This window comes from Oceanobacillus sojae, from assembly GCF_007991515.1.
Lineage (GTDB): Bacteria > Bacillota > Bacilli > Bacillales > Amphibacillaceae > Oceanobacillus > Oceanobacillus sojae.
In genome coordinates this window covers 1-57,671 of sequence record NZ_BJYM01000023.1, presented here as the reverse complement: position 1 = coordinate 57,671, position 57,671 = coordinate 1, and the positions used below count along the sequence as shown (strand labels likewise).

At 37.3% G+C, this 57,671-nt stretch carries 44 protein-coding genes and 1 riboswitch (1 of these 45 running past the window's edge); of the genes, 9 read left to right on the top strand and 35 right to left on the bottom strand.

The genetic code is table 11. From position 1 onward, the window contains the following. Nucleotides 1-702, bottom strand: the 5' portion of a protein-coding gene (locus OSO01_RS20790; RefSeq protein WP_147212378.1) for an Rpn family recombination-promoting nuclease/putative transposase. 528 nt of this gene lie to the left of the window's left edge; the window shows 702 of its 1,230 coding nt (coding positions 1-702); the start codon lies at nucleotides 700-702; the stop codon falls past the left edge of the window. Between the two features lie 496 nt (nucleotides 703-1,198). Here OSO01_RS20790 and OSO01_RS20785 point away from each other — a divergent pair, with 496 nt between their 5' ends. Next, on the top strand, nucleotides 1,199-1,762 hold the full coding sequence (locus OSO01_RS20785; RefSeq protein WP_147212377.1) for a GNAT family N-acetyltransferase: 564 nt from the start codon (nucleotides 1,199-1,201) through the stop codon (nucleotides 1,760-1,762). Between the two features lie 61 nt (nucleotides 1,763-1,823). Here the strand turns inward: OSO01_RS20785 and OSO01_RS20780 are convergent, their stop codons facing one another. The 19 genes from OSO01_RS20780 to OSO01_RS20640 all read right to left on the bottom strand — a co-directional run bounded on the left by OSO01_RS20780 (nucleotide 1,824) and on the right by OSO01_RS20640 (nucleotide 33,511). Next, the gene (locus tag OSO01_RS20780) at nucleotides 1,824-2,003 is read right to left on the bottom strand and encodes a type II toxin-antitoxin system antitoxin (RefSeq protein ID WP_077603689.1); all 180 of its coding nucleotides are present in this window, start codon (nucleotides 2,001-2,003) and stop codon (nucleotides 1,824-1,826) included. A 12-nt stretch (nucleotides 2,004-2,015) separates the two neighbouring features. Next, on the bottom strand, nucleotides 2,016-2,861 hold the full coding sequence (locus tag OSO01_RS20775) for an SPFH domain-containing protein (protein ID WP_147212376.1): 846 nt from the start codon (nucleotides 2,859-2,861) through the stop codon (nucleotides 2,016-2,018). 74 nt (nucleotides 2,862-2,935) lie between these two features. Then, nucleotides 2,936-3,814, bottom strand: coding sequence for a ComEC/Rec2 family competence protein (locus OSO01_RS20770; protein WP_246145264.1), 879 nt, complete (start codon nucleotides 3,812-3,814; stop codon nucleotides 2,936-2,938). Between the two features lie 278 nt (nucleotides 3,815-4,092). After that, nucleotides 4,093-4,290 (bottom strand): anti-repressor SinI family protein, encoded by a 198-nt coding sequence (locus OSO01_RS20765; RefSeq protein WP_147212395.1) that lies wholly within the window; start codon nucleotides 4,288-4,290, stop codon nucleotides 4,093-4,095. 762 nt (nucleotides 4,291-5,052) lie between these two features. Then, a complete protein-coding gene (locus tag OSO01_RS23490) occupies nucleotides 5,053-12,831 on the bottom strand; it encodes a Cna B-type domain-containing protein (protein WP_186813728.1) in 7,779 nt (2,592 codons plus the stop codon). Between the two features lie 530 nt (nucleotides 12,832-13,361). Then, nucleotides 13,362-14,360, bottom strand: coding sequence for a response regulator (locus OSO01_RS20705; RefSeq protein ID WP_186813727.1), 999 nt, complete (start codon nucleotides 14,358-14,360; stop codon nucleotides 13,362-13,364). 271 nt (nucleotides 14,361-14,631) lie between these two features. Beyond that, the gene (locus OSO01_RS20700) at nucleotides 14,632-17,688 is read right to left on the bottom strand and encodes a hybrid sensor histidine kinase/response regulator (RefSeq protein WP_147212374.1); all 3,057 of its coding nucleotides are present in this window, start codon (nucleotides 17,686-17,688) and stop codon (nucleotides 14,632-14,634) included. 582 nt (nucleotides 17,689-18,270) lie between these two features. After that, complete coding sequence (locus OSO01_RS20695; protein WP_147212373.1) at nucleotides 18,271-21,303, bottom strand: hybrid sensor histidine kinase/response regulator; 3,033 nt, start codon at nucleotides 21,301-21,303, stop codon at nucleotides 18,271-18,273. A gap of 81 nt (nucleotides 21,304-21,384) precedes the next feature. After that, nucleotides 21,385-22,389: a LytR/AlgR family response regulator transcription factor gene (locus OSO01_RS20690; protein ID WP_186813726.1), complete on the bottom strand. Its 1,005-nt coding sequence runs from the start codon at nucleotides 22,387-22,389 to the stop codon at nucleotides 21,385-21,387. A gap of 445 nt (nucleotides 22,390-22,834) precedes the next feature. Continuing rightward, nucleotides 22,835-24,979, bottom strand: coding sequence for an ATP-dependent Clp protease ATP-binding subunit (locus tag OSO01_RS20685; RefSeq protein WP_147212371.1), 2,145 nt, complete (start codon nucleotides 24,977-24,979; stop codon nucleotides 22,835-22,837). Between the two features lie 398 nt (nucleotides 24,980-25,377). Further along, nucleotides 25,378-26,160, bottom strand: coding sequence for a delta-lactam-biosynthetic de-N-acetylase (gene pdaA / locus OSO01_RS20680; protein WP_147212370.1), 783 nt, complete (start codon nucleotides 26,158-26,160; stop codon nucleotides 25,378-25,380). A 61-nt stretch (nucleotides 26,161-26,221) separates the two neighbouring features. Next, entirely contained in the window at nucleotides 26,222-27,529 is a 1,308-nt protein-coding gene (locus tag OSO01_RS20675; RefSeq protein ID WP_147212369.1) for a Na+/H+ antiporter family protein, read from the bottom strand. A gap of 349 nt (nucleotides 27,530-27,878) precedes the next feature. Continuing rightward, a complete protein-coding gene (locus OSO01_RS20670; RefSeq protein ID WP_246145265.1) occupies nucleotides 27,879-28,619 on the bottom strand; it encodes a YfkD famly protein in 741 nt (246 codons plus the stop codon). Nucleotides 28,620-28,813: 194 nt separating this feature from the next. Continuing rightward, nucleotides 28,814-29,500, bottom strand: a complete 687-nt coding sequence (locus tag OSO01_RS20665; RefSeq protein WP_147212367.1) for an amino acid ABC transporter permease — start codon at nucleotides 29,498-29,500, stop codon at nucleotides 28,814-28,816. A gap of 41 nt (nucleotides 29,501-29,541) precedes the next feature. Then, entirely contained in the window at nucleotides 29,542-30,372 is an 831-nt protein-coding gene (locus OSO01_RS20660) for a transporter substrate-binding domain-containing protein (protein WP_307725861.1), read from the bottom strand. A 189-nt stretch (nucleotides 30,373-30,561) separates the two neighbouring features. Further along, nucleotides 30,562-31,377, bottom strand: coding sequence for a YhjD/YihY/BrkB family envelope integrity protein (locus OSO01_RS20655; RefSeq protein WP_147212366.1), 816 nt, complete (start codon nucleotides 31,375-31,377; stop codon nucleotides 30,562-30,564). A gap of 167 nt (nucleotides 31,378-31,544) precedes the next feature. Beyond that, the gene (locus OSO01_RS20650; RefSeq protein ID WP_147212365.1) at nucleotides 31,545-31,841 is read right to left on the bottom strand and encodes a YtxH domain-containing protein; all 297 of its coding nucleotides are present in this window, start codon (nucleotides 31,839-31,841) and stop codon (nucleotides 31,545-31,547) included. A gap of 13 nt (nucleotides 31,842-31,854) precedes the next feature. Then, the gene (locus OSO01_RS20645) at nucleotides 31,855-32,325 is read right to left on the bottom strand and encodes a low molecular weight protein-tyrosine-phosphatase (protein ID WP_147212364.1); all 471 of its coding nucleotides are present in this window, start codon (nucleotides 32,323-32,325) and stop codon (nucleotides 31,855-31,857) included. 190 nt (nucleotides 32,326-32,515) lie between these two features. Further along, the gene (locus tag OSO01_RS20640) at nucleotides 32,516-33,511 is read right to left on the bottom strand and encodes a glutaminase (RefSeq protein WP_147212363.1); all 996 of its coding nucleotides are present in this window, start codon (nucleotides 33,509-33,511) and stop codon (nucleotides 32,516-32,518) included. A gap of 236 nt (nucleotides 33,512-33,747) precedes the next feature. After that, a riboswitch (SAM riboswitch) is annotated at nucleotides 33,748-33,858 on the top strand. A 95-nt stretch (nucleotides 33,859-33,953) separates the two neighbouring features. Here OSO01_RS20640 and OSO01_RS20635 point away from each other — a divergent pair. The 3 genes from OSO01_RS20635 to OSO01_RS20625 all read left to right on the top strand — a co-directional run bounded on the left by OSO01_RS20635 (nucleotide 33,954) and on the right by OSO01_RS20625 (nucleotide 36,971). Beyond that, nucleotides 33,954-34,769, top strand: coding sequence for a MetQ/NlpA family ABC transporter substrate-binding protein (locus OSO01_RS20635; protein ID WP_186813725.1), 816 nt, complete (start codon nucleotides 33,954-33,956; stop codon nucleotides 34,767-34,769). Nucleotides 34,770-34,940: 171 nt separating this feature from the next. Further along, nucleotides 34,941-35,717, top strand: a complete 777-nt coding sequence (locus OSO01_RS20630; RefSeq protein ID WP_147212361.1) for an enoyl-CoA hydratase/isomerase family protein — start codon at nucleotides 34,941-34,943, stop codon at nucleotides 35,715-35,717. A gap of 33 nt (nucleotides 35,718-35,750) precedes the next feature. Continuing rightward, nucleotides 35,751-36,971 (top strand): CaiB/BaiF CoA transferase family protein, encoded by a 1,221-nt coding sequence (locus OSO01_RS20625; protein ID WP_147212360.1) that lies wholly within the window; start codon nucleotides 35,751-35,753, stop codon nucleotides 36,969-36,971. Nucleotides 36,972-37,065: 94 nt separating this feature from the next. Here the strand turns inward: OSO01_RS20625 and OSO01_RS20620 are convergent, their stop codons facing one another. Continuing rightward, nucleotides 37,066-37,791 carry a CAP domain-containing protein gene (locus tag OSO01_RS20620; RefSeq protein WP_147212359.1) on the bottom strand — a complete coding sequence of 242 codons (726 nt, stop codon included), beginning with the start codon at nucleotides 37,789-37,791 and terminating at the stop codon, nucleotides 37,066-37,068. Nucleotides 37,792-38,380: 589 nt separating this feature from the next. On the opposite strand from OSO01_RS20620, the gene mreBH reads away from it, so the two are divergent. Beyond that, complete coding sequence (gene mreBH / locus OSO01_RS20615; protein ID WP_147212358.1) at nucleotides 38,381-39,388, top strand: rod-share determining protein MreBH; 1,008 nt, start codon at nucleotides 38,381-38,383, stop codon at nucleotides 39,386-39,388. 327 nt (nucleotides 39,389-39,715) lie between these two features. On the opposite strand, the gene OSO01_RS20610 is transcribed toward mreBH, so the two are convergent. After that, a complete protein-coding gene (locus tag OSO01_RS20610) occupies nucleotides 39,716-40,888 on the bottom strand; it encodes a saccharopine dehydrogenase family protein (RefSeq protein ID WP_147212357.1) in 1,173 nt (390 codons plus the stop codon). 45 nt (nucleotides 40,889-40,933) lie between these two features. Then, on the bottom strand, nucleotides 40,934-42,433 hold the full coding sequence (locus OSO01_RS20605; protein WP_147212356.1) for an aldehyde dehydrogenase family protein: 1,500 nt from the start codon (nucleotides 42,431-42,433) through the stop codon (nucleotides 40,934-40,936). A gap of 233 nt (nucleotides 42,434-42,666) precedes the next feature. Here OSO01_RS20605 and OSO01_RS20600 point away from each other — a divergent pair, with 233 nt between their 5' ends. Both OSO01_RS20600 and OSO01_RS20595 read left to right on the top strand, forming a co-directional pair. After that, the gene (locus OSO01_RS20600) at nucleotides 42,667-44,022 is read left to right on the top strand and encodes a sodium-dependent transporter (protein WP_147212355.1); all 1,356 of its coding nucleotides are present in this window, start codon (nucleotides 42,667-42,669) and stop codon (nucleotides 44,020-44,022) included. A 398-nt stretch (nucleotides 44,023-44,420) separates the two neighbouring features. Continuing rightward, nucleotides 44,421-45,770 (top strand): CoA-disulfide reductase, encoded by a 1,350-nt coding sequence (locus OSO01_RS20595; protein ID WP_147212354.1) that lies wholly within the window; start codon nucleotides 44,421-44,423, stop codon nucleotides 45,768-45,770. 104 nt (nucleotides 45,771-45,874) lie between these two features. Here OSO01_RS20595 and OSO01_RS20590 read toward each other — a convergent pair whose 3' ends face one another. From OSO01_RS20590 to OSO01_RS20565, 6 genes are all read right to left on the bottom strand, one after another. Next, nucleotides 45,875-46,543: a hypothetical protein gene (locus tag OSO01_RS20590; protein WP_147212353.1), complete on the bottom strand. Its 669-nt coding sequence runs from the start codon at nucleotides 46,541-46,543 to the stop codon at nucleotides 45,875-45,877. 384 nt (nucleotides 46,544-46,927) lie between these two features. Further along, complete coding sequence (locus tag OSO01_RS20585) at nucleotides 46,928-48,817, bottom strand: ABC-F family ATP-binding cassette domain-containing protein (protein WP_147212352.1); 1,890 nt, start codon at nucleotides 48,815-48,817, stop codon at nucleotides 46,928-46,930. A gap of 28 nt (nucleotides 48,818-48,845) precedes the next feature. Then, the gene (locus OSO01_RS20580) at nucleotides 48,846-49,031 is read right to left on the bottom strand and encodes a hypothetical protein (RefSeq protein WP_147212351.1); all 186 of its coding nucleotides are present in this window, start codon (nucleotides 49,029-49,031) and stop codon (nucleotides 48,846-48,848) included. A gap of 240 nt (nucleotides 49,032-49,271) precedes the next feature. After that, nucleotides 49,272-49,895, bottom strand: coding sequence for an HAAS signaling domain-containing protein (locus OSO01_RS20575; protein WP_147212350.1), 624 nt, complete (start codon nucleotides 49,893-49,895; stop codon nucleotides 49,272-49,274). Between the two features lies 1 nt (nucleotide 49,896). Beyond that, nucleotides 49,897-50,229, bottom strand: coding sequence for a PadR family transcriptional regulator (locus tag OSO01_RS20570; RefSeq protein WP_147212349.1), 333 nt, complete (start codon nucleotides 50,227-50,229; stop codon nucleotides 49,897-49,899). A gap of 158 nt (nucleotides 50,230-50,387) precedes the next feature. Further along, a complete protein-coding gene (locus tag OSO01_RS20565; protein WP_147212348.1) occupies nucleotides 50,388-50,909 on the bottom strand; it encodes a TlpA family protein disulfide reductase in 522 nt (173 codons plus the stop codon). A 98-nt stretch (nucleotides 50,910-51,007) separates the two neighbouring features. On the opposite strand from OSO01_RS20565, the gene OSO01_RS20560 reads away from it, so the two are divergent. Next, nucleotides 51,008-51,994 (top strand): P1 family peptidase, encoded by a 987-nt coding sequence (locus OSO01_RS20560; RefSeq protein ID WP_147212347.1) that lies wholly within the window; start codon nucleotides 51,008-51,010, stop codon nucleotides 51,992-51,994. Nucleotides 51,995-52,076: 82 nt separating this feature from the next. Here OSO01_RS20560 and OSO01_RS20555 read toward each other — a convergent pair whose 3' ends face one another. The 3 genes from OSO01_RS20555 to OSO01_RS20545 form a co-directional block, all read right to left on the bottom strand. After that, nucleotides 52,077-52,988 (bottom strand): RluA family pseudouridine synthase, encoded by a 912-nt coding sequence (locus OSO01_RS20555; RefSeq protein WP_147212346.1) that lies wholly within the window; start codon nucleotides 52,986-52,988, stop codon nucleotides 52,077-52,079. A gap of 84 nt (nucleotides 52,989-53,072) precedes the next feature. Further along, entirely contained in the window at nucleotides 53,073-53,303 is a 231-nt protein-coding gene (locus OSO01_RS20550) for an excisionase family DNA-binding protein (protein ID WP_147212345.1), read from the bottom strand. Further along, a complete protein-coding gene (locus OSO01_RS20545; protein ID WP_147212344.1) occupies nucleotides 53,304-53,591 on the bottom strand; it encodes a GNAT family N-acetyltransferase in 288 nt (95 codons plus the stop codon). Between the two features lie 173 nt (nucleotides 53,592-53,764). On the opposite strand from OSO01_RS20545, the gene OSO01_RS20540 reads away from it, so the two are divergent. After that, nucleotides 53,765-54,637: a GNAT family N-acetyltransferase gene (locus OSO01_RS20540; protein WP_147212343.1), complete on the top strand. Its 873-nt coding sequence runs from the start codon at nucleotides 53,765-53,767 to the stop codon at nucleotides 54,635-54,637. A gap of 463 nt (nucleotides 54,638-55,100) precedes the next feature. Here OSO01_RS20540 and OSO01_RS20535 read toward each other — a convergent pair whose 3' ends face one another. From OSO01_RS20535 to OSO01_RS20525, 3 genes are all read right to left on the bottom strand, one after another. Next, nucleotides 55,101-55,697: a peptidoglycan-binding domain-containing protein gene (locus OSO01_RS20535; RefSeq protein ID WP_147212342.1), complete on the bottom strand. Its 597-nt coding sequence runs from the start codon at nucleotides 55,695-55,697 to the stop codon at nucleotides 55,101-55,103. Nucleotides 55,698-55,997: 300 nt separating this feature from the next. After that, entirely contained in the window at nucleotides 55,998-56,528 is a 531-nt protein-coding gene (locus OSO01_RS20530) for a thermonuclease family protein (RefSeq protein ID WP_246145262.1), read from the bottom strand. Between the two features lie 46 nt (nucleotides 56,529-56,574). Further along, nucleotides 56,575-57,528: a D-2-hydroxyacid dehydrogenase gene (locus OSO01_RS20525; protein ID WP_147212341.1), complete on the bottom strand. Its 954-nt coding sequence runs from the start codon at nucleotides 57,526-57,528 to the stop codon at nucleotides 56,575-56,577. Nucleotides 57,529-57,671: the final 143 nt, after the last annotated feature.

The window sequence follows — 57,671 nt, the reverse complement described above, 5'->3', positions numbered from 1 at the left end:
GTCTACTGTTCCTAGCAGCAGTAACCATCGAGTCAAGACATCTTCCCATGGATTGAGCTGATTCTTCTTCCAGGCAGAGATTAATTTAGGAATCTCCACAAAATGAAACTCAATTCTATCCGTTAATGGATATTTCTGATTCATTTCATATAAACGGAAGATATTATGATAGGCGTCCGTTTCCTTCAACAAATCAAAATGCATGATATTAATGCTGATAACAGGATATAATGTCTTATAATTTTGTCCTTCTTTCAACTGTTCCGAAAAAATCCGTGACCAATAATATAAAGCTCTGTTAACCATATTATACTCATTGTTGATTTGAATTTCTATATTTATAATCTCCTTATCCTCTGTCTCAATAAGAAGATCCAGCCTGGATTTTTTGTCCTCTTCATACTCCCCGCCAATTTCAATATTTTGAAAGAAAAGCTGTTTAACAGGGCTTCTTCCTGATTTTGTTAAAATTGCATTAAGAAAAACAACTGTAATTTCCTTATTCTTCTCGCTCCCAAATAATTGCTTAAAGGCATAGTCTACTTTTAAATCCATCAGCTGAATATCTTGTATCTGATGTAATACTTTCTTTGTCTTTCCTTTTCTTCTTTGATACTTATTATATGATTTGTGAGCCTCCTGCAAACGCAAAGAGGGTGTTGCCTGTGAGGAGTATACTTTATGAAGACTGATTCGTGGCATAAAAACACATCCTTTTATATTATGAGGCAGGCTTCTGAGGAGTAAATCTGATTACATTATACAGAACAAACGTTCTTTCATCAAGAAGTTTTTATTAAATGATAAACCTTTTTCCCGCATGTTTATCATCCTCTCTTCTTCCTTATATATCTCCCCTGTTACTTAATTGGACACAATTATTCCTAAGTAAAATTTTTTTGTATTCTTATAAAAAAATACTTGCATTTCACTGAAAAAATCATACAATAAAATTATCAAAAATGAATTTGAAAAGAGCTGATAAGCAGCCTGTTTCGGTTGTACTGAGAGAAAATCAATTAAATAGGGAAGGCAAATGGTGCGCCACCGGGGTTTCCTGGTTCTAGTGGGTTCGATTCCCACCCCGAATTTTTGTTTCAATGCTACTTTTAAAATAAAAATTCGAGGGTGGGTGACTCACTTACTGCGTTTATTTTGCATGTAAGAATACCCGCCTGGAAAAAAGGAGGGTATTTTCATGCTGAAAATACGTGATTTACTTGAAGTACCTATGTTATTTGAACTTATGATTGCCCCTGAGGTGTTTCCTTTTGTCAGACAAAAAGCAACAACCGTTGATGAATTCTATTTTTTAACAAAACAAACGATAGAAGCGGAAGAGCGGGGCGAATTAATTTCACGAACCATCTTAGATGAATACCAGCAGCCAATTGGCACTATTAACCTTTTTGATATTGAAGATAATTATGGTTTTTTAGCTACATGGCTTGGGAAACCGTATTTTGGTAAAGGATATAACCGTCAAGCTAAAGATGCCTTCTTTCACGAGCTTTTTACAACCAAGGAAATTGACGGGGTCTTTATGAAGGTGCAAAAAAGCAACAAACGCTCATTGAAAGCCGTCCTGAAGCTTCCCTATGTCACCGCTGCTAATGAACTGTACCAATCTATGTATGAACGTATTAATGCAAATTCCAATGAAGTGATATATGATTTATTCGTGATTACGAAGGAGCATTATTTGTCCTATCAGCAATTCCATTCGGAAACCGCAGTCAGTTCTGATGAGGAAGTATCTTAAATCAAATAAGCCTTAAGAAATCAGCAGCAGATTTCTTAAGGCTTATATTTTGAGGGTTAATTTAATCTTCCCCTATTTTCTTATCATGCTTTTTTGGAAGTCTTCCCGCCTTTTTGGCAGATTCTCTAAGCAAGAATTCAACGTGACTATTGACACTCCGGAACTCGTCCTTTGCCCAGCGCTGTAAAATATCATAGAGTTCGGGATCTATACGTAATGGAAAGTTTTTCTTTTTAGCCATAGTAAGCCCTGCTTATTGGTAAAGCGATCCTGTATTGATTACCGGCTGTGTTCCTTGATCAGAGACAATGGCAACCAGCAGATTATTAATCAATGCCACTCTGCGCTCATCATCTAACTCCACCATATTATCAGCTTCCAAGCGGGCTATTGCATCTTGCGCCATACCAACTGCCCCCTGAACAATTTGCTCCCGGGCAGAGATAATTGCACTTGCCTGCTGTCGCTGCAGCATTGCCTGGGCAATCTCTGTAGAATAAGCTAAATGTGTTAACCGTGCTTCAATTACTTCCACACCGGCAACCTGCAGGCGATCTTGCAGCTCTGCTGTTAACTGATTAGATACTTCATCTGCATTCCCGCGTAATGTTAATTCTTCATTAGTAAATGAATCATATGGATACGTTGTCGCTACTGCACGGATAGCCGTTTCACTTTGAATTTCAACAAAATCCTCGTATTGGTCCACGTCAAAAACTGCTTTCGCTGCATCTACCACTTTAAAAACAACAACTGCTGCTATTTCAATTGGATTTCCATTCACATCATTTACTTTTAACCGGTTACTGTTAAAGTTACGAACTCTTAAAGAAATTGTTCTGCGTACAGAAAATGGTACAGTTACCAAAATGCCTTCCCGACGTACTGTTCCCATATATTTCCCCAAAAAAATCACAACAATAGACTGATTCGGCTGCACAATCGTTATTCCGCTGATTAAAATACCAGCAATCAGAATCAGCACAATCCCTAAAGCAAAATACTGCTGATAAATACCGAATGCCCCTAAAGCCAGCAATACGATGATTAAACCTATTCCAAGAATACCATTAATACTCCATGCCTTACGTTCCTGCATGAGATCCTCTCCTCCATATCTTTATTATACTATAATGATATCACTTTTGTATTAAAATGTAAAATGATATATCATCAGCTAACTTGTTCCTCGATAAACTTCTGGATTGGATTCATTTTAGGATTTACCATTATTGTGCTGCCATCCGTTTCAACAGTAATACTGTCCAAGGCTGCTGTGGAATAAATCAAAGCGTCTATTTCATTTAAATGGTCGATAACGCGGGAAACAGGATGGCCATAGGTATTATTTTTACTGTAGGTTAGAATGGCTATTTCAGGATCTACCTCTTTCAGAAAAGACATTGAAGAGCTTGTATTGGAGCCATGATGCCCTATTTTAATTACTTCTGCATTCACATTATGCATTCTCTGTATTTCCTTTTCTTCCTTTTTACCGACATCTCCCATAAGGAGCATATCTGTTTCTTCATAACGGAGCTTTAATACAAGAGATGATGCATTTGGAGAGGTTAATGGCTGTGCAGCATTCCAAATATCTAAAGAAATCGTCGGGTCTATTTCAATTGGTGTATCCTTTTCAGCAATAGTAACCGGGATTTGCAAATCACGGATTCGATTCATATACGAGGCAAAAGTCTTTGTCGGATGAAGCTTTCCTGTATCAATCACATTTCCCACCTCAAATTCATCTAATACATTGATTAGACCGCCAATATGATCGATATCCGGATGTGTCGCAATCATTAAATCAATTTCATTAATCCGCAGCTCTTTTATATATTTAACAACAGCATTACCAGCTTCCGGAGGTCCTCCATCAATTAAAATGGTCCGTTCTAAAGGCGTTTCGATTAAAATACTATCTCCTTGACCGACATTAATAAAATGTACCTTCAGCGGCGGCATTTCCTGCTCTGCATGGGCGGGTGAAGCATGATGAAAATGAACAACTGTCAGAAGCAATAAAAAAATAAAACCTTTTTTCCACAAACTTCAAACACCTCCCCTTCTTTTTCATTAGTGTAAACAAAATAAAAGAATGCTATGAGGAAAGGTGATTGGTAATTGTTGAAAAAGGTTCTATTTGCGCCCAGTAAAATGGATATAAAAAAACTTACGTGAATAATTATTTATTCTCCAGTTAAAATAAAACATAATAAGGAATAGGATTTACCTTTTTAAGTTCCTGTTTTAATTTATATAGGTTAAAAGCCTTTAAAGCATTTTACTGCTATAATTTTAAAATTAACTATTTTAGAAAGCTCCATTCATTTTTCAACAAATCGTCTGAAAGAGCGGGTTTTTTTGTTTGTAAAATCTGTGAAAATTAAATCAAACTTTGATTTTTCATTTGCACTATCCAGAAACTGGCGAATCCCGTGCAATGGTATGCCCAGTTTTTTCGCTTCTATAATTAAGCTAATCCATTCTTGATCATATGCAGCATTTTCAATTATCTTTTTCATACTTTCGCCCCCATTATTAGTCCAGATAATTAGCAATGTTCCATCACCCATGTTGTATAAAAACAGTCTACTTTGTCAAACAAGATGGAAGCATACACAAAAGAACTGACCGATTATTCCGAATATTGACATCCTGCCTCTTGTAAAAAAAGATAATCAACGTATGAATGACTATATTTAACTGTTTCTCGGCTCTTTTACAACAGTTAGAAAACAAGTTAATATATTCTCTTTTTCTTTTCAGTTGCTTTCTATATTCAACTGCATTTAAAATAATTTTCATGCCCTTATCTTTTAAAGCTTTTCCATAGCAGCTTCCTGTAAACCTTAGTAAGATATCTGGATTCCCGGACACTAATCATGTTATATACTCATTTCATTTTGATCAGCTTTACATATGATAAAGAATTAAATATGCGTGACAGTGTAAAGTTATCTAAATCAGTCCTTCCCCTCCTGATTATTCATAGTTATATGTCATAATTCCGTTAATTTTTCTGAATTATATATCTAATGTGGATAATAAACTATATTCACACATTTGTATATTGAGGAATGTTAATAGTTTATGTATTTTTTGATTAAAATTGATTTCTTGCGAATAATTATATCCGATTTCATATTATGTGTAATCAACCCTAAAAACAAAAGGTGGAGCTGGGGAGTGGAGATGTTTTAGAAGATACCTGCCAATAAATTTGAAAAAGGAGCTATTACTGAAAATTAGTAATAACTCCTTTTTCTTACTTAAATCTGCTTTACCTAGTCAGATGAACGGTTACGGAAGCGGTTGACAATAACTAAGATTGCACCGGCTGCCAGTAAACCTAAGCTGATAAGCAATAAGTTGAACATAGATGTTGCTGTACCCGGCAATGTTTCACCATCACCTTTATCTGTTTCTTTAGAATCACCTGAATCCGTTTTACCTGAAACTTCAGCTGATCCTTTACCTGGATCTTCTCCCGGCTCTTTACCTGGATCTTCTCCTGGCTCTTTACCTGGCTCTTTACCTGGCTCCTCTGGTTCTTTACCAGGTTCCTCTGGCTCTTTACCAGGTTCCTCTGGCTCTTTACCAGGTTCCTCTGGCTCTTTACCTGGCTCCTCTGGTTCTTTACCAGGTTCCTCTGGCTCCTTACCCGGCTCCTCTGATTCTTTACCAGGTTCCTCTGGCTCTTTACCCGGCTCTTCTGGTTCTGCTTTTACAAAACCAAAGTCTAATGTCGGGTCATGTTCTCCGTCTTCTGTTAAATGACGGGATACCGCAAACCATAAAGAGGAATCAATGGAATTATCATCGCCTACCTCTTCCAGAGTTGGTACATACCCTTTCAAGGCTTCTTTGGATGCTTCCCGATCAATTCGTACAATGTACGTTTTATCGATTGGCAGATTTTCAAAGATATAATATCCATTTTCATCTGTTGTTACTGGTCCTACTGGATTTCCGTAAACATCTGTTACTGGATTTCCATCTTCATCTTCAATCGTTAAGACGACTCCTTTAATCGGGATGTCTGTTTCGTCTTGTAAACCGTCTTTGTTTTTGTCAAACCATACATAGTCACCAACACTTACTTTTGCCGGATTATAATTGTTTTTTACTGTGAAATTATATCCATTCTCTTCACCAGCAGTTACATTACTTTCATAGTTTGGAACGTCTTCTTCCTCAACAGTATATTCAATTAAGCCTCCGTCTGCGTATACGTCCAAGCCAGTGAAGTCAGCCTGCCAGTTATTATCTTCACTCAGAGTAATTTCCTGACCTGTTTCTTCTCCATTTTTCAATAGTTTCACTGTAATGGAATCTGGACGATTTCCAGCTTTATTATTTTCGTCATTCCAGCTTTTTATAACATTGATACTTGTTTGTTCTGGTGTATAGCTGTTGGTAATATCCATACCATTAATTTCAGCAGAGTAATCTTCTACATTATCTTCTTGAACAGTATAATTAATTTCTTCTCCGTTCTCGAATTTTGGCAGGTTAGTAAAGGTGTAGCTCCAGTCAGATTCCTCAGAAACTTTCACAGCATTTACTTCGCTACCATTTGCTGATAAACGAACAGTAATGGATTCTGGGCGTTTGCCATCTTGATTATCGGCATCATCCCATGTTTTTGTTCCTTCTAAGTCAATTAGCACCGGTTCGTAGCTGTTGGTAATTACATAACCATCTGCAGGATTCCCTGCTGTTTGGGTTGCATACCCTTCTACCGCGACTTCTTCTATACTGTATTGAATTTCTTCTCCATCTGTATAGACGTCTAGTTCAGTAAAGTCTCCTTGCCAGTTATTTGCTTCATTTAGTATTAATTCCTGACCTGTTTCTTCACTATTTGCAAGTAAATTTACTGTAATCGCGTCCGGGCGTGCACCATCCTGGTTATTTGCATCCTCCCATGCTTTGACTACATTAATACTTGTTTGTTCCGGTGTATAGCTGTTGATAATGTTCAGACCATCAATTTCGGCTGAATAATCCTCTACATTATCTTCTTGAATAGTGTAATTAATTTCTTCCCCATTCTCGAATTTTGGTAAGTCTGTAAAGGCATAGCTCCAATCTGTTTCCTCGGAAACTTCCGCAGATTCTGCTTCATCACCATTTGCTAACAGACGAACAGTAATGGATTCTGGGCGTTTGCCATCTTGATTATCGGCATCATCCCATGTTTTTGTTCCTTCTAAATCAATTAATTCTGGTTCATGTATATTGGTAATTACATAACCGTCTGCAGGATTTCCTGCTGTTTGCGTTTCATAAGCATTAACTGCTATTTCTTCAACACTGTATTGAATTTCTTCTCCATCTGCATAGACGTCTAATTCAATAAAGTCTCCCTGCCAGTTACTCGCTTCGTTTAGAGTTAATTCCTGACCTGTTTCTTCACCATCTGCAAGTAATTTCACTGTAATCGAACCTGGACGAGCACCATCCCGATTACTCGCATCTTCCCATGCTTTGACTACATTGATACTTGTTTGTTCTGGTGTATAGCTATTGGTAATGTTCAGGCCATTAATCTCCGCAGAGTAGTCTTTCACGTTGTCTTCTTGAATGGTGTAATTAATTTCTTCTCCATTATCAAATTTCGGTAAATCTGTAAAGATGTAGCTCCAATCAGATTCCTCAGAAGCTTCTACAGCTTTTACTTCGCTACCATTTGCTAATAAACGAACAGTAATTGACTCTGGGCGTTTGCCGTCTTGATTATCAGCGTCATCCCATGTTTTCATTCCTTCTAAATCAATTAATTCTGGTTCATGGGTATTGGTAATCACATAACCGTCTGCAGGATTTCCTGCTGTTTCTGTTTCATAATCTTCTACAGCTACTTCTTCTATGCTGTATTGAATTTCTTCTCCATCTTTATAAACATTTAATTCGATGAAGTCTCCTTGCCAGTTATTTGTTTCGTTTAGAGTTAATTCTTGGCCTGTTTCTTCACCATTAGCCAATAGTTTCACAGTAATCGAGTCTGGGCGTGCACCATCTTGATTATTGGCATCTTCCCATGCTTTGACTACATTGATACTTGTTTGCTCTGGTGTGTAGCTGTTGGTAATATCCATTCCATTAATTTCTGCAGAGTAGTCCTCTACATTATCTTCTTGAATGGTGTAATTAATTTCTTCTCCATTATCAAATTTCGGTAAATCTGTAAAGACATAACTCCATTCTGTTTCCTCAGAAACTTCCACAGCTTCTATTTCGTCACCATTTGCTAACAGACGAACAGTGATGGATTCTGGACGTTTACCGTCCTGGTTATCGGCGTCATCCCATGTTTTCGTACCTTCTAAATCAATCATAGCTGGTTCATGCGTATTGGTAATCACATAACCATCTGCAGAATTTCCTGCTGTTTCTGTTTCATATCCATCAACAGCTATTTCTCTAACGGTATAGGTAATTTCTGCACCTGTCTGATCGATGACTGGTAATCCTGTAAATGTGCCTTCCCAGTTATTGTTCTCATTTAACACGATTGATTGCTCTGTTCCTTCATCGTTTTCTAACAATATAACGGTAATCGACGCGGGGCGGACACCATCCTGGTTATCTGCATCTTCCCAAACCTTTGCTACATTAATACTTGTTTCTCCTGATTCAAAAGTATTGGTAATAGTTAGGCCATCTTCCGATATTGCCTTCTCATAATTATCAGGAACTTCCACTTCATCGATTGTATATTTATACTCATTCCCATCGATATCTGTTTTGTCTAGCTCAGACCAAATATATTCTGTTTCGCCATCTTCCAGCGCTACTGCATCACCGTATGGTTCACCATCTCTGTACAGCTGCAATTCAATGGTTGGCTTTGGCCCACCTTCCCATACTTTTGTTCCTGTTATGTCAGTTTTTTCTTTTGTATTTTCAAACGTAATTGACACAATATTCTCTTCGTCGTTACCATATGCTTTATTAACAACAATTTCTATCTCATCTTCAGAAATAACATATCCTGCTGGTGCTTCTTCCTCTACTAGGTAATACGTTCTAAGTGGTAAGTTTCCAATTTGAAGGATACCATCTACCGTAGTAAATGCCTCTTCTTGTGTGTATTGAACTCTTTCTCCATTTAAATCGTACCACAGTGTAAAGGTCGCTTCGTTATTTGCAATAACTTCCTCTTCTTCTGCATCGACTTTTGTAACTTTTAAAGCTCCTCTGTTTGGTGCCCATTCGCCGCCTGCATCAGAGAATTGTCTGGCATTTAATTTACTGGACTCTACAGATTGCTGATCAATAGCAGATCCATCCAATGAAATTCTGTTACCAATATCACCATCTGTTGCAGTTACAACGGTTGTATATTTTAAAACTAAGGTATCTTGTAAATCTTCTGTCATGTTGATAGTTAAAACATTTTCACCATCGTCTGTCGCGCTGACATCAAGTATATAGTCTGTTCCTTCTACTAGAGCATTCTCTAAGTCCTGCGCTCTATAGATTTCAAGACTATCTGATAAATATACGTGACCGGAGCTTAAGGTATCCGTAATCACAGGATTTTTAATGATAGAAAGGCTCTCATTAACCGTAACTTGCCAATCCACTTCATCCCCTGTGAATACACGATCACCATTTAAACCAATTGCTCCTTTTTTCAAGAAGTCATCGTACTGACCATAGTTAAGGGTAGCACTATAAGGATATTCCACATCTCCAACACTAACTATTGCGTTGTTAGTATAGCTTTGTTTTGAGATGTCTGGTACAGATGTCGTAAATTCAATCACATATCTTTCTGTTACCTCATTGTTAAAGATAATTGTAAATTCGCCGCCATCAACGTCTACTGAATAATTACCCGGGTCTAATACTGGCCCAGTAATTTCAGTTGAACCATTAGAATTTACGTTATAAACCGATACTCGGATACTATCTGCATCAATATTTCCAGCATAAGCTAACGTATCTGTTATCGAAACATCTGATCCTAGGTTTTGTTTTTGATAGTTCGTGTACAATTGCCAGGCGACCTTTCTTTCACTGCCGCTTACCCAACCATTTACTGCTTTGCCTTCGTCATCAAAATGGACTAACTGCCCTTCTTTTTTACCGCTGTTCCAGGAGTCTTCTCTTACCCTAGTATCAGCACTACGAGTTTCATCAATCGGATTCTCATTTACTGTTTCTCCCTTAAAATGAGCATGATTGACATAAAGTCTGGCGCCATCTTGATTTTCTCCGCCTACACGAGATATATGAGGTTCTAGCGTATTACCATCCACTTCTTCTTGCGGGTCATAAGAGGTTTGATAATCAACACTTAGCTGTCCTCCATTTAATGGTAACGCATTGTCTAGAAGAGTAATAGTAAATCCTTTATGATAACCTGTTTCACCATCTTCAGTTCTAGGTGCAAGCGTGTAATCTGTACCTTCTACAAGTTCGTTCCCAGCATGATTTACTTTTACCGAACCCGGCAATAGAATCATCCCTTTATTCGGGAAAGTATCTTCTATTACTAATGAATCAATTGCTTCTCTTCTTGGATTCACATTTAATTGCCAATTCATCGTTTTGGCATTATAATCTATTCCCCGGAAACTCTTACCATAGGTGTTAGCTGCTGGTCTAATCTCAGCGTTACTATTTTCTCCCTCTTCACCAACACCATCACCTGTCATACCTACACTATTATTAAAATTATTTTTAGTGAAATCGGTAATCGCAGTTGTATATTCTACTTTCAGCTTGTGTGTACCTACATCTCCTAAGTTAATAACAACTGCTGTTCCACCATCAGCATTAGGGTCAAGGCTGATGTTAACAGGAGTATAAGAATTGCCTTCTTCGTCAGTGATTACAATATCACTTTCAGAAATCGCTAACCCTTCCGGAATTAAATCTGTCAGCACAGCATTCCCAATCGGGTGTCCTGCTTCATTGACGTGAATCGTCCAGCTGACCGTTTTATTGTCATAATCTACATTGGATACCCCTTCTTTGCGAAGGACCGGATCTCTAACAATGTTAACTGTTGCATCATCACTATTTAATTCATTTTCACCATCTTTTAGGGTTGCTTCATTTAAGAAGCCATTATCTTTTTGATATTTGCTATCATTGATATCTGCCCAATTTATATCTGTTTTAAATTTAATTCGATAGGCATCATCCTGTCCTAATGCCCCTAAGTTTATCGGGAACTCCATAAACGAACCGCCATGAGCAGCTCCTTCTGTCCAAGTTCCTTCACTTTGTGTAATTCTAACCACTTCAATACTATCTGGGTCTACGGTTAAGCCAGGAGGCAGACTATCTTCTACTATAGCCTCATTAATAAGACTTCCATTTTTATTAACATCAATTTGCCACTGAATAACATCGCTGTCTCCATCTTGCCAGCCATCCTTTTCAATCGGATTACTTCTTGTCAATCCTCCAACGGTAGCCTCAGCCGGTAAACTTTTTTCACCGTATTTAAAAGTTGCGTCATTAGTAAATGATTCTTCTGCATAATTTTCAATGGTTGTCGTATATTGGACACGATAGCCATTAAAAGGTGCAATTGTGCCTAAATCAATTGGGAATTCTGATGGATTTAGAGTCGATGTTACGTCTTCTCCTTCGCTTATACCTCCATCAAAGCCAATGTTTAGCTTATGGATAACAAAATCTCTAGCTTCTCCTAATCCACCAGGAATGTTATCCGCTAATGTTGCCTCCGTTATCTCTTCATCATTAGTATTGACCACGTCAATCGTCCATGTGATTTCTCTTGCATCATGGTCCATATCGGGATGTCCTTCTTTTTCAATACCGCTATGTTCTATATTTGGCCGCGCAATAACAGTTATGTTATTTTCGTGACCGTCATTGAATGGAATCTCTTGTTCAATATTTTCTCTGAATTTATCCAAATTGAACTCTAAACCAAGATTGACAAACCCGTTTTGGACGTCTGAAGTCTCAATGCCTTCATCAAATACAAATTTTAACACACCATCCTCAACGTGGTAGGTTCCTACCTTTGTTCCATCAACTATGAGATCTTGAACTGGTGTAGTAACCGTCTTAAAGGCATCAGAAAGACTAATCTCGGCTGTGTCACCAGCTTTCGCACTCATCCCTTGTGTATGCCAGCTAAACCTAAGATCTGCAATAGTACCTTCAGTGATGGAAATAATGTCACCATCTTCAATCGTTTGACCATCAATTTTTAAGCTTTCAAAGGTAAAGATATTCCCTAACTCAGCCTGCGGTCCTACATTAAATGCAGCAGAAGCCGCAGTGTTCTCTTCTTCAGCTTCCTCAGTACCTTCTTCAGTCTCTTCTTCCTTCACTGCTTCCTCGGCGCCTTCTTCAGTCCCTTCTTCCTCTACTGCTTCCTCGGTCCCTTCTTCAGTCTCTTCTTCCTCTACCGCTTCCTCGGTCCCTTCTTCAGTCTCTTCTTCCTCTACCGCTTCCTCGGCACCTTCTTCAGTCCCTTCTTCCTCTACTGCTTCCTCGGCACCTTCTTCAGCCACTTCTTCCTCTACTGCTTCCCCAGTTCTTTCTTCTTCAACCGCTTCTTCCTCTACAACTTCCCCGGTTCCTTCTTCCGTTGACCCCTCTTCAACAGATTCTTCAGTAGTTACTTCTTCTTCCTCCACAACTTCCTCTTCCTCTAAAGGCACCTGCAGCTTTAATGTACCTTCAGCTTCCGGATGCTCCAGCGCCGCTTCATTAAACGTGACGCTAATCATATTTTCTGTTGTTTTAAAGGAAGCAATTTCCACAGCTTCTTCATCCGAAGAGATGATGCCGTTCTGCGCTGCTAATTCTACAGGAGAATCGAAATCTACAGGTTGGCTTACATCTTCTAGATCATAATCCGCAAGCGACCAGTCTATATGTAGAAGCCGACTATCTTCTTCCTCGGTAAAAGAGCTCTCGGAAATGCTTTCAAAATCAAAGAACGTATCATTTTTATTTCCTTCTGCGTATGCCGTCTGTATCGGTGCAAAACCTGTTACAAATGACTGCATAACAAGAAGAAAAATCATAAATATACTTACTCTTTTTGCTCTTCTCTTCAATTAGTCCAGTCCCCCTTTTCTTTTTTATTTTTATTAACTGCTGGAATAGTGAAACCCAACACCTCCTAATATCTTTATATCTTTAAAATAATTTCTGTTCTGCAGAAAAAGCGTAAAAGAACGTTATCTAATAGATGAATAGATTCACTATTTATGAAAACGCCCTGGCATTACCCTTATCCAACTGACAGAAACATTTTAAAGTCTCTTCTGACTACATACTCATCCTCTATACAGCAGCTTTTTACTAGTTTCTATGAAGAAAATTACAATTAATATCGAGTTACTGGAAATGAGACTCTGTAGTCATTTTCATAATAACTTACTGAATATGTCCCAGAGAATAGTGTGTATATATACAAATTCTGTACATCCTGGTAATCTAATATATCCCAATATTTGGTTATATTAAGTCAGCAAAAAAATTCATTTTATAAAAGCATTGTTTCTGCTTTATAAAATGAATTTTCATGAATTTCTCGATATATATAATTTAAAATTCCGTTCACCACCCGACTTGAACATCCTCTTTAAACCCTGGATTTTTCTTTTATAATATCTGTTGCTTTTATATCAAAACCTGTTAAATCCTTCATTTTTGAAATATTATAGGATGCTGGTTCTTCGTGGAGGTGTAAATGCTCTGAAAATTTGTTAATTAATTTAACCCATAAATCTTTCAGCATTTTCCTCTCTGCAGCAGCCCATGAATAATTCAATTCAGCTAAATACTCTCCTCCATACACTTCCAGCACTGCAAAGTATTGTTCAACATCTACTTTATTTTCTTTTAATAAATATTGGGCATCGAGCTTAAATTCATGAGATTGAATCTGTATGCCATCCCCCATATCTATTTGATAAAATTCTTTCTGGCTGACGATTTTAATAGGAGCATCTATTTGCCGGATAACCTTCCTGATCTGATATATGGCAGTATAAAGCTGGGCATTTGCTTTTTCCCAAGGTAGATTGCTCCACAACAAATCAATTAATTCACTTTTCCGGATCGTATTTTGATGATTATGGATAAAATAAGCAAATAATTCTTTCGCTTTAGACGTTCGCCACTTTACTTCTATCCATTTATTCCCATGATAAATTTGCAGCACTCCTAAATCCTTAATAACAAACGATGATTTACAGGTCGCAATTTCCTGTTCTACCGCTTTTCTTTCCTTTATCCGTTGTATGGTTACTGCTAAACGTTCCTGCTTTACGGGTTTCAATATATAGTCTACTGCATTTAATTCAAAAGCTTTGACCGCATACTTGTCATAAGCCGTAACAAAAACAATATGTAAGGAAGGTTTAATGTCTAACAATTGTTCAGCTAAATCAGTTCCTTTTATAACGGGCATATGTATATCGATAAATACAGCATCTAGATCGGTTACCTGTACATGTTGGATTAAGTCGCCAGCGTCTATATATTTTCCTGTCACCTGTACTCCTTCTATTTTATTCAACAGTAAATACAAATATTGTAATGCCAAATGTTCATCGTCAATGATAGCAATATGCAGCATAGAATCCCCTTCCTGATTATTTTCACGATATATCACGTATAATTCAAGCATACATGACAATAAATATTAGCTATCTTCCTTTTTCTAAACAAATTCTATACAATTTTCTGGTTTACTAATTATCCCGCCTCCACTTACCTTCATTTCTTCCAATACTTGAAAATACTATATTATGGCCCAATAAAAATAAAACTCCACTTGATGGGTATACTATCTTTTTCCCATCAAATGAAGTTACATCTTTTGTCTTGTCATGCACTGGATAAATATTTTAATTATCTGCTAAATCCACTTCAAAAGAAACCTTTGTACCCCAGCCATGTGAACTGTTAATCGTTAAGCCTTTTCCATAATGCTGATGCAGTCTTTTTTCAACATTTAAAATACCGACGCCTGATTTACTGTCAGATTTCCCCTGTAAAATGCCCGGAATATCTGTTGTTTCTATTCCGACTCCATCATCTTCTACTGTAATTAATGCTTTGGAACGGGTATAATCTTTTTTTATTCTGATTACTACTGAGCCTTTCCCATCTCCCTTTCGGATACCATGATGTACAGCATTTTCCACCAATGGCTGAATCGATAAAAATGGAATATTTATCTCTTGATAATCCTCCAGCTCCCATTTCACCTGAAGGGCTTCTCCAAAACGGACCTGCTCAATATACAGATAGGATTGGACGATATTTAATTCCTCTTCTAAAGGTACTAAAGCATTCATTTGCTGGAACTGAAATTTGCTTCGCAACAGGTTTCCAAGCTCATCCAGGAGCTGTCTCATTTCCTCCAGATTCCATTCGCTTAATGCTTTGATAGCATTCAAAGTATTAAACACGAAATGTGGCTGTATCTGCGCTTGAAGCCACAGCGTTTCTAATTGTAATTGCTGCTCTGCAACCTTCTTAAGAGTGATTAGTGAATCCAGCCGGGTTTTTAACTCTGCCGGTTCTACAGGCTTGGTTATATAATCATTCGCACCGGCAGCAAAAGCTGCTTGTATATCTGAATTACCGCCAGTAAGCAGCAATACAGGAAGCTCTGTCAGAGAATACCGTTTACGAATCATTCTGGTGAGTTTATATCCGGAGATTTCCGGCATCATAATATCGGAAATAACAATATCCCACCCTCCTTTTTCCACCTTCTCCAAAGCTTGGACGGCACTGGTAACAAGAACCAGATTATATGCATCCTCGGGCAGTACAGCTTGTAACGCTAACAAACTGGCCGGATCATCATCTACTGCTAGAACAGATGGTTTTTGTTCGTTTTTCCAAGACGGGATTTTCAATTGCTCCGAATCCTCGATCCTCCTGATTGTTTGTGTATTCTCTTCAGGCAGATGAACAGCTTCCCGGGATGATGCTAATTCTAACGTAAAGGTAAAGGTTGTTTTCTCTCCTTTTTTGGAAGAAACCTGAATGGTCCCGCCATGAAGTTCTACCAGTTGTTTCGTAATACTTAGTCCCAGCCCAAAACCGCCGTCCCGTGTTATCCCTTCCGGAGCATCTCCTTGCTCATAAGGAAGAAATAATCGCTTCTGCATCTCCGGACTGATACCCGCGCCCGTATCAGTAACATGAATTTCTGCAACATTTCCATTTACAGCTGCCGATATAGTAATGGTTCCATGATCTGTATACTTTATAGCATTTTTGACTAAATTAAATAAAATTTGCGTCACTCGATTTTCATCCGCGAACACTGCCGGAAATGTTTTAGAAATTTGATTGATGATTTGAACCTTCTTCATGTCAAATGAAAATTGTAATAAATCCATCACTCCTGTGACAATCGGTTCCAAAATAATAACCTGTTTGTTTAGTCTGGGCTTGCCCTGCTGCAGCTGTCTCTCTTCTAATAAGTCCGTTAACAGTAGATTCATCCGCTTTCCTACATTCAATACCGTATTTAAATCATTGATACTTTGCTCTGTTATAGCAGATTCCTCTCTATCGCGTACACCCTTCGAAAGTAATAACATACTGTTTAAAGGATTGCGGAATTCATGAGAGGTATTTGCTAAAAATTGATCTTTCTCCCGGTTTATCCGCTGTAACGTTTCGGCCAGTTCTTTCGTTTCCCTGTAGGTACGAAAATATCCTTTAAGCCAAACCATCATAAAGCACACCACTGCAAAAATGAGATCAAAAGGATAATGCGGCATATATACTCCGCTTCCTCTCCATATTAAAGCCCATACAACATGGTGAATAGCTGCTGCAACGGATAATACTAAAAAGAAATCTGTATTCAATGACTGTTTGTACGACCGTATTATTGCAAAAACACCAATACCGACCAGGGAACAACAAGCGAACAGATAAAGTGGCAGCTGCATAATCAGCTGTGGCAGAGATAGAGGAAAAAATATCGTAACGCCGGCTAATCCAAATACTCCCCATTGAAAATAAGGAAATATTTTATTCCAATAAGGAAGCTTTTGATGATTGGTACATTGCAGAAAAACATAGCACTCGATTAATATCAATGCTACAAATAACTGGTTCCACCAATCACTCTGTGCATAGAAAAAAGAATGTAATAATTTATCTTTTCCACTAAGAAGAAATAGAATAGCATATATAAAAGTTAGTAAAGAAAAAAAGAATAGCTGTTTATTTCTGTTTCCAATTAAATACAAGATGAAAGCATACCCTGAATGAATCAACAGGACAACAACCATGGCAATCTGCATGTAAATCGAAAATTGCAATTCATTGGTAAGCTCTTGTTCTGTTCCAAATTGAATCGAGCGAATAATGCCACCATTTAAATTTCTGATATCTTTAAAATTGGCCGCTTGAATAATGATATCAATGACGCCATTTTCATCTGCTTTAAACGCGACTTTTTGTGGAGAGTTTTCAGCGGTAAATGCTTCTTCTTCCGTGGCAATTTCTCCCGATGATGAGAGTTTATTTCCATTGACATAGACTTCAGAGGCACTGCGGATACTCGGTATATATAATTCATAATGACTATCTTGACCTGGATTCACATGAACTTGCAATCGGTATGTTCCGTAACCGATAGGTGAATTCAATATATTATTCCAGCCTTCGGGCACATGAATGGTTTCTGTATCTGCTAGTACTGCTCCCTTCTCCTCCATTATAAATATGGATGGATAGAAATCCCATTCCCCGTCCAATACCAAGGTTTCGTCCCCATCCGCTTTCCACTCCCTTAAATCAAGCTTTCCATTTTGAATATCCAACGGGGTACTATTTTGAAAACCTTCCATCCAAATCAATCGAAAAGCTGATAAACAGACGAAAACAAGCAGTAAAATCAGCACCAGCTTCATATAGTTATTTCTCATTGATATCATCTCTTCTAACGTCAAATTTTAAATATATCCTTCAAATTTCTTTGACGGCAAATGAACTGGATAGAGTTCTCCTGCTTAAGCATAAGACTCTTTATTCTATAGGCTGATGCTGATGATTGTATACTTGGTTTTATGATAAATTGTTCTTTATCCAGTTCACGGATATCAATAAACGTTCTGTTATTTACAAGATTTCAAATATAATTTTTCTATATTTAGTTTAAACGCATTCACCATGTATTCATCATATGCGGTAACAAAACTTATAAAGGTTATATACAACAATTGTTCACAAAATTTATGCTCTTTTCACTTGGCAAATGTATATTTACAAATACAGCATCCGCATTTCTATTTGAGCATGATTAATCAACCCATTGCCGGTCATATGCTCTCCGGGATATATTTATTTTTTTAATAAACTATACAAATCTTAACAGTTCCAAGCAGCTATATTCCCAAATAAATATGTACAAATTCTATACAACTCAAAATCATACAATGATTATATAAAAATAAAACTCCATTCTAATCGGGGCTTAATCACCTCTGCAGAATGAAGTCTTGTTTTGTTTATATATCAATTTCAAAAGATACGCTCGTTCCCTTATTCAGAGAACTGTCAATCATTAATCCTTTTCCATAATGCTGATGCAGTCTTTTTTCAACATTTAAAATGCCGACTCCTGACTCACTGCCTGAATTCCCCTGCAAAATGTTCGCAATATCTGCTGTTTCTATCCCCGCTCCATCATCTTCTACCGTAATGAATGCTTTCGAACAGGCAGTATCTTTTTTAAATCTGATTACTACTGTGCCTTTTCCTTGTCTATTTCGAATACCATGCTGTACAGCATTTTCTACCAATGGCTGAATCGATAAAAATGGAACACTTATCCCTTGATAACCGTCCAGCTCCCATTTCACCTGAAGAGCTTCTCCAAATCGAACTTGTTCAATATATAGATAGGAGCGGACAATATTTAATTCCTCATCTAAAGGTATCAGATCTTTCATCTGCTGGAACCGGAATTTACTTCTCAAGAAATTACTAAGCTCATTGAGCAGCTTTCTCATTTCTTCTACATCCCATTCACTTAGTGCCAAAATAGAATTCAGAGTATTAAACAAGAAATGCGGCTGTATCTGTGCCTGCAACCATGCTGTTTCAAACTGTAACTGCTGCTCTGCAACACGCTTCATTGTTATTAACGAATCCATTCTTGCTTTCAGCTCTACCGGCTCAACGGGCTTGGTAATATAATCATTTGCTCCTGCTACAAATGCTGCTTGTATATCTGCATTCCCGCCCGTAAGTAAAAGGACAGGAAGCTCTGTCAGCGAATAGCGTTCACGAATCATACCAGTGAGCTTATAGCCTGATATTTCCGGCATCATTATGTCTGAAACAACAATGTCCCATTCCCGTTTTTTCATTTCTTCCAGTGCTTGTTTCGCATTGGAAACAGGTACAGTATCATACATATCCTCTGATAAAATTGAATTTAATGCTAATAAACTGGCCGGATTATCATCAACCAGTAATACTGCTGAGGCCCGGCCGTCATTTAATTGCGGTAATCCGGATTCCACCTTATCTTCGCTCTTTGCAGCAGTACGCACAGTCTGCACCGGCAGCTGTACAGCTTCTTGCGAAGAAGCTAATTCCAAAGTAAATGTAAAGGTTGTCTTCTCTGCGTCTTCTGATGAAACCCAAATCTGCCCTCCATGAAGCTCAACCAGCTGCTTAGTAATACTCAATCCCAGACCAAATCCGCCTTCTTGCATTCCACTTGTTGCGTTGTCCTGCTCATAAGGAAGAAATAACCGCTTTTGCATTTCTCCACTAATTCCGATACCTGTATCTGTCACATGAACTTCCGCATATTTTTCTTTCTTCTCAGCTGATATAGTTACTCCACCTTTACTAGTATATTTAACGGCATTACCAACTAAATTAAATAAAATCTGCGTAACACGATTTTCATCGGCATAAACTGCCGGGAATTCCTTTGGAATCTTATTAATCATCTCCAGCTGTTTCATATCTGATGAAAGCTGTAATAGGTCAAGAACTCCTGTTGCAATTGGTTCAAGGGAAATTACCTGTTTATTTAAACGCGGTTTCGTACGATTTAAATTTCTTGCCTCGAGCAGATCGGTTAATAACAGATTCATTCTCTTTCCGACATTCAAGACCGTATTGAGCTCACTTACACTCCGCTCTGACAACACTGTTTCTTCTCTGTCCATGACAGCCTTGGAAAGTAATAAGATACTATTCAAAGGATTACGGAACTCATGCGATGTATTAGCAAGAAATTGATCCTTTTCCTTATTCATCCTTTGTAAACTATCAGCCAATTCTTTGGTCTCCTCATGCATTTGAAAATAACCTTTGAACCAGACAGTAATATAGCACACCACCGCAACAATCAGATCAAATGGATAAAATGTTAAATATATACTCTGTTCCCTCCATCCTATATCCCATATATAATGATGCACGACCGCAAAAAAACTGAGTACAAGGAACAGATTCGTCGCCGGGTTTTGTCTATACATCCGTGCAATCGAGCAAAATGTAACGACAATCACTATAAAAGCAAATAGATAATAAACAGGAAATAAGAACAGAATCTGCGGTATTGATAAGAATAAAGTTATTCCCATCACCCCAAATATACTCCATTTATAAAAAGGAAATACCCTTCTCCAATATGGCAGCTCCAGATGATTCGTACATTGCAGCAAAGCATAACAGCCCACCAAGAGCAAGGTGTTTGCCAGACGAAAATCAAAATCATAGGATATATTTAAAAACTGATGAATTAACTTATCTCCATTACTTAAAAGAGAAGTTACGATTATCGATAACATTAAAATGGAAAAATAGAATAGGTACTTATCCCGGTTTCCTATCAGATATAAAATAAATGTATACACTGCATGAATTAAAAAGATAACAATGATACTGATTTGAAAATAGCTGGATATCTGTGTTCCTCTTGAGATTGCCTGCTCCGTACCAAATTTCACAGAACGGATGATACCGCTGCTTCTTATATCTTTATAGTTGGCAGCTTGTATAACAATATCAATATTTCCTTCTTCATTTGCTGTAAAAACCACGTTTTGCGGTAAATTTTTAGCTGTATATTGCTCTTCATCTGAAGCTATCTCACCAGAGGAAGACAGCTTTCGTCCATTAACATAGACTTCTGATGAACTGCGAATACTTGGTATGTATAAACCATAATTCTGATCTATATCAGGGTTAACCTTGATTTGTAACCGATAGGTACCATAGCCAAAAGAAGAATTTAAGATATCATTCCAGCCTTCAGGCACATCTAAAATTTCCGATTCACTGCCTGCCCTGCTTACTTCTTCCATAATAAACTGAGAAGGATAGAACTTCCACTCCCCGTCCAAAACAAGTGTTTCTTTGTCCCCCAGATCCCATGATTGTATATCCAGAACACCATTTTGAATATCAGGTTGAATCTCATTTTGAAAAAACCCCATCCAAATCATGCGGAAAGTAGATAAACAAATAATAAAAAGGAGCAGAATAACTCCCAGTCGAATATAATTTTTTCTCATTCCTATCAACTCTTCCCCATACAATTTTCAACCTCTATGTCACAGCCGACATAGAGGTGTCCTTGGAGATAAAATCTTTTGCTAATGTTGTAATTTTTTATTCAATAACATTACAGCCTCCTCATCAGAGCTGACAAGCGCACTTAATTTGGAAGCATTATATGATGAAGGATTCTCGTAATAAATGATATGTTTAACCAGATTTTCTATTAATCCCAGCCATATTTTTCTCAGACTGTGTCTTTCTTTAAGAACCCATGCTGCTTCAATTTCCTCCAAATAATTCCCCTGGTATGCTTCTAACAGTTTAAAATATGCAGCTGCAGATACATTGTTATTTCTCAATACATCCAATGCTGCACGCTTCCACTTAACTGATTGAATTTCTACACCTTCTATAGTTATATGATAGAATTCGTCCTGACTGGATATTTTAATCGGCATTCCAATTTGCTGTGTTACCTTTCTAATTTGGTAAACAGTGGAGTACAACTGTGAATGAGCCTTCTCCCAAGGAAGATTACTCCACATTAAATCTGTTAATTCACCTTTTCGAATTGTATTTTCATGATTCTGTACAAAATAAGCAAACAGCTCCTTCGCTTTGGATGTCCTCCATTTCACTTCGATTGGATTATTTTCCTTATAAAAGCGAAGAGCTCCTAAATTCTTAATTCTATAATTTGCTTTATCTGAATCTGATTCCAATGCTGTATTTAATTTTATATAATTACTTTCTTTTATCCTCTGTATCGTTATCTCTAACCGTACTTTTTGAACCGGCTTTAAAATATAATCCAATGCATTTAATTCAAAAGCTTTGACTGCATATTCATTATAGGCAGTTACAAAAACAATCTGTAAGGAAGGCTGTATGTTTAATAGTTTTTCCGCTAAATCAATCCCTTTTATCTCAGGCATATGTATATCCATAAATACAGCATCTATGCTTTCCCTTTGAACATGATCTATTAGATCCCCAGGGCTGTTATATTTGCCTGTAACCTGTACTCCTTCTATTTTATTAAAAAGAAAATCCAAGTATTCTAAAGCTAAATGCTCATCATCGATGATACAAATATTCAATTTATAGCCTCCTAAAAATAGGTTTGTAATTTCATTGAGAAACAAAGTATATAAACATATCATACATGATAATAATGAGAGCTTTAATCGACAATTTTCTATACAAATTCTATACAGAATGAAGCATCGGTTTTCAAAACTCCTTATCATAATTCCTGTACAAAAATTACATCTAATTTTTTTATACCATATATCGACTCAGAAAACCTTCGTTTTTAAAATTATTGTTATTGTTAATTTACGGAAGATACTCTAAAAATCCGTAGCCGCCACTTTATACAGAACAAGAACACTTGGGGGAGCTAAGTCGCAGTTCCTTTAAAACCATAGTTTTATTATAACTTTCCTGTTAACAAAAAAAGACCAGCTAACCCACTAATTGGGTCAGCTGATCCTTGTATATCCCTTTATTTAATATGCCTTACGCAATTATTCTAACTTTTTATTAAGATGCATTTGAAACAACAATTTCTTCTTCATTTACATCCACATGAACTGCTTTTACATCTTCCCCTTCGAGAATTAAATCAGTTAATTGATCTTCTACTTTATCCTGGATAACACGGCGTAATGGACGTGCACCAAAGCGTGGATCGTATCCTAATTTAACAAGACGCTGCTTAGCTTCGTCAGAGATAGTGATGCTGATTTGGTTTTCCTTCATAGTTGCTTCTAAATCATGCAGCATAAGGTCAACAATTTGTAATAGATCTTCTTCTTTTAATTCATTAAAGTTTACAATAGCATCGAAACGGTTCAGAAACTCTGGTTTGAAATAGTTACTTAGATTTTCTAATGTGGAAACTGATTCATGTGTTTTGCTGTTAAAGCCGACATTCACTTGTTTTTCACCAGTTCCGGCATTACTTGTCATAATAATGACTGTATCCTTAAAGCTTACTCTTCTGCCATGAGAATCTGTTAAATGACCGTCCTCCATAATTTGTAAGAACATATTCTGCACATCTGGATGTGCTTTTTCAATTTCATCCAGTAATAGAATAGAGTATGGGCTTCTGCGGATGCGTTCAGTCAGCTGTCCAGCTTCCTCATGTCCTACATATCCTGGTGGTGAACCGATAATTTTAGACACCGTGTGTTTTTCCATATACTCACTCATATCCAGACGGACCAAGGCATCTCTTGTGCCGAACAATTCTTCTGCCAGTACCTTTGTTAATTCTGTTTTTCCGACACCAGTAGGGCCGACAAATAAGAATGAACCGATTGGACGTTCTTTTGCTTTTAATCCGGCACGGCTTCGGCGAATTGATTTAGCAACTTTTGCTACAGCTTCTTCCTGTCCGATTACTTTGGCACGAAGATCATCAGCCAGATTTTTCATTTTTTCTTTTTCATCTTTTTGCATTTTAGTTACTGGTATACCCGTTTTTTCTTCTACAATCAATTGAATATCAGAAATATCCACATCCATTGTTTTTTCTCCGTCTTCTACTTTATCCAATTGCTTTTGTAATTGAATTTCCTGATAACGGAGATTTGCAGCGCGCTCATAGTCCTCTTTTTCTGCTGCTTCCTGCTTTTGTTTCACAACTTCATCTAAGCGTTGCTGTAATGAATCAGAATCTTTTTGTGCGTTTGCCAGATTCAATCTGGAACCAACCTCATCCATCAAGTCAATTGCTTTATCTGGTAAGAAGCGGTCCTGAATATAGCGGTTGGATAAACCGACAAATGCTTCGACTACTTCATCAGAATAACGTACTTCATGGAATTTTTCATAACGGTCTTTAATTCCCTTCAAGATTTTTACTGCATCTTCTAATGATGGTTCCTTCACGATAATAGGTTGTAAGCGTCGTTCTAACGCTGCGTCTTTTTCAATTTGACGATATTCTTTTAATGTTGTTGCACCAATTACCTGCAAATCACCACGTGCAAGAGCCGGTTTCAAGATGTTGCCCGCATCCATTTGTGAGCTTTCTGCTGTCCCCGCGCCGACAAGAAGGTGAATTTCATCAATAAATACAATTACATCATTACGCTCCTGTAATTCAGCAATCAGTTTATTCATCCGCTCTTCAAATTGACCTCGGATACCAGTGTTTGCAACTAAAGAAGCTACATCCAGCAGATAAATTTCTTTGTTCATTAATTTAGCAGGTACATTACCTTCGACAATATTTACTGCCAGTCCTTCTGCAATTGCGGTTTTACCAACACCTGGTTCACCGATTAATACGGGGTTGTTTTTATTTCTTCTATTCAATGTTTCAATAACTCGTTTAATTTCTTTATCTCTACCAATGACAGGATCAATCTTCCCTGCTCGCGCTTGATCAGTAATATTTTTTGCTAACTGATCAATTAAGCCATTTCCATTGTTTGATTTTTGTTTCGTTCTAGTGCGTGCACTTGCACCACTTTGTTGATTACCTTGGAAAAAGTTGTTGGCAAATGATTGATCCATATTGCCAAATGGAGAATTAGAGAAAAAGTCACTGTTCATCATATTTCCTTGTATTTCTTGTAAACACTCATGGCAAAGATGCACTTCCATACGTTGTCCATTCATTTGCATTTGTGCATTAATCGTTGCCTCATTTTGTCCACAGTTTTGACATTTCATTTCTCATTCCTCCTTTAAATTAGTCAGATAGCTTATTTATTCGTTATTTTGACTTTGACTATCTTTGACTATAATTACATTATACTCTGACCTTCTTTGACTTTCAAGTGTTTTAGTCAAATTTTTTTATTTTTTTTTGACCTTTTGTATTTATGATAGATTGAATATAGGCCAACGCCTTATTACATAAGAGATTTAGCAAGTTATCTGTTTATCAGATTTCTGATCAAAGAGGTTCAAAAATACAAATTTCTTATGAAAAGAATGACTTTCTTTTTTCATAAGGAGAATTTGTTTTTGCAGTATATCAAAAAAACTGTCCTTTTAGAAGCGTAACGTTTTATCAGAATATACTCTTCTGAATAACTACGTTTTCTTCTATAAAAGGACAGTTTACTTTAATAAGGAAACTGCTTTGGCAATTGATTACGCATCCATAAATCATCTAAGTTTTTAAATTGATACCCTTCTTCTTTTAAATCCTGAATTACTTTTTCCAGGGCAGCTGCATTATCACTGGAGACAGCATGCAGTAAAATAATTGCTCCGGGATGAATCTGTTTCATAATCTCGTCATAGGCATAATCTGCACCTTTTTGTGCGTTTGTTTCCCAATCCTTAAAAGCCAGTGACCAAAACACATGAACAAGTCCGATTTCTGTTGACCATTTCAATGTATCTGAACTGAATGTCCCCCGTGGAGGTCTGACAAATATTAATTCATCTTGATCACTTATCTCGGCAACTGCCTGTTCTAAATCTGTCAGTTCTTTTTCAATGGCTTCCTTATTCATAATTGTAAAGTCTGGATGATGGTAGGAGTGATTTCCAATAATATGCCCTTCCTCCACCATCCTTTTGACTAAATCAGGCTCACTTTCTACATAATGTCCTGTTACAAAAAAAGTTGCTGGAACTTCTTCTTTTTTTAATACATCTAATATGTCAGAGGTAAAGCCCTGCTCGTAGCCATTGTCAAAGGTGAGATAAAGGTTTTTCTCCCCGCTGTCATCCAGATAGAACGCATTATATTTATCCAATACTTCCTGATATGACCCTATCTCCGGAGGCGTATGATTATTATTTTTCTGGTAGCCCCATCCATACGCAAAAGCTGTGTTCCATGTGAAAGCACAAAAGAAAAAGGCAAGTGATAACAGGAAAGCGATTAGTTGTTTCATTCAAATCCCACCCAGTTTTTCTCTTACCTTTTCCTTTTGCTTCTACTTTTATACGCTTTTTTTATAATACCATTGCAGCAATCCAGCCGAAAATAAATAAAGGAATATTATAGTGTATAAATGTCGGTACACAGGTACCCCAGATATGATCATGCTTTCCATCTGCATTAAGCCCCGAGGTTGGCCCCAGCGTACTGTCTGAAGCTGGAGAGCCTGCGTCGCCTAATGCTCCGGCTGTTCCAATTAAAGATGCTGTTGCAAGCGGTGAGAAACCGGCTGCAAGGCAAATTGGAACAAATAATGCTGCAATAATTGGAATGGTTCCAAAGGAAGTTCCGATACCAATCGTAATAATCAATCCAAGTAATAATAATACAAACGCAGTCAGCGGTTTATTATCTCCCAGCATAGAAATCGATACTTCCACTAATTCTCCTATTGCTCCGGTTTTCTGCAGAACATTTGCAAATCCTGCAGCTACCAGGATAATAAAAGAGATGGTAGCCATCATGGAGATACCCTCTGTCATCACCCGGTCCAAGACTTTAAATGGTAATGCTACCAGAACGAACATAGCTATAATTCCAGTTAATGCTCCCAAAATCAAATCTTGCGTAATAATTTGAACAATAAGAGCTAATATAATTGCAATAATCGTCATTAAATGCTGTTTATTGAATGTTACTTCTTCTACTAAATCCTCTGGTTTAATTTTATTTTCTTTTACTGTATCTTTAGGATCTTTATCTTTTCTATAAGTAAATAAGATTCCAATTAACAACCCAACAATCATCCCGGCGCCAGGTATCAGCATAGATAATGTTACTTCATGCAAAGTAATTTCTGCACCGTTTGAATTTACCCCTTTTAAAATTAAGTCTTGGAAAACCAGACCGAATCCTACTGGAATCATAATATAGGGTGCTTTCAAACCAAATGTCAGCGCTACTGCTACTGCCCGGCGATCCATCCGCATTTGATCAAATAATTTTAATAAGGGAGGAATTAAAATAGGAATAAAAGCGATATGCACCGGCACTAAATTTTGTGATAAACACGCAACACCAGCTAACGCAAATAGCATTATTGTTTTCTTCCCTGTCAATATACGAATAATAAAATTGACTAATATTTTAGTAATACCTGTGTAGTTGATGGCAACTGCAAAAGCACCTAATAAAATATAACTGAGTGCTGTATTTGCAGAGTCCCCCATCCCAGCCACCATTAATTTAACAGAATCCGTAAATCCTAAACCGCTCATTAATCCGGCAGCAATCGTTGAAATTAAAATAGATAAAATAACATTTACCTTTAATAAACATAAAACAGTCATTAATAGGACTGCTAAAAGAACAACCCATTCCATTTTTCTTCCTCCAATAAATAACCATCAATTTCTTTAACACTTTATCATGATAAAGCAACAAAGATAAAATTGCAAGGAATTTTTATACTCATTTGAAATACTCCCACACTCCCCTCATGCATAGAGGCAGAAAGTTTTTTCCAGAAATTGATAAAAAGGACTGCCTTCAGACAATCCTTTGTTATTAGAATAAGATATCTTAGAGTTTTATAAATGGATTAGATGGAGTGGGTAATCGCAGTCCTACTCCCAATCTCAGTTCCATCTGTTCCTTTTATTTAGAAATAACTGATGTCAGCCCCAAACGAAAATCGAGAAGATTTAAGACAGACCATCACAATTTGAGCTATTATTTGACTTTGAATGAAAAGGACAAATAATCCTGTACTGGTATCCAGGCACCAATTCCTTGTTTTGTTACATTTTTAATTTGAATGGTTTTATTGGAGCCTTTTAATTCAATATAGACTTCTCCAAATGTTACCTGGCCCTTTTCATTAACTGCAGGAGCATAGGCATCAAGTATTCCATGCTTCTGAACCGGGATGTTATATGAATTTGCCAATTTTGTATTATGCCCAATAACGGTTTGATAAGAGAGAGGCAGCTTTGTTTTTTCGCTTGCCTTTAATAACATCATTGTTTTTACCTGTTCTGGATTACTTATTTTACTGGTTAAAGCACCTTTTACTTCTTTTTGCTCCTGTTGGTAATAACTCATTTCTTGTGCCTGGTCACCACCGATATTATTCATTTCATTTTTATTAATCAATTGATATTCCCAGTTGACATTTGATTCACTGGATTGATAATTTATCGGCCATCTTCCCAGATAAACCATACCGCGGTAGCCAATTGCAATTGGAGAAGGTTTAATATTGCTTTCATTTAAAATCTTGATCAGCTCCGGATTTTCAATTGGTATATCGACACCCTCGATTAACTCCTTTGTTAAATCACTCGCCTCAATAATTTCCTGGTCTTCAGTTGAATTTGGAAATGTGTTTTCTTTGGATACATCTAATACATGACTAGGTATATCAGATTCTTTTTTCTCTTTTATTTCTTCAGCAAAACTGTTCATTGGCATCCACAGCCATGCTAAACATAAGAGCAGCATAAAAAAATAAACACGATTGCATTTTTTCATTTCCGTACCTTCCTTTCTTTTTGTTTTATTTTTTCTGAAAGGAAGAAAACTATACATCCGGTACTTTGAGACTTTTTGGCAAATAAAAAGAGATACCCTTTTAGCCTTAAAGAGTATCTCTTTCATTCCTATATTTATTTTATAAATGCACTATACCTTTTCTCTAAACGCTCCTGCAACATGCCAATTAAAATACACACCGGCCAATAAATAAGCGCCACTAAAATATACATGGTCATTGCATCAAATTCTCTTCCTGCAACAATTTGCGCTTTTTGAAACAGCTCCGGCACTGTAATTACTGCTGTTAAAGAAGTTGCCTTCACAATATCCATAAAGACATTTGTTAATGGAGGGATTGCAATCCGGGTGGCTTGTGGCAAAATAATTTTACGCAAAGTCAGCCAATAAGGCATATTCAACGCCCGTGACGATTCCCATTGTCCCTTCTCCACACTACTTAATGCGGATCTGTCAATTTCAGCAATATAGGCGGCACTATTCAACCCCAGTCCAATAATTGCAGCATGAACAGCTACAAGCTGAATTCCCGCTGAAGGCAAGCCCAGATATAGAATATATAAAAATACGATAATCGGTGTTCCCCGCATAAACGATATATACAGCCGTGCCGGCCATCTCACTAAGCCATATTTAGAGCTTCTCGCCAAAGCTAACAGCAGCCCTAAAATAAGTCCAATAAGCATACTTCCAATGGAAATAAGCAAGGTTATGGGGAGTCCTCCCAATACAAATGGCAAGCTCTCCCAAGCTAATTGGACATCAAAGAATCCACCAAAATTCACATTTGATATGTTCATTAGAAGCCTCTAAAAGTCCAGACCTTCTACAATTTCAACTTCTATATCCGGTTCCTCTGAAGCATCTTCTTCATAGAATTTTTTCCCAATTCGCTTAATGTCCCATCTTCACGCATATCGTTTAAAGCACTATTAATTTCTTCCTGAAGTTTGCTTGCATCCTTTGGCATCATAATCGCCTGCTCTGTCGGATTAAATTTCAGTGTAGGATGCAGATGTAAATCAAAGTCAGGAAATGCTGCTACTCCAAATTTAGTCAGGTAATAATCATTTAATACCAAATCTGTTCTTCCTGTACTTATATCACTTAGGTAAGCTTCATTTGGAGCATTTCCATACGTTACAACCTCCGCCCCAAAATGCTCTGCGATTTGACTGTAAATGGTTGTTGCTGCCCCGCCGGCTTTTTTCCCTTCTAAATCTTCAAGTGTTTCTATTCCTGAATTATCCGATTCTCTTACTGCTGCCACTATATACGAGTATTTATACGGGTCAGAAAATCCAAATTTCTCTTGATTTTTTTCTGTTATAGTTGCATCATTAGCTCCAACATCAATTCTGCCGCTATTAATCGCTGTAGCTAAATCATCCGCACCCAAAATTTCAAATTTAACCTCTAAGCCTAAACGTTCCCCAATCTCTTTCATAATCTCCACCGTATATCCCGTTAACTCATCATTCTCATCGTAATAGGATGCACCGATCAGGGTTCCAGAAGTCCCAGCCACAATTTCGCCTTTTTCCTGAATTTCTTCCCAATGCTTATCCTCTGCTTCGGCATTATCTTCGTTGTCGTTATCCCCTTCACTACAAGCAGCCAGTAAAAATACTGTAAGAAGCATAAAACTAAAAACAAATAAGTTCTTCCTCACCACAAAACCTCCCTGTATTATACTTTTTATACAGAAATAGTATAACAAAGAAAGTCTTATATGAAAACATTTTATAATTCTGTATAATAAATCCTAAATCTTATAGTAATACAATTTAACAAATGCACATTTGTTGATTAATTTCTCCCTATAAAAAAGGAAACGGCTAATTATCTGGCCGTTTCCTTTCTAAGCTCTTTTCTGATTTAGAATCGTTGCATTTAAAATGCCGCCGATAATAATAATAATTCCAAATAAATAGAACCAGATTAACAAAATAATAATAGTACCTAAACTGCCATAAGTGGCAGAAAAATTCCCTAAGTTATGCACATAAAAGGAAAATCCCCAGGATACCAGCTGCCAGGCAAGTGTTGCAAATGCTGTACCCCAGACCACCTGTGAAAATTTTAGTCGCCGATTAGGCGCAAGCTTATACAAAAATAGTAACACGATAAAGAAGATAAGAGATGAGACTACCCATCGCAAGGTTCCCCATACCGCTAAAAAAGATTCTGTAAAACCAATCCAGGAAAAAAGATAAGTACCAATCATTTTTCCAAAAACCGGCAGCAATAAAGCTAAAATTATAATTAAAACCATCCCTATTGTAAGCATCATTGCTACAAGCCGTGAAACTATAAACGAGCGGTCTGTCTTAATCCCGTAAGCGTGGTTAAATGCTCTGGTAATTGCATTGACACCATTGGACGCTGCCCATAAGGTTCCAATAATACTGATGGAAAGCAGACCGCCGTTTTGAACAGTTAATGATTGCAAATTTGTTGTAATAAGCCCCATCACTTGCTCAGGTGCGAAGTCTCCAATTGTTTCCAAAATCAAACCCATATCAATCGGCAGGTATGGAATTAGATTAAGTAAGAAAATTAAAAAAGGAAATAAAGACAATATAAAGAAATAAGAAAGCTGAGCTGCCAGTCCAAACACCTCGACTTCTCCATAACGTCTCCAAAAATCCTTGCCTATACCCTGAAGGTTTCGAATGCCGATCCACCTGCCCTTCTTGCTTGGTGAGCTTCCTCTTTAAAACAGCTTGTTCAAAAAAGGAGAAGGGAGATGTTAAAATCTTTATCTCAATACGAAATAAAGGTAACATTTTATTTTTTTACATTCTTATCCTTCCATCACCCCTTACTTTTGAACATCCTGTATTAATCTATTGCTTTACCTGAATATTTATTCGTAACTTTATCTAATGTTTGCTCCACTTGCTCTAAAGCGTTCATAGCATTAGAAGATCCACTTTCAAAAACATGATTCACCTTATCGACTGTTTTTTGCAGGCCTTGAATTGCTTCGGAAGGATTGCTGATATAATAAGATGATGCAGCTTTCATATCTTTTACTTTTCCGCATGCATAACTGCGTGCTTCTTTATCAAATAATGATGCTGCTCCTCCAATAACTGCTCCTGCAACGACACCTAAAATAATTTTACGTTTTCCCATTATTATCTCTCCTTTAATTTAAATGATGCTTTTCTTTTAAAAATTGAAGTAATCCGTAACAGCCATCTGAAACTAACCGATACGTCTGTCCGAAATCTCCTGTGTAATATGGATCAGGAATATCATCTTCTTCTATGTCCTCCACAAACTCCATTAATTTCACAATCGCTGTTCCCTCATGGTGGTTAGACCCGATAAGCGTATTATAATTATTCTGATCCATTGCAACCAGGTAATCAAATTGATTAAAATCATCTGCTGTAAGCAGTCTTGATTCCATTCCATCATAGGAAATGCCCTGCTGGTCAAGTATTTCCTTTGTTCCCGGGTGGGGTGATTGTCCGAGATGCCAATCTCCTGTCCCGCAAGAATCAACCTGCACGCTATCTACCAGCTGCTCTTTCTTTACAAGATCCCTGAATATCGCTTCTGCCATAGGGGAACGGCAAATATTACCTAAACAAACAAATAATACACGTACCAATCGTTTTTCACCCCATTCATCTCGCGTCGGCTTAAAAAATAAGCTCTTCCCAATTAACACCCTAAACGGTATACAATAAGTTTAGGGTGTTTTGCTGTAACTCTATTATAAGCAACTTAGACCGATAAGCAAAGAGTTAATTGTAGAAAGTTGTTATCCTGCTTCCATTTTTGTCGAAAAGATACAGCCTTTAAAATACGCTCATATCCCAGCTGTTTGCAATATGACGGAGCAATTTAATTCCTGCAACACTATTTCCCTGCTTATCCAACGCCGGCCCAAACACACCAATACCGCAGCCATCTAAAAATGGCAAATCATTATTACGGACCCTTGGCGGTACAACTGCTAAAATACCGCCAGAAACACCACTTTTTGCTGGAATTCCGACATAGGAGGCAAATTTCCCGGAAGCATCATACATACCACATGTTAACATCAGAGATTTGGCAATTCGAGCTACGTTCTTAGGAATAATTATTTCTTCTGTATCAGGATGAATCCCATCGTTTGAAAGAACCAGGCCAATACGGGCCAAGTCATCGGTTGTAATATTAATAGAGCATTGTTTAAAATAAGTTTCCAATGTTACCCCTAAATCCGATTCCAAATATCCCTCTTCCAGCAAATAATAACCGATAGCTCGATTACGCATCGATGTATCTCGTTCAGAGACATAAACATCTACATCTATTTCAGGTCTGTAGCCAATTATTTTTTCCATTAAGTTAAATAGTGGCTCCAGCTTCTCATCTGATGTATTTCCATTTAATAAAGAAGATACTGTAATCGCTCCTGAATTTACCAAAGGATTAAAAGGGCGCTTCGGATTGTTAATCTGCAAATGCATAATGGAATTAAATGCTTCTCCAGTCGGCTCTACATCTACACGCTGCAAGATATAAGTTATTCCCCTATCAATACATGCAACAATAAAACTTAAAACCTTGGATATACTTTGAATGGAGAAGGAGTGATTTAAATCTCCTGAACGGATCTGCATTCCTCCCTTACCAATAATTGTAATACCTAAAGCATCAGGGTCTGCTTCCTCTAATTTCGGTATGTAATCAGCAACCTTCCCAGTGTCTGTTTGTTTCTTAAAAAAGGTCACCCAATTATCTACATATTCCTGGAGCCACTGTTTATTTTTTTCAGTATTTAAATTTACATATCCTTGTACCATGTATTGACACCCCGCTTCTATTATAATTGTACAGATAAATTCATGAATATCCTTATTTGAACTATACCCCATATAACAATTATTTACCCATTAACATATTTAATATTAATTATTTGTGTCTTAAAAAGAAATAATACTATTTAAAAACAAATAAAATTATAATAATTAAAAAAGTATTGACTTAAATGAGAATTTAGATTAAGTTATTACTTAATAATAAAATTGAATCCATATATCTCTTATCAAGAGTAGCTGAGGGACTGGCCCGTTGAAGCTCGGCAACCTTTTATGTTTATGCATAAAAAGGTGCTAAATCCTGCAAAACGATACGTTTTGGAAGATGAGAGAGGAAATTTGTACATTGGACAAGCCTCTCTTTCTTTAATTCGAAGTAAGAGAGGCTTTCTTTTTTTATTTAAAAACGAATATGAGGTGGAAAAACATGAAGAAATTAGCATTATTATTTGTTATTTTATTATCCGGAATACTTGCTGCCTGCGGCAATAACGCGGAAAATGCTGAAGCACTCAGTGAAGATAAGCTTGTTGTCGGTGTTACTGCCGGGCCGCAGGAACAAATTTTAGAAGCTGCTGCAGAGGTAGCTGTAGAAGACGGTCTTGAGATAGAAATAAAAGTATTCTCTGATTATGTACTGCCAAATACAACGTTAGCTGAAGGTGATTTGGATGCAAACAGCTATCAGCATAAACCATTTTTAGATGAATTCAATGAAGACCATGATACAGATTTAGTACCAGTCGGAGAAACTATTTTAAATCCAATGGGGGTTTACTCAGAAACATATGATAATATTGATGATCTCCCTCAAGGCGCAACATTCGGGCTTCCTAATGATCCGTCTAATGGAAGCAGATCTCTATTTATTTTAGAAGAAGCAGGCCTAATTACACTGGATGAAGAAAACAAAGAAACTGCATCTATTCATGATGTTGTTGATAATCCGCTCGAGCTGGAATTTGTAGAATTAGACGCTGCACAGATTCCTAACCAATTAAGTGAAGTAGACGCTGCTGCGATTAATACGAACTTTGCTTTAGGGGCCGGAATCAGTCCAAAAGATGATGCTATCTTATTGGAATCCACAAACTCTCCATATGTAAACTACATTGTGGTCCGTGCGGAGAATCAAGATGATCCAGTCGTAGAAACACTGGTTAATGCTTATCAGTCTGATAAAGTAAAAGCATTTATTGAAGAAGAATTTGAAGGCTCCATTATCCCCGGCTGGGAGGATTAAAATATCTATTAACAACTAGCTGTATGACTCTTACTTCAAGAAAAAAGAAGTTATACCCATTTTAAGCGGGGGATGAAAAATAACTTCCCCCCAAATAAAGTTTCACATTACCTCTATCAATACATATCTGGATACTGACAAAAATAATATTTGCGAAGGGATTTATCTTGTATGTCTAATTATCTTTATATCGAAAGAAATGGCTCCATTGCAACCATTGTCATTAATCGGCCAGAAAAAAAGAACTGCTTCTCTCTGGAGATGTTCCGTCACCTTGAGGATTTATTAGATGAATTAAAAGAAGATCAAACAGTGAAGTTCCTTATCCTTCGAGGTGTTGATGATACTGCGTTTTCTGCCGGCGCAGATATTTCTGAATTTCTGGAAGTCCGCCTTCATGCTGAAAAAGCGAAAGCATATAACGATTTTGCACTTGGGGCTATTGAAAAGCTCTATCGCTTTCCCAGACCGACAGCAGCATTAATTCAAACACTTGCCATCGGTGGAGGACTCGAACTGGCTAATTCATGTGATTTTCGCTTTGCAACGCAAGGAAGCAAGCTTGGCATTACAGCAGCCAATATTGGAATTATTTACAATCTAACAAGCACCAAACGTCTATTTAATCTGGTTGGACCATCACAAGCGAAGAAATTACTTTATACAGCAGAATTAATTACGGCAGAAAAAGGCAAAGAAATCGGCCTTGTCGATTTTATCTGTAAACCTGATGAAATCGAGCAGGATGTTAATAAATTTGTAAAACGCGTGCTTCAAAAATCCCCTGTTGCCAATGCAGGAATTAAACAGGTCATCCAGGCAATTATTGATGGTGAAAATCAGGAAACAGAAGATATCGCAAATCTTGTCTTAGACTCTTACAGCTCAAATGATTACACAGAAGGCATTCAGGCTTTTTTAGAAAAACGGAAACCAGATTTTTCTTAATTAAGGGGTTTATATACAAAGGAGAGAAATATATTGGAACAAGCTCTTAAAGGAATGAAAGTCGTAGATTTATCTCAGGTTTTGGCTGGCCCTTATTGCACTATGGTATTAGGCGACATGGGAGCAGACGTTATTAAGGTGGAGAAATACCCGCTGGGTGATGATACACGGACAATGGGACCTTATATTAATGAAGAAAGCTATATGTACATGATGGTAAACCGCAATAAGCGGGGAATGTGTGTAAATTTAAAAACGGAAGCAGGATTAAAGGTTTTCTATGAACTGATTAAGGATGCAGATGTTCTCGTTGAAAATTACCGCCCCGGCGTTACGAAAAAGCTCGGTATTGATTATGGAACATTAAAAGAAATTAATTCAGATATTATCTATTGTTCTATCTCCGGCTATGGACAAACAGGTCCTTATCGTGATAAGGGCGGATTCGATATTATGGCACAGGGTCTTTCCGGTTTAATTGATATGACTGGTGATAAAGAAGGTAAACCTGCAAAAGTAGGTATCGCTATCCATGACATTGCTGCTGCAGAAACAGCCATTCAGTCCATTCTAGCAGCTTATATTCATCGGCTTAAAGGAGGAAAAGGACAATATATCGATATTTCCCTCGTCGATTCTGGGTTAGCATGGACTGTCTGGGAGGCTGCTGCCTTTTTTGGAAAAGGTGAAATTGCAACCCGTAATGGTACAGCACACCGTGTTTCAGCTCCTTATCAGGGATTCCAAACAAAGGATGGCTTCATCCTGATTGGTGCCGGAAATCAGAAGCTGTGGGAAAATCTATGTCAGCACGTTCTTCATAAACCTGAATGGATCAAAGAGGAGCGTTTCTTAACAAATAGTATTCGGGCAGAAAACGTAGAAGAATTAGAATCGGAGATTGAGAAAGTATTAACAACCAATACCTCTGATTATTGGTTAAATTTATTAGAAAAGCATGGAATTCCATCTGGTCCAATCTTATCATATGATCAGGCTCTCGGTAATGAACAGATTCAAGCCCGGGATATGATTTTAGATTATGAACACCCGGCAGGCGGTTCTATGAAAACACTTGGTTTTCCAGCCAAGTTTTCCGAAACTCCTGGCAGACTTCAAAAACCAGCCCCGCTTTTAGGCCAGCATAATAATGAAATTCTAGAAGAGCTCGGCTATAGCCTAGAGGATCTGGAGCAGTTAATGAATAATAATATCTTAAAAGTTAATCATATTAACGAAAAAGTAAATTCATAATAAAAAAACCTTCCCGTCTGGATGTACTCTCTTTTTTAAAAGATAGTTATTCCAGACGGGAAGGTTTTTTATTTAAACTATAAAGTTTATCAGCTTATTTTCCGATAAACATTTGTGTCCAGTAGTTACCGTCTTCTACGTAACCAATTCCAATATGAGTGAAATCACCGTTCATGATGTTTTCGCGGTGTCCCTCACTGTTCATCCATGCATCTACTACTTCTTCTGGGGACTGTTGCCCTTGAGCAATGTTTTCACCAGCAGTATTGTAATCAATACCGAAGCTTTGCATCATATCAAATGGAGAACCATAGTTTGGGCTATTGTGATCAAAATAGTTGTTTGCTTGCATATCCTTAGATTTCGCGCGGGCTACTTTGCTTAGCTCAGAATCTAATTCAAGTGGAGCAAGTCCTTGTTTTTCTCTTTCCTGGTTTGTTAAGTCAACTACTTCTTGTTCAAATTGACTAACATCACCATCTGCTTGCTGATCTTCTGTATTTTTCTCAGCTTCTTCTTTATTACCAGTCTCTTCTTGATTTGCTTGTTCAGAAGATTGGTTTTCTGCTGGTGCTTCTGCCTCAGCTTCAGCGTTTGGAGCAGCTTCTCCATTTATTAGATTAAAGCAATCGAAGCTACCTTGTTCAAATTGCTCATTATTTAATTCGTTCCAGCCCTGTCCATTAGCTGAGTAATAGACCTGCATAGAATTTTGAGGAGAAGCTCCATTATTTGCAGATGCTTCAGCATTAGAAACAAATGCTCCTCCGAATAATACAGTTGCTGACAACGCCGTAGCAATGCCTACTTTCTTAAACATGCACATACACTCCTTTGTTTTGTTGTTTTGTTTTGTGCAAAATGATCATAACACGGGTTTTCCTGTAATATTTGAAATAATTAAGGCAAGGTTTACCAGAGTCATTTCTAAGGGATTATTTTCTTGCTCTTAAACTTGTAAAAGCCTATCAAATCTACTATTCTAAATTGGGTATATTTCTCCTGTGTTGGAAATTAAACAATAGATAGGAAATCATTTCTATAAAACGAATATTGACAAGTTTCTACAGCAGGTCTAATGTTACATTATAAGCAAAATTGTAACGAAAATGTTACTTGATTTCATTTCTTTTATGTTTTATTTTATAGACTAGTTCTTTCTATATAATAAAGGGAGTTTAACACCCCCAAAAAAGCAATTATTTGATAGAATAGTATTCTAAGAAACTGAAATAAAATAGAAATGTGTAAGAAATGTATAAATGGAATAACAATATATGTTCAAAAGGCTGACAACAAGAACTAATTCATTAAATTTTGAACACTATTTAATACGGAAAAGTGTCGTATATTGTCTTTTCTGTCTACAATCGAAAATAAAAAATGTATTTATATGGAGGATTTTATATATGTTTTCAAGCGCTGAAATTGGAATTGATTTAGGAACTGCAAATATCTTGGTGTATTCAAAGTCAAAAGGAATTGTATTAAACGAGCCATGTGTAGTAGCAATCGATGTGAACACTAAGCAGGTGATGGCTGTGGGGACAGAGGCAAAAGAAATGGTTGGTAAGACACCAAAAAACATCATCCCGATCCGTCCTTTAAAAGATGGTGTTATCGCTGATTATGATGTTACTGCCCAATTACTGAAAGAATTGCTAAAAAAAGTAAGCAAAACACTGGGTATGTCTATGCGTAAACCGAATGTTATTGTATGTACCCCATCTGGCAGCACAAGTGTGGAAAGAAGAGCAATTCATAATGCTGTATCAAGCTACGGTGCGAAACAAGTTCATTTAATTGAAGAACCTGTTGCTGCAGCTATTGGAGCAGATCTGCCTGTAGATGAACCTTATGCAAATGTTATTGTGGATATCGGCGGTGGAACATCGGAAGTTGGTATTATTTCCTTTGGCGGAATTGTATCCTGCAATTCTGTGCGTACAGCCGGCGATAAAATGGATGAAGAAATTATCCAGCATATCCGTAAGCAATACAATATTTTAATCGGGGAACGTACTGCCGAAAATATTAAAATGGAAATTGGTTATGCACATCCAAACCACAAAGAAGTAACAATGGAAATTCGTGGCCGTGATATGGTTACAGGGCTTCCAAAAACGATTGAGGTTACTTCTACAGAGATTTATGCATCTCTAAAAGAATCCTTAGAACAAATCTTAGAAGCAATCCGTGCAACTCTGGAAGAATGCCCGCCTGAATTAAGTGGTGACATTGTTGATAATGGAATTGTTCTTACTGGTGGAGGTTCCCTACTGAACGGTATGCAGGAGTGGCTTGCTGAGGAGATCAGCGTCCCTGTTCATATGGCTCCAAGTCCATTAGAATCTGTAGCAATTGGAACTGGCCGTGCACTAAAAATGATTCATAAATTGCAAAAAGCAGCAAAATAGAACTTGTATTTTCTCTAGAGAATATATATAACGTTGTATACCAGTATTTGTTTTTAATTAATTTCATATATAATCTGCGGGGTTTTCCTGCACCCCACAGATTATCCAGCCTTTTAAAAATTTGATTTAAAAAGGCTTTTTAAAGATGCTTTAAAGAGCTGTTTCTATTCAAAAGAAATCAGACAATGAGTTCATCTGATTTCTTTTGTGATTCAGCTTCATATTTTAGTTTAAGTTGCAAAAAAAAATTAATCCTCTTCCTTTTTTTAAAATTAACAATTAGGAAGCTTATTTGTCTTGATTTCTTATAAGATTTCTTTCACTTTATCAGGAAATAGTTGAGTGATTCTCCATAGATATTTTTTCTTTTATGATTACTCCTCTTTTCGCCATTTCTCCGATATAAGCTTCACCCGGGATAATTTTCTCCGGTGGATAGACACCTTTTTTAGTAATTGTTCCATCAGCAATCATTTGGGCAGCAACAGAAATTGTATTGGCAGTAGCACGTGCCATCGCAGTTACCCCTGTTTGCTGATCTTTATATGTTGTCATTTCATATGTGAATTGTGTTTTCACTTGCTTATTATAGCCTGTAATGATAGCACGTAATAAAACGGCATCTTCTTTATCCTTTAAATCAACAATTGGGTCCAGTACCTTTAATAAAACCTTCCGAGGGCTGATTTGTAAGCCATCTACGACTACTTCATAATTATTTCTGGTCAGGTTCAAATCTACTAGAAGCTTAAATTTTTCAGCATGCCCGGGATAGCGGATGGTTTTATACTCCAATGTCTCTAAAAAAGGGAAAGACTTTGTCAATGTCGATGTTCCACCTGACGTATGGAATGCTTCCAGTTCATCAAAATCATCAAATTCAATGGATTCAATTTCTGATAAAGAAGGTACAGTAATTAATTTATTTTCCCGGATAATCTCTGACGGATCAGTATAGTGGTCCAGTACGCCTTCCATGGAAAATACATGATTATATTTCAATGGATCCTCTGGATGAACAGGGATTCCACCAACAAACAATTGAATCGAGGCTGCTTTTTCTAATTTGCTGACTCCATAACCGGATAATATATTAATCATGCCTGGCGCAACGCCTAAATCAGGAATAATTGTTACACCTGCCGCTCTTGCCTCTCCTTCTAAATCTAGCACTTTATCCGTAATATGATCAATATGTCCGCCTAAATCAACAACAGAAGTTCCTACTTTGATACCTGTTTTGGCAACTACTTCATTAAAGGTATAAAATAGCGCATTCACAACAACATCAAAACGGCTCATAAAATCCGCAAGCTCATCTTCATTTTTCGCATTAACCTGGTAGGCCGTCATTAATGGGGATTGTAATTGATAACAAATATCCTGAGCTCGCTGTAAATCTATATCTGCTAGACCAATATCACTAATACCATCACTTCCTGCCAGATCTCTTGCCACTTCTTTTCCCATGAGACCGGTTCCTAATACACCTATTTTCATGCTAATTCCTCCTTTTCACTTACTGCTTTTAAAGGCACTTACAGTTTATGCATCTGTATCGATTTGGGCACGCTGCAACTTCCCGCTATAATCGACATAGACTGCCTTCCACTCTGTAAAAACATCCAGTGCCTGTACACCGGAATCACGATGCCCATTTCCTGTCCCCTTTGTTCCTCCAAAGGGTAAATGAATCTCTGCACCTGTTGTTCCTGCATTTACATAAACAATTCCAGTATCTAAATCGCGCTGTGCTCTAAAAACACGATTAACATCCTGTGTAAAAATAGAACTGGACAAGCCGTATTTCACTTTATTATTTGCAGCGATAGCCTCATCAAAATCATTCACCTCGATAAGTGAAACTACCGGACCAAAAATTTCTTCCTGTGCAATCCGCATATCTATGGTGACATCTGAAAACAGTGTCGGTTCAAAATAAAAGCCATTCTCATAATTTTCCACTGTCAGCTGTTTACCACCTGTAACTAAATTTGCCCCTTCTTCTTTTCCGATCTCAATATATTTTAAAATCTTATCTAATCCGGCCTGATTAATAATTGGACCGACTTTAATATTTGGATTAAGTCCATCCCCTATGGTTAAATCTTTCATTGCCTTCAGCAGCCGGTTTTCCAGTTCTTTGCAGACATCTTTATGAACAATAACACGACTGCAGGCTGTACAGCGCTGTCCGCTCGTTCCAAAAGCGCTCCATAAAATTCCTTCCACTGCTAAATCTATATCAGCGTCTTCCATAACAATCACTGCATTTTTACCACCCATTTCCAGAGATACCTTTTTCAATTGTCTTCCGCACTCTGTTGCGACTTTCCTGCCTGTCTCATTGGAGCCGGTAAAAGAGATAACACGGATAGCTTCATGATTAATCATAGCCTGCCCGATTGTCGCTCCTGATCCATATACAACATTAATAACTCCTTTTGGCAATCCTGCTTCCTCAAATATTTTTGCTAATGCTTTTGCCATGAACGGCGTTTCTGAAGAAGGCTTCCAGATAACTGCATTTCCGGAAACAATAGCAGGAAATGACTTCCATGTTGCTATTGCAATCGGGAAATTCCACGGTGTAATAATTCCCACAACGCCAACCGGGCACCTCTGGCTCATCGCAAATTTATCCTTTAATTCAGATGGTGTGGTCTGCCCGAATAAACGCCTGCCCTCTCCAGCCATATAAAAAGCCATATCAATCCCTTCCTGGACTTCTCCACGCGCTTCCTCAATCACTTTTCCATTTTCTAATGTTAATAGTTGAGAGAGCCTTTCCTTCTGCTCTTTCATCTTTATTCCAACTTTATACAGCAGTTCAGCACGCTGAGGCGCAGGCACACGTGCCCACTCCTTTTGAGCGATGCGGGCGGATTCTGCAGCCATATCAATAGCTGCAGAATCAGAATTAGGAATTTCTGCAAGGACTTCTCCATTGGCTGGATTATAAACCTTTTCCTTATTAGAGACCTCTATCCATCCCCCATTAATAAAGTTTTTTAAGTTTTTCTCCTCTGATGTAAGCGTTATCATTTTAATTCCTCCCTGTCATTAAGTAATTACTACTTCCGGCACTGCTTTCCAACTATTAATTTCTATTCTTTCTAATACTAGTATAATGGAAGCTCAAATATGTTTACAACTATTTTCAAATAATATTCAGAAAATGGAAACAATATTGTTTCTGCAGGAATAAAAGCGCACTGAATGTAATTGTGTTTTATGTTATACTGAACATTGATTTTAATAGGAAGGATTTTACGAATATGGAAAAGAAGACAGAACAATGGTCAACAAGACTTGGATTTATTTTATCCTCTGCCGGTGCTGCAGTCGGTTTAGGTGCTATTTGGAAATTCCCGTATATGACTGGGATAAACGGTGGAGGAGCATTTTTCTTTATCTTTATATTATTTACCGTACTAATTGGTCTTCCCCTGCTTATTGCCGAATTTGTTATTGGGCGCGGTGCTCAGAAGGAGGCAGTCAGTGCATATCAAAAGCTCGCACCAAAAAAGAGCATCTTCTCTTTTATTGGACACTGGGGAGTAATTGGTGCTTTTATTTTAATGTCCTTTTATAGTGTTGTCGGTGGATGGGTGCTTATTTACAGTTTAATGTCCGTTCCCGGCATGCTTATTACAAATGGTACAGATTATGCAGCGCTATTTGATACGATTACTGGTAATCCGCCGCTTACGGTTGCAGGCCTTGCTGCTTTCGTATTAATAAATTCCTTTGTTATCTCTAACGGAATTCAAAATGGTATTGAAAAATATAATAAAGTACTGATGCCTTTATTATTTATCTTTTTCATTATTATTGTCGCCCGTGCTTTAACCTTTGAAGGTGCTATGGAAGGTATACGTTTTTTCCTTCAGCCTGACTTTTCTCAGCTAAACGGCGAAAATATCTTATACGCACTGGGACAGGCATTTTTCTCCCTTGCTGTCGGGATATCTGTTATGGTTACTTACAGCTCTTATTTAGCTAAGGATGTCAGTTTAACAAAGTCAGCAGTTTCTGTTTCTGTTATGAACATTATGGTATCTCTGCTTGCCGGCCTAGCGATTTTCCCAATCGTGTTTGCATTTGGACTTGAACCGGCGGAAGGCCCGGGGCTATTATTTATTGTTCTTCCAGAAGCATTCTCACAAATGCCTTTTGGAGAATTATTCCTGAGCTTATTTCTGTTCTTATTTTTGTTTGCCATTTTAACTTCTTCTTTCAGTATGCTGGAGATTATTACTTCTTCCGTAAACGAAAAAGTGAAGGCATCACGTAATACAATCGCATGGGTTGCCGGACTGGCAGTGTTTATCTTTGGTATACCTGCTGCTTTATCATCTAATGTTCTAGCTGATTTTCATATTTTCGGAAAAACTGCATTTGATGCAAGTGATTTCTTAGTCAGTAACATTATGCTTCCTGGCGGCTGCTTACTGATTGCGTTATTTGTAGGTTTTAAAATGAATCGTACATTAGTTGAGCAGGAATTTCATGCAGGAAATCAGTTTGGTAACGGAATGTTTCTAGTGTGGTATCAAATATTACGATGGCTTGCTCCAGTGATGATTATTATTGTTTTTCTTTACTCAATTAGAGATATATTGAAAATATAAGAATAAAAACTCTCTGCTTCGGTGGAGAGTTTTTTTAAGAGGATGTTCAAAAAGTCCAATAAAAATGACACGGCGAATTTCTGCCTTGATAAGCTTTTTTCAATGGGACTGGGACTGCGATTACTCGTCCCATCGAAAACATTTGCGATTACTCGCCCCACCAAAAGCGTTACTCACGTATTATAAAGTATACGCTCCTTGGAGAAAGCTTATCGCCTTAAACTTCTTGGTCCTTTTCACCGTACTTTTTGAACACGCACTTTAATTACGACATTTAGGTTTCATATTTACTTTTACAAATAAATCACTTTTCGATTAAGGCAATTTGGGGAACTATTATATTAATGAATTAATTCTAAGATATTTCGAGAAGTTATTTCGAGAGGGGCTATTATATTATGGTAAATAAAATTGTAATTGTCGGTGGTGTTGGCGGAGGAGCTACGGTTGCTGCACAAATACGGAGAACTGATCCTGATTCAGAAATTCATATTCTTGACCGCTGTGGGTACATTTCCTTTGCTAATTGTGGCATGCCCTATTATTTAGGCAGAGATATTACCGATAGAGACCGCATTATTTATTCCGAGAATGATTTTGCAGAGAAATATAATATTTCTATTGAAACCCATGCTGAGGTTACACATATTGAAAGGGAGAAGAAAACAATTTTTTTAAAAAAAAATAATAAACCCTATGAGATGGATTATGATATATTAATTCTTTCTCCAGGAGCCCGGGCCGTTATGCCAGATTTACAAGGTATTCAGTCCAATACTTTTACATTGCGCACTATTGAAGACATGGATCAGATAGAAGCGTTTATCTCAGAGAAAAAACCAAAAACAGCTGCGATTATCGGCGGGGGCTTTGTAGGCCTGGAGATGGTGGAGAACCTGCATAAGCGGGGGCTGCAGTGCTCCCTTATTGACCATTCAGAGCATGTAATGAAACGCTTAGATCCTGATATGGCCAGTCATGTAGATGAACATTTAATAGAAAATGGCGTTGAGCTTTATCTAAACGATAAATTAAAAAGCTATTCCAATCATGGCACGACCCTGCATCTTCAAAGCGGAAAAACGATTCAGGCAGATATTACACTTATGGCTGTCGGTATCACGCCAAACTTGGAGCTTGCAAAGGATGCAGGACTGGAATTAGGAGAAACCGGCGCCATCAAAGTAAATAAAGTCATGCAGACGAATGATCCTTCTATTTATGCATTGGGCGATGCCGTGGAAGAGGTTGATTTCATAACCAAAAAACCGGCACATGTTGCTTTAGCCTGGCCTGCACACCGGCAGGCATTTGTCATTGCATCACATTTAAATGGAGAAACTATTCAGCGTGATGGTATTTTAGGTTCCTCTCTTTTCCGGGTCTTTGATTTAACAGTGGCTATTACAGGCCAAAACAGCCAGGCATTAAAAGAATTAAATATTCCTTTTAAATCTGTTACTTCAAAAGGCTTTTCCCATGCAGGTTATTATCCCGGCTCAGAAAAGCTTTGGATGAAAATTGTATATGACCCGAAATCAGGGCGATTATTAGGAGGCAGTGTTATTGGAGAAAAAGGGGCTGATAAACGAATGGCTGTGTTAGCTACAGCCATTAAAGGCAAACTTACTGTCGACGATTTAACAGACCTGGAGTTAGGATACAATCCTATTTACTCGAGTTCCAAGGATGCAATCAATATTTTAGGTTACAAAGCACGGGAGCAATGGAAAAAATCAAACAGCTAAACCGATAAAATCATATAAAAATCCGGCTGGGTAAAATTCAGCCGGATTTTTATACGAAATAATCGTTTTAAAAGATAGCACCGTTCAGCTTAGAGCTAAATGGCTTAATGGTCTTCAAATTGATAAACAAGCTCATACCTTGTTTCATCTAACAGTTCAGCAACATGTACACGAACACCATGTCCAAATACAATCTCATCACTGGACATCGCTACAATCATAGCGCGGGTATTGTTATGAACATCTAAATAAATGTCACCAACAGCCGGCTTCAACGTATCATCATTTTCTGCTAAGTAAGAAATAGACTCGTCCTGAAGCTGTTTTTCTTCTGGAACAAGGGTCTTATCGAAATAAGCAATTTCCTGGCTTGCTTCCGATTTTCCTGGAACCATCACAACATATTCACTATGCTTTACACCATTATCACGGGTCGTAATTACATTTCCATCTTCTACCCGTTCTACTTTCTCAATCTCATTCAATGAATAATGATCCAGGAAGTCAGGAGTAGGCTTCACAATTAAAATATAATCACCGGCTTTTGGTTTTGCATATTGATCAATCGTATATCGCTTCCCATAAAAAATAAACGTATCATTATGCTTAGGGCGATAAAAATTAATTTCTCTTGCTGTTGTTAATACCTGTTTCATATCTTTCAGCCGATACATGTGAACAGATTTTTTGAACATTGGTTTTACAGAATAAACCTTATGCAATTCATTTTCATAAAATACAAATTGCCCTTTTCTTACTTGAAAAAGCTTCATTAAATAACCTCCTTGATTAATCAATTCCAAAATAAGGTACACTCTTCTTCTCTGTATTCCCTTATACTCGTAAAAATGAAACATATTAAAAGCTTTCTTTTCCATTTGGAGAAGCTGTAGACTGTTTAAATTGAGGAGCAGGGATTGGCATTGTTTATTTTTCACGAAGAAAGAAGTCTTTTCTCCAGCGTATGAAGCGATATGCCTCTTTACACTAGGCTTCCTTTACTTATCTGGTGATTTCAAACGTAAGTATAACATGGCAAACATGCGAATGCTACCCGGATTTTATATCTGACACTGCAAATTTGTTATACTGCATTGTTCTCGACTGCACCTATTTATTGTAAGATAATACAAGTCCATTATATTACACTGCAATTTTTATTCAGTACCTGATTCAAAACTCTCTTTTAACAGTGATAGTTCTTCCCAGCGTTCCATTTTTTCTTCTAATTTCTGTTCAACTTCCTGCTGTTCTGTAAATAAAGGCTGCACCTTTTCTATATCACTTCCCGCTTCAGCAATTTCCTGTTCAATTTCACTGAGACGTGTTTCCATCTGTGTAATTTCATCCTCTATTGTTTCCCATTCGCGCTGTTCCATGTAAGATAGTTTCTTTTTTGTTTTAACTGCAGCTTCAGTTTTTGTTTCTTTCAAAGCAGAAGTTTTCATTTGTTTTGGGATGGAGTTGGTTTCCAGAAATTCGCTGTAATTACCATAGTAAACCGAAACCTCTCCTGCACCTCTAAACACAAATAACTTTTCAACAATTCGATCTAAGAAATAACGATCATGGGATACAGTTACAACGACACCCGGAAATGTTTCTAAATATTCTTCTAAGACAGCCAGTGTTTGTGTGTCTAAATCATTTGTCGGTTCATCTAAGAACAAGACATTCGGTTCATGCATCAATACTTTGAGTAAATAAAGTCTTCGTTTTTCCCCGCCTGATAATGTACGGATATAGGACCATTGCTGTGCTCTCGGGAATAAAAATTGCTCCAGGAGCTGTTCAGCTGTAATAACCTGTCCATCTGCAGTGTGCATTACCTCTGCTACTTCTTTAATATACTCAATAATACGTAAATTCCCGTCCAAGTCCTCATCATCCTGTGTATAATAGCCGATTTGAACAGTCTCACCAAGCTTTACATTTCCCTCATCTGGTAAGATTCGTTCTGCCATTATATTGAGTAAAGTCGTTTTCCCGGTGCCATTAGGACCGATAATCCCAATTCTATCACCAGGGATAATTTGATATGAAAAATGGTTGATAAGCGTCTCTTGATCATAGGTTTTTGAGATATCTTCCAGCTCGATAACATCGTTCCCCAGTCTTTTCGATCCAGCCTGGATAGCAAGATTCTCTTTTTTTGTATCAAATTTCTTTTCTTTCATCTCTTCTGCCCGCTCTACACGCGCACGCTGCTTCGTTGATCTTGCCTTTGCTCCCCTTCTCAGCCAGGCGAGCTCACGCTTTAATGTATTACGATGCCTTTGTTCATCACTTATTTCCTGTGCTTCTCTTTCTGCTTTCTTTTCTAAAAACAACTCATAATTTCCTTCATAGACATACAGATTTCCTTTATCCAGTTCAAAAATACGGTTCGTTACACGATTCAGGAAATAGCGATCATGCGTTACTAATAAAATAGAACCGCGATAGCTCTGTAAATATCTCTCCAGCCACTCTACCGTTTCGTGATCCAAATGGTTTGTCGGCTCATCTAATATAAGCAGATCAGCAGGCTGAATCAGTGCTTTGGCGATGGCAACTCTTTTTCGCTGACCGCCGGAAAGCTCATGAACCTTTTTATCAAATGCAGTAATCCCAAGCTTTGTTAAAATAGTTTTCGCATTCGCATTAGCTTCCCATGCTTCTTCCTGATCCATCTTTTGCTGCAGCTGTAATAACTGCTGTTGAAATGCTTCTTTTTCAGGGGCCTTTTCCAGATTTAACATAGCCTGCTCATAAGCACGCATCAGCTTCATCTGTTCCGATTCTCCATAGTAAATTTGTTCAATAACCGTCAAATCTTCGTAAAGCACTGTTTCCTGTGCAATATATTCAATCTGATAATCCTTCGCGTGTTTAATTTCTCCCTGGTCCGGTTCATCTATTCCCGCAATTACTTTTAAAAAGCTCGACTTCCCAGTTCCATTGACACCGATTAAGCCGATTCGTTCAAATTCACCGATAGTTGTATTTATATTTGTGAAAAGACTTTTATCTCCGTAGGACTTGCTGATATTTTCAATACGTAGCATAACGCATCACTTCCTTATAAAAGATGGATTATTGTTGATTCGACTTTTTCTTCTCTCGAATCCATGTTTTTATTATTAAAACGATTAGTAATAGAAGCCATGAAGTAACTAAGTAGAAGATAAGCTGACTTGCATTGCTCATATCCTGAAAAAAAGTAAGCAAACCAATCCATACAATGAAAATAATAACAAATTGTCCTAATAATAATTTCATTTTAACACCCTCCCCCAATTTAAAATATTTTATGTAAAGAAATTATTTATATAAATTGAATAAAAGCTCTATCAGGGCTAATATCTAAATATAGATTATCTTTTCGAACAAAATTAAAAACGCCTAACGTATAGTTTATAGCATACGCAGGCATTTTTCTATTTTTATTCATTATTCTTATTTGAAAAGTACTTCATTTAACGACGTGTATGATTAATAAGAACCTCTTATCTTCACTTACTAAAATTCATAAAAAGTCTTCTCAGCTTTTTGAGATGTTTTCTTTGAAAGAAGCCCGTAAATCAAGAGCAAAAGCCAGTAAGCTACTACATAATATATCCATGTTAAAACAAGCGAGTTTTGTTGCTTTACTGCAATCCAAAAGAAAAGTATTGAAATAGGAAAAGGTACAGATAATATGATCTTTGGAAAAATTCTCAATAAATCTATTTCTATTATCCTCCATTTATTCTTTAAGAACATGGAGATAATTCCGCATGTAATTAAAATTAATCCAAATGATATAAAAGCTAGATCTAATTCCCTTCTTAAAATAGGTATGGCCAATTGTGAAAATCCCGCTAAGCAAAATACAGAAAAGAAATAGAAAAATGTAGGTTTCTTTTTTATTTCTTTATCATCATATTCTTCCATCATTTCCAGAGACAATGATTTGGGAGTTTTAAATTCAGTTAGCACTTTATTTACTGCCTGCTGATCATTGTAACCTTCCTCTTTTAATTCGTTGACTTTCTCATTTAAATGTAATTCAATCTCTATCACAATGTTTTCCCGTTCTCTTTTTGGTAAGACACTCAAATATTTCGATAATTCACCTAAATACTTATTGATTAATGCATCCAAATTAATCACCGCCTTTTATAGATTGAATCATATCCGCTGAATACATAAATACCTCTAAACGTTTTTCCAAAGCAGTTGCACCTTTTTCCGTTAACTGATAATACTTCCTTCGCGGACCATCTTCCGGCGTATCCCAATAAGAATAGGTCCATCCGTTTTTTTCAAGTCTTTTTAAAATAGGATAGATAGCTCCATCAGACAGCCCCAAATAGGTTGTATCTTTTAAAGCTGCTGTCAGTTCATAACCATAGTAAGCCTTCTCTTTAATAAGCAGCATAATCATTAACTCAATGACGCCTTTTTTAAACTGCAGCTGCCATTTATCTGTTTCCATCCCTTTCACCTCTTCGATTCTACTATATCGCAAAAAATACTATATGGCAATGACATATAGATATTAATACAACTTAGATTTGAATTCTACACATAGGAAAACAAGCATGTAATAACTTTGTTGTTTTGCTACATGCTTGTTCTTATACTTTTCAAAGGCTAATCTGTTTTATTCATCTGCTCAAACTGCTTCACCATCTGCTTATAGCTTAACGCCCCAAAAGATTTAAATTGAATGATACCTTCCGCATCAATCATATACGTCATCGGAATTGCCTGAATGCGATACAAATTACTGACTTCGCCTTCTTTATCTAATAAAACGGGGAATGTCAGTTTTAATTCCTGCATAAAATCTTTCACCAATTGCGTATTTAACTCTTCATCAGTTACATTCACAGAAAAAATAACCGGATTATGCTCTTGGTAAAACCGCTCCATATCCGGCATTTCCTGACGGCAGGGAGGACACCAGGTTGCCCAAAAATTAATCATTACCCGCTCGCCACGGAAGTCAGACAGCTGCAATGTTTCTCCTTCCAGTGTATTCAATTTAAAATCCGGAGCCCTATCGCCGATTTCTAAACCTTCCTTAACATCATCATTGGCACTTACAGAATTTATTGTTAAAACAAAGCAAAGTACGCTAAAAAACAAAATTCTTATTATTCTTCCCCTCATATCATCACCCCATTGTTAATTTTTCCAAGATGTCTTATTCCATACAAGTGAACAATGATTTGTTATAATTTAATCAAAAATGAAGGGTTTTGAAGCGTATGACTTTACCAAAAGGAGAAAAGAACTGTATTACAGATGTTAGTGGTGTGCAGGTCGGTCATATTACACTGTATGAGCATTTAAACGATAAAGAAACCATTTGTACAGGGGTCACAGCTATTTTGCCCCATACAGAAAATTTATTTCGAAAAAAGGTAATTGCTGCAAACAGTGTTATTAATGGGTTTGGTAAAACAGCAGGTTTAGTACAGATTGATGAGCTCGGTGTTCTTGAATCACCGATTATGCTGACAAATACATTAAGTGTGGGAGCTGTCATGCAGGGTACATTAACTTATATGCTGAATGAAACGGAGGAAATCGGCGATACTACAGGAACGATTAATGTAGTAGTTGGAGAATGTAATGATGGTTATTTAAACAGCATCCGGCTTCAGGCGATAAAACCAGAGCATGCTATCGCCGCCATTGAAGACGCAACAAATGAAAGAGTTGCTGAAGGTGCTGTCGGCGCAGGAACTGGTATGCAATGTCTGGGGTATAAAGGTGGTATTGGTACTTCCTCGAGAATAATTGCTGCTGAAGAAGAAAATTTTACATTGGGCGCACTCGTTGTCAGTAACTTCGGCAGACGTGAACAAGCTCTGTTTGCCAGTGATTCTAAAGAAAACCCGGATACGCCAGATGGCTCAATTATGATGATCCTTGCAACAGATGCTCCTTTTTCTGATCGTCAGTTAAAGCGGCTGGCAAAGCGTTGCTCCATTGGTCTTGGAAGAACGGGAAGCACGATAGATAATGGCAGCGGTGATATTGCCATAGCCTTCTCAACAGCTGCTAAAATCGATCATCATTCTAACGAGATAACAAGCTCTATCACCATGATTCGAGATGATCATCCAATCATGAATCAATTTTTCCGGGCTGCGGCAGAAGTAATTGAAGAAGCCATTTACAACTCTTTACAGCAGGCAGAAACAACAATTGGACGCGGAGGAAGAAAATTAGAAAAAGCACCAATTTAATAACAGATTTTCTTGTTTTATCCTCTCCAGGCACGTAAAAAGCCATCATCCTGATATTTCAAAAGGATAATGGCTTTATTTATTATTTAGATTTATGGTAAAAAGATGTTGGAACATCGGAACGGAAAAACATCAATTTATCTGTTCTTGGATGGTAAAGCGCTAATGCTTTTGCATGCAGCCCTAACCGGCCAAGTACACGACGATGTCCGCCCCCATATTGCTTATCACCAACAACCGGATGGCCAAGCTCCTGCATATGAACACGGATTTGATTCTTTCTTCCCGTTTCCAGTTCTACCTCCAGTAAAGAAAATTGCTGGTTCGATTGAATGACCCGATAACGTGTCGCTGCACGCAGACCGTCATTTTTTACTCGGCTGGAGTACATCTTATGTGTCGAGCTTTCTTTTAACCAGGAAACAATATAACCCTTTTCCTTTGAAACCTTTCCTTCAACTAAAACGACATATGTTCTTTCTTTAACAATATCTTTCCAATTATCTTGAAGTTTACGCTTTACCTTCTCACTTTTTGCAAAAACCATGACTCCAGAAGTTTCCTTATCCAAACGATGGACAACAAAGATGCGATTCATCGGATTTTCCTGCTTCACGTAATCCATTAACTGATGAAAGGCAGTTTGGCGTCTTTCTTCCTTTGTTGCAATTGAGAGAAGTCCAGCTTCCTTATCAATGACAATAATATCTTCATCCTCATAAATAATGGACATTCCAATAAAGACTTCTTGTTTTACAGCTTCTTTATTCTTTAATATTTTAACAACCTGTCCCTTTTCCAGCATGTAGTTATGCTGAGTTTGTATACGATCATTCACAGAAACCTGCCCTCTGGTTAAAATAGACTTTACTGAATTACGGCTGCGATTTTCTAAAACCTCTCTTAAAAAAGGAAATAATTCCTTCGATTCCGTAACCTCATAAGTCAAATACGGGGCGGGCTTTTTCGATCGGGGACGTTTTTTGTTTTTCATTTAAAAACTCCTTTAATGTTTTGCTGTATCGATTTTCTTATTATTTCAGAGAATCATCTGTATATTCAGCCTTGTGGATCAAAATTAATCTTCATCCTTCACATCAATATCTTCTGGAATTGGTTCGTCTAAGTACGCTTGTACTAATTTTCTGTATTTCTCAACCTGCTCGAAGTATGTTGTAAATTGGTTTCTGTTGATTAAATAGTTCTCCCCATCATAAATTGTACGGATTTTCCCCTGTAACACATACGTCCGTACAATAGATTCATCTATAGATAAATATGCCGCTGTCTCTTTAATTGTCAGATACATTTAAATAAATTGTTTTTGAAGGACGTCATGATACGCTTCATTTTTCTGCATTTGATTTTTTGCAAACGGGCATAAAGGGATAATATATTTATCATTTTCTCTTGCATATTGAACAACATGCTTCAGTAACTGTTGAGCAATTCCTTGGCTTCGGAGTTCCTTTGCCACATACGTATGATCAATAACTAGACGATTCGACCCTGATTGAACAAAAGTGATTTCTGCTTCTGGATCCCGGATGTCCTCCCCAACATAAAATTTAGTTTCTCCTTTATGAATTGTAGCCATTTTAGCCCTCCTAAATCACAACATTATCTTTCATTATACTCTTTCAGGTTTCTTGTCTCAAGATATTATTTTTGTAAGCGTTTTAAATATTGAGAAATTAAACTCTTTTTCTCAGATTGAATTGCTGGACGAAACTATAAACCTCTTCCTATAATAAACTTTGAGGTGATTTGATGAATGCTGTAATCCGACAATTATTACCATCAGACAAAAATTTTATGGAGAGCATGCATACAGGCATAGCTGATGATTATATTATACGTATTTTCGATAGATTATGTACTGGAAACCATGTACTTTTTGGATATTTTATTAATAATCAGTTAGTAAGTACTGCCGGCTACACTATATTTGGGCCTGGACTTGCCATGCTTGGAAGATTAAGAAGTGATATCCGCTACCGGGGGCATGGCTATTCAAAGCAGTTAACAAAATATGTACTTGACCAGGCATTTCAAACAAAGGAGCTGAAATGGCTAGGTGCAAATACACAAGCCGATAATATTCCCGCACAAAAGGTGCTGAACCATATTCATTTGGAAAAGCAGACAGCATTTTATGGATGCACAGCAAAGAGACTTGATGTATTGATGGATAAAGAACCCGGCTGGCAAGAAGTAACGCAGAAAGAATTGAAAAATAAATTACTCAATACATATCACATTGCAAAGAAAACGTTCTTTCCGCTTGAATGCTACTACCCTTTTCCAAGCTTACCGGAGCTTTTTCAAAATGATCAAATTAAAAGCTGGCGTTTTTTTCAAGAGGAAGGACTTCCCCCTTTAATTACAAAAAAGGATATTAAAAAAGAGATTTATCTTCACGCAGTATATCCATATAAGGATTTATTTGATCGACGAGGCCTATGGGAAACTATTGCTGCGGCACAAAAAGATTTACAAAACCAATGCCCTGATGAAGAAGTCCATATATGGATTGATATTCCGGCTTCCATTATAAACCACCTGCCTGAAAACCACCCATTTGAATTGGGTTCTCCATGGCTGTTATACGGGACGGACCGGGATACGTGGTTAAATAACTAAGTCTGCATACACTGAAATAAAAAAAGATTTTCGTAACCATAATATGGCTGCAAAAATCTTTTTTATTTGTATTCTTATTCATTTCACGAAAAATTTAACCGAACTTCTTTATTACTCAACTTTCGCACCTGAGAATAAACATCTATACCTTATTATACCAGGATTAGGCATGTTCCTCATTATCCTGCTTGCATTTTGTCACCTTTTTATTGAAATGCAGATTGTGTATAGCGCCGCTCCGACCAACCACTATGCTTTCCATGGGGATGGCTTCAGCTAACTTGAAAAGTTAGCTGAAGAGCACGCCCCTAGGAAAGCAAAACGGTCCGCCGCAGTAGTAGCCTCACACATTACTTTTTTTCTAGCTAGAGTTTATGCTTTGTCAAGAGATAGGTGGAAGGAACGGTCAACACATGTCTCAATGATAAGCAAGTTATTTTTTAATGCGCAAAAGTTGAGTTTATTATTTTGGAGGTTCAGATTCGACAACATCACCGTTACTATAAACATGATAATACCCTACTGTTCCGGTTCCACCGTTATCTATTAATGATTGGCTGGAAGCTTTCAACGAGTAGAATGTTTTCCCGTCTTCTTCATATAATACACCGTCACTGCTAAATATAAGATCTTCGTTCTCCATCTTATTTTCAGCAAGGCTGATAGCATCATCTACTGTGAACTGGCCTTTACGTTCTTCAAACAATAACTCTGTCCAGGTTTTTTCTCCTACAATTCCATCAGCTATTAAATCATGATCTGTTTGAAATTGTCTCACCTGTTTTTCCGTCTCGGGACCAAATATACCATCGGCTTCAACCTTCAAACCGAAATGATTTAGTTTTTCCTGTACTAATTGAACTTCTAATCCAGAATCAGCGTTTTCCAGGGTAGGTTGATGCTCTGGAGCAATATCTAATAAAGGCTTTAATTCTTCTGAAACTTCAGGGTGCTCCTCCGCCTGAACTACCTCTCCGCTTGAGGCTTCTACTGATTGAAATTGGAGCGGTGCTACACTCAAGGCTATTAACGGCACAACAGCAAACCATTTCTTCTTCATAGATAGAGTCCTCCTCTAAAATTTGTTACATTATACCAATACCACCCAATTTATAAATGAAACCTTATATATTGTTACTTAACTTAATTGTAACCAACATGCAATAATTAGATAAATCCTGCCTCGTTTCAACTACAAGTATCTGCTCGTGTCCAGACTAAAAAAGGAAAGTCTAAACCATCATTCAACGTCTCTTTACAAGAAGTCAAATATGTTCAGATTTTCCATTGTAATAAATTATTTGATTTTCAGTTAAGTCCCTCTGTTATTTACAAAAACTTTTACTTTTTCTGTTCCCGCTTAATATTCATGAAATCTGCTTTCCGCATAGCCGGGGATTGACCAGATATTTTCTTCGTTTTCCTTTGCTTTTTCCTGTGCTTCCTCTAGTTCTTCCAAGTACTTCGTATTCGGCTCATAAATAAAAGCCACCCTTGCATAGCCTTCTTTAACTAATATCTGATTAACATTTTCATCATCCACCCAGATATAGGCAAGCATCCGGTCATAATCATCCCGGTCCGGATTCCCTCTCTCCATTTCGACAATTTCGCCTTCAGGCATCAGCTCTTTCGCAAAATCACTTGCTTCTTCACCAAATGGCTGCACTTCTGTATCAGGCTTCACACTTTCTGGCGTATCAATTAAGAGCAGACGAACCCTTTCTCTTGTTCCATCTTCCAAATGCACAATCACCGTATCGCCATCAACAACACGCTCAATGGTTACAAATTCTCTCCCTTCTGCCGGCTCACTGTCTTCTAAAAAATCAAGCAGCTCACACCCTGTTAACATAAACAGCAATGCGAGCAAAATCAGTATCTTTTTCATTTCCTGCATCCTTACTTTCATCTAAATTCTATTTTTAAACTAACAATTAATATCCACGTTCATGCTGGTATAGATTAATCGCTGGTGCTTCCCCATTTAAGTAGCTTTTTAAATTTGGAATAAATATATCTTCAATGACACGCTGATTATAAAATTCCGTTGCTCCTGCTGTATGTGGAGTCAATATAACATTCTCCATATCCCAGAGCGGACTGGTATGATCTAATGGTTCATTTTCAAATACGTCCATTCCTGCACCGGCAATTTCGTTATTCTGCAGTGCTGCAATCAATGCCTTTTCGTCAACAATCGGACCGCGTCCTATATTGACAAAGAAAACATTTTTTTTCATCTGTTTAAATTGTTCCTCACCGATCAGATGATGTGTATCCTCTGTCAATGGTAAAGTAACAACAACATAATCACTTTGTGGAAGCACACTGTCTAATTGATGGGGCTGATACATTTCATCAACGTATTCCGCTGCTTTTCCTGAATGACGAACGCCAAGCACCTTCATTCCAAAAGCTTTTGCTATTTTAGCTGTTTCTTGCCCTATTTTTCCGACACCAAGCACTGCAATCGTCTTATTATGTATTTCACCGCGAAGCTTTGCATGATGCCAAACCTTCTCCTGCTGCTGTCTGACATAGGTATGAATCAGTCTTGTAAATCCAAGGATATAAGCAAAAATTGTTTCAGATATTGGATAGCTGTGGACCCCGTTTGCACTTGTCAGCTTTATCCCTTTCCCTTCAATTTTATTCAGATTTAAGGAATCTACACCTGCACTCCAGGACTGTACCCATTTCAGCTGATTATTTTTCAGATACGTGCTCTCTTTGTCCTTTTGCCAGTTAACAAGAACTTCTGCTTTTTTGAGGATATCATCTGAAAGCTCTTTTCCAGTATGAATATCCCAATCTGGAGCAACCTTCTGAATTTCTTTTACATACTTATCCTCCAGGTTTAAGTGAATCGCAATTGTCCGTTTAGCCATATATCCTCCTATCCGGCACCATTCTCATAACAAGTGATGATGCCTGTCTCTATATTATTATTCAACTTTCGCACCTAAGAATAAACATCTATACCTTGCTGTTCCAGGATGTACATGGTCTCTATTATCATGTTTGCTTTTAA

Bases quoted from the DNA above. Each gene is read 5' to 3' on its own strand.
- OSO01_RS20785 (WP_147212377.1), top strand. From the start codon at position 1,199: ATGCTGAAAATACGTGATTTACTTGAAGTACCTATGTTATTTGAACTT.
- OSO01_RS20780 (WP_077603689.1), bottom strand. From the start codon at position 2,003: ATGGCTAAAAAGAAAAACTTTCCATTACGTATAGATCCCGAACTCTAT.
- OSO01_RS20775 (WP_147212376.1), bottom strand. From the start codon at position 2,861: ATGCAGGAACGTAAGGCATGGAGTATTAATGGTATTCTTGGAATAGGT.
- OSO01_RS20765 (WP_147212395.1), bottom strand. From the start codon at position 4,290: ATGAAAAAGATAATTGAAAATGCTGCATATGATCAAGAATGGATTAGC.
- OSO01_RS20705 (WP_186813727.1), bottom strand. From the start codon at position 14,360: ATGCTGCATATTGCTATCATTGACGATGAACATTTGGCATTACAATAT.
- OSO01_RS20700 (WP_147212374.1), bottom strand. From the start codon at position 17,688: ATGAGAAATAACTATATGAAGCTGGTGCTGATTTTACTGCTTGTTTTC.
- OSO01_RS20695 (WP_147212373.1), bottom strand. From the start codon at position 21,303: ATGAGAAAAAATTATATTCGACTGGGAGTTATTCTGCTCCTTTTTATT.
- OSO01_RS20685 (WP_147212371.1), bottom strand. From the start codon at position 24,979: ATGAAATGTCAAAACTGTGGACAAAATGAGGCAACGATTAATGCACAA.
- pdaA (WP_147212370.1), bottom strand. From the start codon at position 26,160: ATGAAACAACTAATCGCTTTCCTGTTATCACTTGCCTTTTTCTTTTGT.
- OSO01_RS20675 (WP_147212369.1), bottom strand. From the start codon at position 27,529: ATGGAATGGGTTGTTCTTTTAGCAGTCCTATTAATGACTGTTTTATGT.
- OSO01_RS20670 (WP_246145265.1), bottom strand. From the start codon at position 28,619: ATGCCAATGAACAGTTTTGCTGAAGAAATAAAAGAGAAAAAAGAATCT.
- OSO01_RS20665 (WP_147212367.1), bottom strand. From the start codon at position 29,500: ATGAACATATCAAATGTGAATTTTGGTGGATTCTTTGATGTCCAATTA.
- OSO01_RS20650 (WP_147212365.1), bottom strand. From the start codon at position 31,841: ATGGGAAAACGTAAAATTATTTTAGGTGTCGTTGCAGGAGCAGTTATT.
- OSO01_RS20640 (WP_147212363.1), bottom strand. From the start codon at position 33,511: ATGGTACAAGGATATGTAAATTTAAATACTGAAAAAAATAAACAGTGG.
- OSO01_RS20635 (WP_186813725.1), top strand. From the start codon at position 33,954: ATGAAGAAATTAGCATTATTATTTGTTATTTTATTATCCGGAATACTT.
- OSO01_RS20630 (WP_147212361.1), top strand. From the start codon at position 34,941: ATGTCTAATTATCTTTATATCGAAAGAAATGGCTCCATTGCAACCATT.
- OSO01_RS20620 (WP_147212359.1), bottom strand. From the start codon at position 37,791: ATGTTTAAGAAAGTAGGCATTGCTACGGCGTTGTCAGCAACTGTATTA.
- mreBH (WP_147212358.1), top strand. From the start codon at position 38,381: ATGTTTTCAAGCGCTGAAATTGGAATTGATTTAGGAACTGCAAATATC.
- OSO01_RS20610 (WP_147212357.1), bottom strand. From the start codon at position 40,888: ATGAAAATAGGTGTATTAGGAACCGGTCTCATGGGAAAAGAAGTGGCA.
- OSO01_RS20605 (WP_147212356.1), bottom strand. From the start codon at position 42,433: ATGATAACGCTTACATCAGAGGAGAAAAACTTAAAAAACTTTATTAAT.
- OSO01_RS20600 (WP_147212355.1), top strand. From the start codon at position 42,667: ATGGAAAAGAAGACAGAACAATGGTCAACAAGACTTGGATTTATTTTA.
- OSO01_RS20595 (WP_147212354.1), top strand. From the start codon at position 44,421: ATGGTAAATAAAATTGTAATTGTCGGTGGTGTTGGCGGAGGAGCTACG.
- OSO01_RS20590 (WP_147212353.1), bottom strand. From the start codon at position 46,543: ATGAAGCTTTTTCAAGTAAGAAAAGGGCAATTTGTATTTTATGAAAAT.
- OSO01_RS20585 (WP_147212352.1), bottom strand. From the start codon at position 48,817: ATGCTACGTATTGAAAATATCAGCAAGTCCTACGGAGATAAAAGTCTT.
- OSO01_RS20580 (WP_147212351.1), bottom strand. From the start codon at position 49,031: ATGAAATTATTATTAGGACAATTTGTTATTATTTTCATTGTATGGATT.
- OSO01_RS20570 (WP_147212349.1), bottom strand. From the start codon at position 50,229: ATGGAAACAGATAAATGGCAGCTGCAGTTTAAAAAAGGCGTCATTGAG.
- OSO01_RS20565 (WP_147212348.1), bottom strand. From the start codon at position 50,909: ATGAGGGGAAGAATAATAAGAATTTTGTTTTTTAGCGTACTTTGCTTT.
- OSO01_RS20560 (WP_147212347.1), top strand. From the start codon at position 51,008: ATGACTTTACCAAAAGGAGAAAAGAACTGTATTACAGATGTTAGTGGT.
- OSO01_RS20555 (WP_147212346.1), bottom strand. From the start codon at position 52,988: ATGAAAAACAAAAAACGTCCCCGATCGAAAAAGCCCGCCCCGTATTTG.
- OSO01_RS20550 (WP_147212345.1), bottom strand. From the start codon at position 53,303: ATGTATCTGACAATTAAAGAGACAGCGGCATATTTATCTATAGATGAA.
- OSO01_RS20545 (WP_147212344.1), bottom strand. From the start codon at position 53,591: ATGGCTACAATTCATAAAGGAGAAACTAAATTTTATGTTGGGGAGGAC.
- OSO01_RS20540 (WP_147212343.1), top strand. From the start codon at position 53,765: ATGAATGCTGTAATCCGACAATTATTACCATCAGACAAAAATTTTATG.
- OSO01_RS20535 (WP_147212342.1), bottom strand. From the start codon at position 55,697: ATGAAGAAGAAATGGTTTGCTGTTGTGCCGTTAATAGCCTTGAGTGTA.
- OSO01_RS20530 (WP_246145262.1), bottom strand. From the start codon at position 56,528: ATGAAAAAGATACTGATTTTGCTCGCATTGCTGTTTATGTTAACAGGG.
- OSO01_RS20525 (WP_147212341.1), bottom strand. From the start codon at position 57,528: ATGGCTAAACGGACAATTGCGATTCACTTAAACCTGGAGGATAAGTAT.